Origin of the sequence: Enterococcus sp. AZ179, from assembly GCF_050498885.1 — a bacterium.
GTDB classification, from domain to species: Bacteria; Bacillota; Bacilli; order Lactobacillales; family Enterococcaceae; genus Enterococcus_D; species Enterococcus_D entomosocium.
In genome coordinates, this window is record NZ_JBMHEO010000001.1 from 2,408,358 (window position 1) to 2,466,028 (window position 57,671).

Annotated in this window: 52 protein-coding genes (1 of these 52 only partly in view); 41 read left to right on the forward strand and 11 right to left on the reverse strand. The window is 43.0% G+C overall.

Translation table 11 applies throughout. The features are described from left to right. Nucleotides 1-17: 17 nt before the first annotated feature. The 3 genes from IGI88_RS11395 (at nt 18) to IGI88_RS11405 (ending at nt 4,253) form a co-directional block, all read left to right on the forward strand. Nucleotides 18-1,775, forward strand: coding sequence for a 1-deoxy-D-xylulose-5-phosphate synthase (locus IGI88_RS11395; protein WP_429960536.1), 1,758 nt, complete (start codon nt 18-20; stop codon nt 1,773-1,775). A 286-nt stretch (nt 1,776-2,061) separates the two neighbouring features. After that, complete coding sequence (locus IGI88_RS11400) at nt 2,062-3,240, forward strand: MFS transporter (RefSeq protein WP_429960537.1); 1,179 nt, start codon at nt 2,062-2,064, stop codon at nt 3,238-3,240. Between the two features lie 125 nt (nt 3,241-3,365). After that, the gene (locus tag IGI88_RS11405; protein ID WP_429960538.1) at nt 3,366-4,253 is read left to right on the forward strand and encodes a MurR/RpiR family transcriptional regulator; all 888 of its coding nucleotides are present in this window, start codon (nt 3,366-3,368) and stop codon (nt 4,251-4,253) included. A gap of 35 nt (nt 4,254-4,288) precedes the next feature. Here IGI88_RS11405 and IGI88_RS11410 read toward each other — a convergent pair whose 3' ends face one another. Further along, on the reverse strand, nt 4,289-5,110 hold the full coding sequence (locus tag IGI88_RS11410) for an MBL fold metallo-hydrolase (RefSeq protein ID WP_429960539.1): 822 nt from the start codon (nt 5,108-5,110) through the stop codon (nt 4,289-4,291). Between the two features lie 470 nt (nt 5,111-5,580). Between IGI88_RS11410 and IGI88_RS11415 the strand changes: the two genes are divergently transcribed. Further along, nucleotides 5,581-7,437, forward strand: coding sequence for a beta-glucoside-specific PTS transporter subunit IIABC (locus tag IGI88_RS11415; protein WP_429960540.1), 1,857 nt, complete (start codon nt 5,581-5,583; stop codon nt 7,435-7,437). A gap of 11 nt (nt 7,438-7,448) precedes the next feature. Then, nucleotides 7,449-8,873 carry a 6-phospho-beta-glucosidase gene (locus IGI88_RS11420; RefSeq protein WP_429960541.1) on the forward strand — a complete coding sequence of 475 codons (1,425 nt, stop codon included), beginning with the start codon at nt 7,449-7,451 and terminating at the stop codon, nt 8,871-8,873. A gap of 124 nt (nt 8,874-8,997) precedes the next feature. On the opposite strand, the gene IGI88_RS11425 is transcribed toward IGI88_RS11420, so the two are convergent. Next, nucleotides 8,998-9,882: an AraC family transcriptional regulator gene (locus IGI88_RS11425; protein ID WP_115232697.1), complete on the reverse strand. Its 885-nt coding sequence runs from the start codon at nt 9,880-9,882 to the stop codon at nt 8,998-9,000. Between the two features lie 132 nt (nt 9,883-10,014). Between IGI88_RS11425 and IGI88_RS11430 the strand changes: the two genes are divergently transcribed. Together IGI88_RS11430 and rhaM are read left to right on the forward strand one after the other, a co-directional pair. Further along, entirely contained in the window at nt 10,015-11,121 is a 1,107-nt protein-coding gene (locus tag IGI88_RS11430) for a glycoside hydrolase family 88/105 protein (RefSeq protein WP_429960542.1), read from the forward strand. A gap of 39 nt (nt 11,122-11,160) precedes the next feature. Beyond that, nucleotides 11,161-11,472, forward strand: a complete 312-nt coding sequence (gene rhaM / locus IGI88_RS11435; protein WP_008380743.1) for an L-rhamnose mutarotase — start codon at nt 11,161-11,163, stop codon at nt 11,470-11,472. Between the two features lie 154 nt (nt 11,473-11,626). On the opposite strand, the gene IGI88_RS11440 is transcribed toward rhaM, so the two are convergent. From IGI88_RS11440 to IGI88_RS11450, 3 genes are read right to left on the reverse strand one after another with little or no spacing between them, the layout of a single operon-like run. Then, a complete protein-coding gene (locus tag IGI88_RS11440; protein WP_429969532.1) occupies nt 11,627-13,078 on the reverse strand; it encodes a response regulator transcription factor in 1,452 nt (483 codons plus the stop codon). Then, a complete protein-coding gene (locus IGI88_RS11445; protein ID WP_429960543.1) occupies nt 13,075-14,844 on the reverse strand; it encodes a sensor histidine kinase in 1,770 nt (589 codons plus the stop codon). Before IGI88_RS11445 ends, IGI88_RS11440 begins: the two co-directional genes overlap by 4 nt. After that, nucleotides 14,813-15,469, reverse strand: a complete 657-nt coding sequence (locus IGI88_RS11450; RefSeq protein WP_010749870.1) for a DUF624 domain-containing protein — start codon at nt 15,467-15,469, stop codon at nt 14,813-14,815. The genes IGI88_RS11445 and IGI88_RS11450 overlap by 32 nt, the downstream gene beginning before the upstream one ends. Nucleotides 15,470-15,733: 264 nt before the next feature. Here IGI88_RS11450 and IGI88_RS11455 point away from each other — a divergent pair, with 264 nt between their 5' ends. The 16 genes from IGI88_RS11455 (at nt 15,734) to IGI88_RS11530 (ending at nt 38,533) form a co-directional block, all read left to right on the forward strand. After that, complete coding sequence (locus IGI88_RS11455; RefSeq protein WP_128488426.1) at nt 15,734-17,044, forward strand: ABC transporter substrate-binding protein; 1,311 nt, start codon at nt 15,734-15,736, stop codon at nt 17,042-17,044. A 189-nt stretch (nt 17,045-17,233) separates the two neighbouring features. Continuing rightward, nucleotides 17,234-18,193 carry a carbohydrate ABC transporter permease gene (locus IGI88_RS11460; RefSeq protein ID WP_016608843.1) on the forward strand — a complete coding sequence of 320 codons (960 nt, stop codon included), beginning with the start codon at nt 17,234-17,236 and terminating at the stop codon, nt 18,191-18,193. A 3-nt stretch (nt 18,194-18,196) separates the two neighbouring features. Then, a complete protein-coding gene (locus IGI88_RS11465) occupies nt 18,197-19,030 on the forward strand; it encodes a carbohydrate ABC transporter permease (RefSeq protein ID WP_005234188.1) in 834 nt (277 codons plus the stop codon). Between the two features lie 75 nt (nt 19,031-19,105). After that, nucleotides 19,106-20,719: a glycosyl hydrolase family 28 protein gene (locus IGI88_RS11470; protein ID WP_016621591.1), complete on the forward strand. Its 1,614-nt coding sequence runs from the start codon at nt 19,106-19,108 to the stop codon at nt 20,717-20,719. A 424-nt stretch (nt 20,720-21,143) separates the two neighbouring features. Further along, nucleotides 21,144-22,397 carry a glycoside hydrolase family 28 protein gene (locus tag IGI88_RS11475; protein ID WP_429960544.1) on the forward strand — a complete coding sequence of 418 codons (1,254 nt, stop codon included), beginning with the start codon at nt 21,144-21,146 and terminating at the stop codon, nt 22,395-22,397. A 419-nt stretch (nt 22,398-22,816) separates the two neighbouring features. Beyond that, nucleotides 22,817-24,331, forward strand: a complete 1,515-nt coding sequence (locus tag IGI88_RS11480) for an extracellular solute-binding protein (RefSeq protein ID WP_005234195.1) — start codon at nt 22,817-22,819, stop codon at nt 24,329-24,331. Nucleotides 24,332-24,595: 264 nt separating this feature from the next. Further along, the gene (locus tag IGI88_RS11485) at nt 24,596-25,264 is read left to right on the forward strand and encodes a DUF1961 family protein (protein ID WP_008380760.1); all 669 of its coding nucleotides are present in this window, start codon (nt 24,596-24,598) and stop codon (nt 25,262-25,264) included. Then, entirely contained in the window at nt 25,264-25,938 is a 675-nt protein-coding gene (locus IGI88_RS11490; protein ID WP_008380762.1) for a YesL family protein, read from the forward strand. The genes IGI88_RS11485 and IGI88_RS11490 overlap by 1 nt, the downstream gene beginning before the upstream one ends. Beyond that, nucleotides 25,913-28,426 (forward strand): hypothetical protein, encoded by a 2,514-nt coding sequence (locus IGI88_RS11495; RefSeq protein ID WP_005234198.1) that lies wholly within the window; start codon nt 25,913-25,915, stop codon nt 28,424-28,426. The genes IGI88_RS11490 and IGI88_RS11495 overlap by 26 nt, the downstream gene beginning before the upstream one ends. Further along, a complete protein-coding gene (locus IGI88_RS11500; protein ID WP_429960545.1) occupies nt 28,411-29,358 on the forward strand; it encodes an ABC transporter permease in 948 nt (315 codons plus the stop codon). Before IGI88_RS11495 ends, IGI88_RS11500 begins: the two co-directional genes overlap by 16 nt. Nucleotides 29,359-29,369: 11 nt before the next feature. Then, nucleotides 29,370-30,248 (forward strand): carbohydrate ABC transporter permease, encoded by an 879-nt coding sequence (locus IGI88_RS11505; protein ID WP_005234200.1) that lies wholly within the window; start codon nt 29,370-29,372, stop codon nt 30,246-30,248. An 86-nt stretch (nt 30,249-30,334) separates the two neighbouring features. Further along, nucleotides 30,335-32,545 carry a helix-turn-helix transcriptional regulator gene (locus IGI88_RS11510; protein ID WP_008380767.1) on the forward strand — a complete coding sequence of 737 codons (2,211 nt, stop codon included), beginning with the start codon at nt 30,335-30,337 and terminating at the stop codon, nt 32,543-32,545. A 193-nt stretch (nt 32,546-32,738) separates the two neighbouring features. Beyond that, a complete protein-coding gene (locus IGI88_RS11515; protein WP_086316498.1) occupies nt 32,739-35,411 on the forward strand; it encodes a beta-galactosidase in 2,673 nt (890 codons plus the stop codon). After that, the gene (locus IGI88_RS11520) at nt 35,383-36,222 is read left to right on the forward strand and encodes a sugar phosphate isomerase/epimerase family protein (RefSeq protein ID WP_008380772.1); all 840 of its coding nucleotides are present in this window, start codon (nt 35,383-35,385) and stop codon (nt 36,220-36,222) included. Before IGI88_RS11515 ends, IGI88_RS11520 begins: the two co-directional genes overlap by 29 nt. A 286-nt stretch (nt 36,223-36,508) precedes the next feature. Beyond that, nucleotides 36,509-37,492 carry a LacI family DNA-binding transcriptional regulator gene (locus IGI88_RS11525; protein WP_223347119.1) on the forward strand — a complete coding sequence of 328 codons (984 nt, stop codon included), beginning with the start codon at nt 36,509-36,511 and terminating at the stop codon, nt 37,490-37,492. 273 nt (nt 37,493-37,765) lie between these two features. Beyond that, nucleotides 37,766-38,533, forward strand: coding sequence for a histidinol-phosphatase (locus IGI88_RS11530; protein ID WP_086316497.1), 768 nt, complete (start codon nt 37,766-37,768; stop codon nt 38,531-38,533). A gap of 68 nt (nt 38,534-38,601) precedes the next feature. Here IGI88_RS11530 and add read toward each other — a convergent pair whose 3' ends face one another. From add to IGI88_RS11550, 4 genes are all read right to left on the reverse strand, one after another. Then, entirely contained in the window at nt 38,602-39,618 is a 1,017-nt protein-coding gene (gene add / locus IGI88_RS11535) for an adenosine deaminase (RefSeq protein WP_008380779.1), read from the reverse strand. Nucleotides 39,619-39,770: 152 nt separating this feature from the next. After that, complete coding sequence (gene ald / locus IGI88_RS11540; RefSeq protein WP_194199252.1) at nt 39,771-40,877, reverse strand: alanine dehydrogenase; 1,107 nt, start codon at nt 40,875-40,877, stop codon at nt 39,771-39,773. Nucleotides 40,878-41,025: 148 nt separating this feature from the next. Then, nucleotides 41,026-41,748, reverse strand: coding sequence for a C39 family peptidase (locus IGI88_RS11545; RefSeq protein WP_008380783.1), 723 nt, complete (start codon nt 41,746-41,748; stop codon nt 41,026-41,028). 100 nt (nt 41,749-41,848) lie between these two features. Then, nucleotides 41,849-43,780, reverse strand: a complete 1,932-nt coding sequence (locus IGI88_RS11550; RefSeq protein ID WP_008380786.1) for an ABC-F family ATP-binding cassette domain-containing protein — start codon at nt 43,778-43,780, stop codon at nt 41,849-41,851. Nucleotides 43,781-43,997: 217 nt separating this feature from the next. Here IGI88_RS11550 and IGI88_RS11555 point away from each other — a divergent pair, with 217 nt between their 5' ends. Next, complete coding sequence (locus IGI88_RS11555) at nt 43,998-44,672, forward strand: redox-sensing transcriptional repressor Rex (protein ID WP_005228549.1); 675 nt, start codon at nt 43,998-44,000, stop codon at nt 44,670-44,672. Between the two features lie 92 nt (nt 44,673-44,764). Here the strand turns inward: IGI88_RS11555 and IGI88_RS11560 are convergent, their stop codons facing one another. Further along, complete coding sequence (locus IGI88_RS11560; RefSeq protein ID WP_008380790.1) at nt 44,765-45,127, reverse strand: thioredoxin family protein; 363 nt, start codon at nt 45,125-45,127, stop codon at nt 44,765-44,767. A 220-nt stretch (nt 45,128-45,347) separates the two neighbouring features. Between IGI88_RS11560 and IGI88_RS11565 the strand changes: the two genes are divergently transcribed. The 13 genes from IGI88_RS11565 (at nt 45,348) to IGI88_RS11625 (ending at nt 55,732) form a co-directional block, all read left to right on the forward strand. Continuing rightward, a complete protein-coding gene (locus tag IGI88_RS11565) occupies nt 45,348-46,295 on the forward strand; it encodes a permease (protein ID WP_008380792.1) in 948 nt (315 codons plus the stop codon). A gap of 3 nt (nt 46,296-46,298) precedes the next feature. Then, nucleotides 46,299-47,129, forward strand: coding sequence for a TIGR03943 family putative permease subunit (locus IGI88_RS11570; RefSeq protein ID WP_008380795.1), 831 nt, complete (start codon nt 46,299-46,301; stop codon nt 47,127-47,129). A gap of 145 nt (nt 47,130-47,274) precedes the next feature. Then, nucleotides 47,275-47,541, forward strand: a complete 267-nt coding sequence (locus IGI88_RS11575; protein ID WP_005228556.1) for an IreB family regulatory phosphoprotein — start codon at nt 47,275-47,277, stop codon at nt 47,539-47,541. Then, nucleotides 47,541-47,972, forward strand: a complete 432-nt coding sequence (gene ruvX / locus IGI88_RS11580; RefSeq protein ID WP_005234242.1) for a Holliday junction resolvase RuvX — start codon at nt 47,541-47,543, stop codon at nt 47,970-47,972. The genes IGI88_RS11575 and ruvX overlap by 1 nt, the downstream gene beginning before the upstream one ends. 22 nt (nt 47,973-47,994) lie before the next feature. Then, complete coding sequence (locus IGI88_RS11585) at nt 47,995-48,312, forward strand: DUF1292 domain-containing protein (protein WP_005228559.1); 318 nt, start codon at nt 47,995-47,997, stop codon at nt 48,310-48,312. Between the two features lie 106 nt (nt 48,313-48,418). After that, nucleotides 48,419-48,841, forward strand: a complete 423-nt coding sequence (locus IGI88_RS11590) for an NUDIX hydrolase (RefSeq protein ID WP_008380800.1) — start codon at nt 48,419-48,421, stop codon at nt 48,839-48,841. Between the two features lie 145 nt (nt 48,842-48,986). Continuing rightward, complete coding sequence (locus IGI88_RS11595; protein ID WP_008380802.1) at nt 48,987-50,090, forward strand: alpha-hydroxy-acid oxidizing protein; 1,104 nt, start codon at nt 48,987-48,989, stop codon at nt 50,088-50,090. Between the two features lie 176 nt (nt 50,091-50,266). Further along, a complete protein-coding gene (locus tag IGI88_RS11600; protein WP_005234264.1) occupies nt 50,267-50,893 on the forward strand; it encodes a glycosyltransferase family 32 protein in 627 nt (208 codons plus the stop codon). Between the two features lie 113 nt (nt 50,894-51,006). After that, complete coding sequence (locus IGI88_RS11605) at nt 51,007-51,516, forward strand: GNAT family N-acetyltransferase (protein ID WP_016619792.1); 510 nt, start codon at nt 51,007-51,009, stop codon at nt 51,514-51,516. A gap of 121 nt (nt 51,517-51,637) precedes the next feature. Beyond that, the gene (locus IGI88_RS11610; protein ID WP_005234267.1) at nt 51,638-52,480 is read left to right on the forward strand and encodes a DUF368 domain-containing protein; all 843 of its coding nucleotides are present in this window, start codon (nt 51,638-51,640) and stop codon (nt 52,478-52,480) included. Nucleotides 52,481-52,739: 259 nt separating this feature from the next. Then, nucleotides 52,740-54,191, forward strand: a complete 1,452-nt coding sequence (locus tag IGI88_RS11615; protein WP_429960546.1) for an amidase — start codon at nt 52,740-52,742, stop codon at nt 54,189-54,191. Nucleotides 54,192-54,200: 9 nt separating this feature from the next. Beyond that, a complete protein-coding gene (locus IGI88_RS11620) occupies nt 54,201-55,052 on the forward strand; it encodes a transporter substrate-binding domain-containing protein (RefSeq protein ID WP_429960547.1) in 852 nt (283 codons plus the stop codon). Continuing rightward, nucleotides 55,052-55,732, forward strand: a complete 681-nt coding sequence (locus IGI88_RS11625) for an amino acid ABC transporter permease (RefSeq protein WP_016619790.1) — start codon at nt 55,052-55,054, stop codon at nt 55,730-55,732. The genes IGI88_RS11620 and IGI88_RS11625 overlap by 1 nt, the downstream gene beginning before the upstream one ends. A gap of 126 nt (nt 55,733-55,858) precedes the next feature. On the opposite strand, the gene IGI88_RS11630 is transcribed toward IGI88_RS11625, so the two are convergent. Then, the gene (locus tag IGI88_RS11630) at nt 55,859-56,179 is read right to left on the reverse strand and encodes a helix-turn-helix domain-containing protein (protein ID WP_005228576.1); all 321 of its coding nucleotides are present in this window, start codon (nt 56,177-56,179) and stop codon (nt 55,859-55,861) included. A gap of 255 nt (nt 56,180-56,434) precedes the next feature. Here IGI88_RS11630 and IGI88_RS11635 point away from each other — a divergent pair, with 255 nt between their 5' ends. The 4 genes in view from IGI88_RS11635 to celB are tightly spaced (at most 13 nt apart) and all read left to right on the forward strand, a layout consistent with a single transcriptional unit that may run on beyond the window. Beyond that, on the forward strand, nt 56,435-56,770 hold the full coding sequence (locus IGI88_RS11635; RefSeq protein ID WP_010749837.1) for a PTS cellobiose transporter subunit IIB: 336 nt from the start codon (nt 56,435-56,437) through the stop codon (nt 56,768-56,770). 13 nt (nt 56,771-56,783) lie between these two features. Further along, nucleotides 56,784-57,140 (forward strand): PTS lactose/cellobiose transporter subunit IIA, encoded by a 357-nt coding sequence (locus IGI88_RS11640; RefSeq protein ID WP_016608816.1) that lies wholly within the window; start codon nt 56,784-56,786, stop codon nt 57,138-57,140. Continuing rightward, the gene (locus tag IGI88_RS11645; RefSeq protein WP_034858949.1) at nt 57,130-57,648 is read left to right on the forward strand and encodes a hypothetical protein; all 519 of its coding nucleotides are present in this window, start codon (nt 57,130-57,132) and stop codon (nt 57,646-57,648) included. Before IGI88_RS11640 ends, IGI88_RS11645 begins: the two co-directional genes overlap by 11 nt. Continuing rightward, nucleotides 57,641-57,671, forward strand: partial view of a PTS cellobiose transporter subunit IIC gene (gene celB, locus IGI88_RS11650; protein WP_005228585.1) — the 5' portion only. The gene runs 1,322 nt beyond the window's last position; the window shows 31 of its 1,353 coding nt (coding positions 1-31); it begins with the start codon at nt 57,641-57,643; its stop codon lies off the right edge, out of view. The genes IGI88_RS11645 and celB overlap by 8 nt, the downstream gene beginning before the upstream one ends.

Here is a 57,671-nt window from a genome sequence, read left to right on the forward strand (position 1 = left end):
CTACAGGAGGTACGTACATGTTATTAGAAAAAATCAAAAGCCCCAAAGCGTTAAAAGAATTGACCAGTGGGCAACTTCAAGAACTGGTAGTAGAAGCACGAACTGCTTTATTGGAAAAAATCAGTCACCATGGGGGGCACAATGGCCCCAATCTGGGGATGGTTGAGATGACGATTGCGTTGCATAAAGTCTTTGATTCCCCCACAGATAAGCTGATTTTTGATGTGTCCCATCAGACCTATATCCATAAAATGTTGACGGGACGCGCCCATGCCTTTCTTGATGCTGCGCAGTATGGTGCGGTTTCTGGTTACACGAATCCGAAAGAAAGCGAGCACGATCTCTTTACGGTCGGACATACCTCCACGTCAGTTTCGCTGGCAAATGGTGTGGCGAAAGCCCGTGACCTAAAAAATGAAACGTATAACGTCGTTGCCGTGATTGGTGATGGTTCTCTATCAGGCGGGTTAGCGTTTGAAGGCTTGAACAATATCGTGGAATTAGGCACCAATACCATCGTGGTCCTCAACGACAATGACCAATCGATCGCAGAAAACCATGGGGGGATGTATCAGAATTTGCGAGTATTGCGAGAAACAAAGGGGCAAGCAGCAGACAATCTGTTCAAAGCGATTGGTTTTGAGTACCACTATTTGGATGAAGGAAATGACCTCGCTGCATTGATTGCTTTATTTGAAAAAGTGAAAGATGTTGATCATCCTGTTTTATTACACATTCATACGATCAAAGGCAAAGGCTTCAAGTTTGCGGAAGAAAATCGTGAAAAGTTTCATGCAGGCGGTCCCTTTCATTTAGAAACCGGCGAATATATTTCTACTGGCGGCAATCAAGTAACGTACAATAGCTTAACGACGGATTATTTATTAGAAAAAATGGCGTCAGATCCTAAAGTCGTGGCAGTAAACGCTGGTACACCGATGCTGCTTTTTTCTCCGGAACAAAGAGAAAAAGCAGGCAAACAATTTGTAGATGTAGGTATTGCAGAAGAACATGCGGTATCGATGGTTGCTGGGTTAGCAAAAAATGGAGCAAAACCTGTCTGGGCCGTTTTTTCTACCTTTATGCAACGTAGTTTTGATCAAATTTCCCATGATTTGGCCTTAAATCATCTGCCTGGAACGATTCTGGTATATGGTGCATCGATTCACGGCATGAATGACGAGAGCCATTTGGGAATTTTTGATATTCCATTTTTGGCACATATTCCCAACCTTATTTATCTTGCGCCAACCTCTAAAGAAGAATATCTGGCAATGTTGGATTGGTCGCTGGAACAAACCAACGCACCAGTTGCGATCCGGGTACCGGTTGGACCTGTCAACGAAATGGCAGTGACAGTCTCTACTGACTACAGTGATCAAAAAAATGAAGTGACTCAAGCTGGCACGCAGGTAGCCATCGTCGGTGTTGGGAACTTTTATGCGCTAGCGGAAGAGATCGCAGATCAATTGAAGATGCAACATGGAATTACGCCAACGGTGATCAATCCTAAGTTTATTTCAGGGGTCGACAAAGAGTTGTTGGATGCTGTGGCACGATCGCACAAACTCGTTGTCACGTTGGAAGATGGTATACGAGAGGGTGGCTATGGACAAATGATTGCCAGCTACCTGGGTGATCGTGAGATTGCCGTCAAAAACTATGGCTTAGAAAAGAAATTTTATGATAATTACCGGGCAGCAGACGTTTTATCTGAACTTGGTATCACTGCTGAGGAAATTACGAAAGATGTCATAGAACAGCTGCAGAAATAAGTTCTCTTAGGGTGTCTTGTGTAGCTGATATGATTGTTAAAAAATGAATGATCGAAGGAAACCTTGCAGAAAAACAGACTGCAAGGTTTTTTCGCAAACAATCGGTGACGATTTGCAGCAAAATACAGAAGACCAATGCTTTTCAAGCATAAAGCCCAAGCGCGTTAAGCATTGGTCAACGAGGATAATCTAGCGAATAATAAGGTAGTGAAAGGATCACTTGTCATCTTGGACTATTGGGTTCAGAGACAAGGAAGAAAAGGTGTTTTTAAGGAAAGGGGTATTTATGAAATTTTTTTCTATGAAGTTGTTGGCACTGCTGTCGGTGGCAATGGTTGTCTATTCGGCACCGGCGATTTCTGCCAATGTCCCAGCGATTGCGGCAAGCTTCCCAGAAGTTGATGCGGTCTACATTGGGTTACTGACCACGATTCCATCATTGTTTCTTTTACTGGGAATTTTTACTACTAGCATGATCGAAAAAAGGATCGGCAAAAAATACACAATGGTCACCGGCTTGGTCATTGTGGCGGTTTTTGGCACGCTGCCGGCATGGTATCAGGGGAGCTTTCCCATCTTGTTTCTTTCTCGAGGGATTCTTGGCTTCGGGATCGGCTTATTCAATCGTTTGGCGATTCAAATGATTAGTTTGCTGTTTCAAAATGAGCCGCAAAAGAAAGCCAAAGCTCTTGGATTAGAAAGTGCCGTTGGTGGTTTAGGTGGTATCTTTATGACTTTGCTGGTTGGCCAGCTAGTGAAAATCAGTTGGGAAATGTCCTTCTTGGTTTATGGCTTTGCCCTGATCAGTCTCTTCTTTGTCCAGCTGTTTATTCCAAACGAAACACAGGCTGTGACTAATGAGACGTTATTGGCGAACGTCACGGTTTCAAAAGAACGGAAACAGCGATCATTCGTTCTGGGTGTGCTCTTGTTTCTAATCGTTGTCTTATTTATTAATTACAATTTACAGATCACACCATTGTTATTGGAAAAAGGAATCGGGGACGCCACTGAAGGCAGTAACATGATTGCCGCCATTGCGACGGGAGCATTTATCGCCGGCAATGCCTTTGGCTTGATATACAGTCGCCTACATCGCTGGTTGCTGCCCATTGCGGCATTGCTTGCAGGAAGCAGCATCTATTTGACTTATCCATTGCAGACAGTGGGGCTACTCTTGGGTTGTTCTTTATTATTAGGCTTTGCCTTTCGCAGCATCATGCCTTTTTTCACCCACTTGCTGACGACTGGTGGTGAAGCAGAAGCTAAGTTTGGCACGATCGTCTCGATCGTTGCTTACAATTTAGGGGTCACGCTCGCACCCTATGCATCACGCTTGCTGATACTAGTCAGCGGCAATGAAACAGCAGGGATGCAGATGATCTTATCAGGGGGCATGCTATGTCTGATTGGTATGATCGCCCTTTTGGGAAATAAATTCTTTTTGTATTTTGAACGAGGGTAGGCATACGCTGGCGTGCTCCACGCTTTTCTGTCTTCAATTCATCACTTTCAGTGCTTTTAGATAGAAAGAAACGTGAATGAATGGGACGTGTAAAACTAACAGCAGCAATCAGAAGGGAGAACCAGATGTATCTTTTTCAAAAAATTGAAGAAGCAGCGTTTAAACAAAATGATGCAAGACGAACGATCGGTGACTTTTTATTAAGCAATCGGGAAAAAGTCAGTGAGTATACTATGGAAGAAATCGCAAAACTGACCCATACCTCCAAGCCGACGTTAGTCCGTTTTGCAAAATATTTTGGCTTTTCCGGTTGGAAAGAATTTGTGTATGCCTTCATGCATGAACTGGCACACTTTGATGATGGCTCAGCAACGATCGATGTGAATATCCCTTTTGGTGAGGCGGCAGACACATTAGAAATCATTGAAAACTTGGCGAACTTGCGCATGCAGACGATTAAAGAAACAGCGGCACTTATGACGGTAAAAGACCTGAATCAAGCCGCTCGACTAATCAATGGCGCTCAAAACGTTGTCATCTATGGGCGTAGTCCAAATTCGTATTTCGGGCAGCTGTTTAAACGCAACTTAAACACGATTCATAAAAAAGCCTTTGTTGCGGATACGGACGAAGCGGGCTTGATTTCCCAAACGCTGACCCCGCAGGATTGTGCCATTCTTATCTCTTATTCTGGCAATAATTCAGAGAACTATCCTATGAAAAATGTGAAAACATTGCTGAAAAATGGTGTGCCAATTATCAGTCTTACGAGTGGTGGGGACAACTATTTGCGGGACTATTCGACGATCGTCTTGACGATTGCTAGCCGAGAAAAACTATATTCTAAAATCGGAAATTTTTCCACAGAAGAATCGATTCAATTCCTTTTGACGGTTTTGTTTGCTCAGATTTTTTCCCTCGATTATCAGGAGAATATCCAAATGAAAATCAGCAACGCTCGTTATTTAGAAACGAGTCGCAGAACGACGTTTAAAGAGATGGCAGAAGAATAAAAGGACCACACCAAAAACGGTGTGGTCCTTTTTCCCTATTCTAAATTGTTGGAAGTGGTTGATTTCAATTCGATCGGCTCACCGGCAGCAACTAGACGAATCCGTTTCGGATTGACGATCCGATCGTACAAAGCTTCAGGGTCCCCATTAAAAGCATCGATATGCGGAGCATCCACTGTTCCCCAATGGGAGAGGATCAAGTCAGCATGAGGATAGGTATTTGCCAGTTTCACGGCGTTCTCAAAGCCGATATGCCAAGCGTTGTCGTTAAAGTCAAACAAGATCGCATCTGGTTGAGGCATCTCTAATTGTTCTGGTAAAAGACGAGAATCGCCAGGAATCCACAAGGAACCATCCGGAGTATCGATCCAAAAGCCGCAATAGTCCTCAATTTGGAAGACACGGTCAAATTTTGTCGTCTCATTTTGCCAAAGGTGATACGCCTTTGTTAAAGAAATCTCCAAATTTTTAACGGTGAATGAATCATAGATTTCGTGACCTTGGGCAGCAACTTGAAAGTGCTCTTGCATAAGTTCGGCAACATATTTGGGTCCATGGAAGCTATCGGTAACCGGGACTAATTTTTCAATCGTCGGAATGCCGTAGTGATCATTATCTGAATGGGTGATCAATACCGCATCTAAGTGAGGGACTGCCGCCGGTTTGATTGGCAGATCGATCAGTAACGGCAGGTCAAATCCTTCTAAGACCGGATCGACCATGATACATGTACCACGGCTGTTTAGAAGAATACCGGAGTTTCCTAACCATCGAATGATCGTTTGATCCGTTTTTTGAAAAGCTTTTTCGGTAAAGACAATCGTTTTTGGAGGAATTGCTTGTTTTGCGTTTGTCATTTTTTTCGTTCCCTTCGCCTGTTTTTTTAAAATCCAACGCAGCATCGCCGTTCGTAACAGGCTATGCTGAATCGTTGTTCCATTGTGAGGTGCTTCAACGGTTTGGGGGAAAGAAGCTGCAGTTCCAGTAATTTTAAGAGAGTATTGTGCCGCCTTTTTTTACATGATTATTTTATGGCGTGCGCTCATCGATTGTTTTTGATTGCCACAATTCAAAAGTGTCGCATTCATAGAGTAAATTATACCATTGTTTCTCCTGGCTTCGTCAAGGCAATGCGGGGGCTTTTCGTGGAATAAATTTCGAAAAAAGAGCGGTATTTAATGAAAAGGTGAAATCCATTTCGACTTTAGGAAAATGTATTGGAACCGCTCTCTAAAAATGGTACATTGCTGGCAGAAAGAACAGTATGTTTTACCGGTGAGCACATACAACATAGATTTTCTTTGAAATTTATCTAGGGGTGGAATGTATGAGTGAAAATTATCAATCATTAGCAAAAAAAATCGTCCAGTATCTGGGGGGACAAGAAAATATCACGGATGCCTATCATTGTCAAACACGATTACGCTTTAAAGTCAAAGATGAAAAGCGTATAGATGAAGGAGAATTAGAGGCACTCGATGGGGTTGCCAAATACATCAATAACGCAGGGGTACATCAAGTCGTGATTGGAACACATGTCAAAGATGTCTATGAAGAAGTCACAAAATTGGTTTCGCTTCAATCATCAGGGACGTCAGAGCCTGGGGAGAAAAAAGGACCGGCAGCTGCAGTGATCGATTTTGTGGCAGGAACGTTTCAACCAATTATTCCGGCATTGTCCGGTGCTGGAATGGTTAAGGCAGTTTTGGCTTTGTTGATCGTCTTTGATGTGATCACCGCTGATTCGCAAACCTATTACATGCTGAATCTTTTTGCAGATGGTGTTTTCTTCTTCTTACCAATGATCCTGGCCTTCACTGTGGCACAAAAATTGCGATGCAATCCGATTTTAGCGGCTTCAGTGGCTGCTATGATGATGCATCCTAATTGGGGTGCCTTGGTCACAGCAGGCGAACCCGTTCACTTTTTTGGGGTTATTCCTTTTACATTAGCAAACTATACGGGATCAGTTATTCCGATTCTGATCGTGATTTTTTTCCAATCGTATGTCGAAAAGTTTTTGAACAAAGTGATTCCAAAATCAGTAGAACTGGTTTTTGTTCCAATGCTAACATTCTTGATAATGGGTACATTAGCCTTCTCGCTATTTGGACCGATCGGTAGTATCTTGGGGGGCTATTTGGCAACTTTCTTTACCTTCTTAAGTGTCCATGCTAGCTGGGTTCCAGCGGTTTTGATTGGGGGCTTTTTACCAATCATGGTGATGTTTGGTTTGCACAATGGGATTGCTCCTTTAGGGGTGATGCAAATGGCAGAACTTGGGTATGACAGTATTTTTGGTCCAGGGGCATTAGTCTCAAACATTGCTCAAGCAACCGCAGTAGCAGTTGTCGCATTGCGTACGAAAGAGAAAAAGACTAAGCAGTTGGCGGTATCAGGGGCGATCACTGCCTACATGGGGATTACTGAACCTGCTTTATATGGCATCAATTTGCCAAAAAAATATCCGTTAGTTGCGGCAATGATCGGTGGGGCTTCTGGTGGTTTGTATGCTGGCTTGACCAATACGCATCGCTTTGCGACCGGTTCGTCTGGTCTCCCAGCAGTCTTACTATATATCGGTGATGATACGATGCGCTATTTTTGGAATATCATTATCGCATTGGTGATTGCAGCTGTGGTGAGTGCGGTCGTTACCTATGTCTTAAGTTTCAAATATGAAACAAAAGTGACAATTGATGTTCCAGATATGAAAGCAGTAGTCTTAGAAGATACCCTATTGATCAATCCTGTACCAGGAACTGTGATGCCACTGAATCAAGTCAAAGATGACGCATTTGCTTCTGAAGCACTCGGAAAAGGATTTGCGGTCGATGAACCCATCGGTGAAGTCATTGCGCCTTTTGATGGAAAAGTCGCTGCTGTTTTTCCTACCAAACACGCGATTGGCTTGGTTTCAAACACGGGAATTGAATTGTTGATCCATGTCGGTTTAGACACAGTGGAACTAAATGGTCAGTATTTTGATGCGTTAGTAGAAGCAGAGCAAAAAGTTACAAAAGGGCAGCGATTGTTGACGTTTGATGTACAGCAGATAAAAGCTGCAGGATATGTCACACAAGTACCAATCATCGTTACCAATACACCACAATATACCGCAGTCGAACTTGTGAAGGAAGGATTGGTAGCTAAAGAAGAGGAAGTACTTGTAGTCAAAGTTTAGGAGGAAATAACATGGGATTATCAGATGATTTTTTATGGGGTGGTGCAACGGCTGCCAATCAAGCAGAAGGCGGCGTATTAGCAGGAGGACGTGGCTTATCAAATGTCGACCTTTTGCCAACTGGTCCTGACCGCGCAAAGGTCGCTGCGGGTGAACTGGAAATGTTGGAATGGCAGGAAGATTCTTTTTATCCAGCCCAAACGGCCATTGATATGTACCACCATTATATGGAAGATATTGCCCTTTTTGCCGAAATGGGTTTTAACGTGTATCGGATGTCACTTTCTTGGTCACGGATTTTTCCAAATGGCAATGACGAAGCGCCCAACGAAGAAGGACTGCTTTTTTATGAGAAAATCTTCAAAGAATTGAGAAAACATCAAATCGAGCCATTGGTCACGATTGCCCACTTCGATGTTCCGCTGCATTTGATCAAGGAATTTGGTGGCTGGAAAAATCGCCGACTCATTGATTTCTATGTGACCTATGCGGAAACCGTCTTCCAGCGCTATCGCGGGTTGGTCAAATATTGGCTGACGATCAATGAAATCAATATTTTGTTGCATCAACCCTTTGTAGGTGGCGGGATCGTCTTTAAAGAAGGGGACAATCGTCAAGAAATCAAATACCAAGCAGCGCATCATCAGTTAGTCGCCAGTGCCTTAGCAACCCAAAAGGCTCATGAAATCGATCCGACCAATCAAGTTGGTTGTATGCTGGCTGGTGGCAGTCATTATCCTTATACTTGCCGACCTGAAGATTACCAAGAAGCAATCAATCGTGATCGCGAAGGCTATTTCTTTATCGATGTGCAAGCCCGAGGCAAATACCCCAATTATGCCTTGAAAAAATTTGAGCGAGAAGGCTTAACGATCAAAATAACACCTGAGGACGAGGCGATTTTAGCGGCTTCTCCTGTTGATTTTGTCAGTTTTTCTTATTACTGTTCTCGAACGGTCAGTGCCCACCCAGAAGACTATGCGCAAGCGACAGGGAATCTCTTTCCATCAATTAAAAATGAACATCTACCATCGACTGAGTGGGGGTGGCAGATTGATCCGTTAGGACTGAGAAATTCATTGAATCAATTGTATGATCGCTATCAAAAACCGTTGTTTATCGTAGAAAATGGGTTAGGGGCGATCGATTCCCCTGATGAAAATGGGTTTGTCGCAGACGATTACCGGATCGACTATTTAAAAAAACATATTCAAGCCTTCAAAGATGCAGTGACGATCGATGGCGTGGAACTACTTGGTTATACTACTTGGGGTTGTATTGATCTTGTAGCAGCCAGCACCGGTCAAATGAGTAAACGCTACGGCTTTATCTACGTGGATCGAGACGATCAAGGCAACGGCACCTTGAAACGAACCAAGAAAAAATCCTTTGAGTGGTATAAAAAAGTGATCGCTTCAAATGGGGAAGTTTTATAATATACAAAAAGAATGACACGAGAAAATGTGTCATTCTTTTTGTATTGTGTCATCTAACATCAGGACAGGGAAGCAGGAACTCTTTTTTTACACGAGCCAATGGTGGACGCTTTGCAACGGCTTGCTATTTTTTCCCTGCAAAATGCGCAAAACGGACAAATTGATTTTGGGCTTCTTCTTGTAAAAATTCTTTTGGTGTCAGCTGAAATTCTTGTTTAAAGCAGCGTAAAAAATGGGTATAGGAGTTGAAGCCGCAAGCTTCGAACGTGGCGGTGGCGCTTCTGGTTTTACGTAAAATTTCTTTGCTCTTTAAGAGTCGTTTCTTTACCACATAGGCATGAAAGGCGACGCCAGTTTCTTTTTTGAAGGTCCTTGAAAGCGAGTATGGGCTCATGAAAAGGGCTTTGGCGACGGTCTCTAAGGAGAGATCAGCGGTCAAATGCTGATTGACATAGGTAATGGCAGCCAAAATGTCTTTATTTTTATAGAGTGAGTCGGATAAAAACAGCGGTTCTTTTTCCTGATAGGCAATCGTATTGATGGAAATCAAAAACGCGATCAAATGATTTTGATAAAGTAAGTCGGTGCCATAATTGCTATCCGTTTTTTTGCGCAAAGGTCGCAATAGCTGGTCTAGTTGGTCGGCATCGATCGATAAAATACGACTGTTGATGCCGCCGTTGCTACGAAAACAGGCAGTGAGATCTGTTTGGGTAGTGGAGAGGGCAGCGAGATAACTAGGATTGATATACAGGTAGGTTCGCTCGAAAAAATCAGAAGTTTGATGGACGATTCGATGCAAGACATTCGGAGGAATCAAGATGATCGTACCAGGTTCTAGAGGGAATTCTCCGCCATCGATAAAGAAGACCGCTGATCCTTTTAAGGTACAGTGAATCTCATAAAAACTATGGTAATGATAAAGGGTATTGTTTTCTTCTACGATGTCTTTGATATGAAAGGCCTCAAAGCGATCGTTGATCATCGTGTCCGCACTTTGCTTCTCCATGATTGGCTCCTTTCGTGCTCGTTTGATTTTATCATACAAGAATAGATAGTAAAGTGTCAATAACTGCTATTTTTGTGTAAATGTAAGCGTGTTACGATCAATCTATCAAAGAGAAATGAGAGGATGAACCCAATGGTGATTTTAGAACAGTTATTTGTGGAAAAACGTGTCGTGGAAGAAAAAATTGATCGCATGATCGAAAATTTAACGACGATCAAGGATGATAATGGTGAATTTCTATTAGACTTTGACGGTTTGATCGTTGATGATAAAAGCTGGGGGATTTGGAACTGGCCGCAAGGGGTGGGACTATATGGCATTTATAAAAACTACCAAATCACCAAAAATCCTAAAGCGCTCCAAGTTGTGGAAGAATGGTTTGAGCAGCGGATGTTAGAAGGCGCGCCGCCTAAAAATGTCAACACGATGGCACCGCTTTTGGCAATGGCGTATCTTTATGAAGACACCAAAGATTCTCGTTATTTGCCTTACCTTGAACAATGGGCGGAATGGGTCATGCATGATATGCCGCGAACCGATGAAAATGGTCTGCAGCATGCGACCTATGGACCAGAAAATCGCAACCAGCTTTGGGACGATACCTTGATGATGACTGCTTTGCCTTTGGCGAAAATTGGCATGTTGCTGAATCGTCCGGCTTATATCGAAGAAGCAAAACAACAATTTATGATCCATATCAAATACTTAGTGGATAAAAAAACTGGGCTTTGGTTCCACGGCTGGACCTTTGAAGAACGCCACAATTATGCACAAGCGCTTTGGGCAAGAGGCAACTGCTGGATCACCATTGCGATTCCTGAGATCATTGACATTCTCGACTTGCAAGAAGGAGATGCGTTACGAGGCTTCTTGATCAATACCCTCTTAGACCAACTAACTGCCTTGCAAGAAATGCAAGATGAAAGTGGTTTGTGGCACACCTTGTTAGATGATCCTAGCTCGTATGTGGAGGCTTCTGCGACGGCTGGTTTTGCCTATGGGATTTTAAAAGCCGTTCATAAGCGTTACATTGACAAAGCTTGGGAAGATGTTGCCTATAAAGCGTTAGCCGGTTTGATCGAACAAGTCGCAGAAGATGGAGAAGTCCAAAATGTTTCCATCGGTACTGGAATGGGAGAAGACTTGGAGTACTACAAAAACATCGCGATTACAGCAATGCCTTACGGGCAATCACTGACAGTTTTAGCATTTACTGAACTATTGGTTTCATTTTGTTAAGCAGAACACCTTACGTAATAAAGAGAGGAGCAGACAAAGATGATCAAAAAAGCGATTCGGATGAAGCTACATCCTGGTTATGAAGCAGAATATGAAAAACGGCATCGCGAACTATGGCCAGAACTAAAAGAGCAGCTCATAGCACACGGGGCGAAAAGCTACCAGATTTTCTTAGATCCAGAAAGCCTTGCGTTGTTTGGCTACCTTGAGATTGAAGATGAAACCCGCTGGCAGCAGTTAGCGGCAACCGAGATCAACCAAAAATGGTGGCATTACATGGCAGAACTTATGGAAACAAATCCGGATGATTCGCCAGTGACACAGGAGTTAAAGGAAGTCTTTACGCTGTAAGCTAGACAAAAATGTTTATTTCTTAAACGAACACGGTCGCATCAATTGTTTGACATCAATTACTGGTTAGTCAAAGAGGTAGTTCGCTCACGAATGTGAGCGGACTACCTCTTTTGTTGAAATAGCAAAACAATCATTTCGGATAGAAGAACCGTTAAGAGAGAAGTGCTTTTTCTTGCTGCTTCAAGAATTTCTTTGGTGTCATACCGGTAATCTTTTTGAACGTTTGAACAAAATATTCGGGGGCATTACTAAAGCCCGTCATCGCTGCCACTTCGTAGACTTTGTAGTTTTTCTTCAGCAATTCTTGTGCTTTTTGGATGCGGTATTCGGCTAATTTTTGATTGAAGCGAATCCCGGTTTCTTTGTAATAGGTTTTTCCTAAGTATTCAGGATTTAAGTACAAAAGATGGGCGGCGATCCATTTCAATGACAATGCTTCATGGTCATAATATTCTTCGATGATTAGGTTGACTTTTTGGGACAACTGCATGTTCTCGCTATCGTCTAAGCTGCCCCGCATCAAATCGATACAGTGAAGCAGCATAAACTGGAGTTCGTGCCAATTATTCAAGAGCATGATCTTTGGGGAATAGTCATCGAAGTAGATGTCTTTTTTGATGCGATGATTTTCAAAAATTGCTGATAACAAATCGTTGACCTGCAGCCGCAATAGTTGGACAGGGTAAAGCTCCATGCGACAGGTAGAAAAAAAGTTTTCCGTAAGAACTTGGGCTAAAGTCAGTTCGCCTTTGTCGATCAATGCCAAAAGTTTTTCACGGTATTCCATGTAGAGACTATTTTCATAGACATTTTCTTGTGAGATTTGGGCTTCTTGGATGACTTCAAAGGTATCAAAATAAAACTCCTTATCCAAGTTCCGCTTGCCTAAATGATAACTGAGTAAAAATTTTTCGGGAGTTTCGACCCAGCAATTGATGGCGATCCCTTTTCCTAGATGCGCAGCCTGTACCTTCGTTTTAAAAAAGAGATTAAAGGTATTTTCCGTACTGAAGTTCAGGATATAGCCAACTTTGTTTTGATGACCGATCACCAACTCGTGATGGTTCTCATAGCTTTCGATCCGCTTAGCGATGGCGTGATAGAATTTCGAATCAAATAAGTACATACAAAATGGAAAAACGAACGATTCAGGCAGCGGTTCTTCTCCGCAGCTATTGATGTATTGTTCAATTTGTTGTTTTAAATAGAGGGTAGATTCCATTTGGCGACGTTCAGAGCGTTCGATCGTCTCAGCCAACGCTTCTGAAAGCTTGCTCGGAAAAACAGGTTCTTCAAGGAAAAATTTGACCCCTAAAGCCATCGCTTCTTTGGCAAAGGAGAAGCTACCAAAGCCTGTCAAAATAATGATTTGAATCGCAGGATTGATGGCTTTTAATTTTTTGATCAAGGCAAGTCCATTGACTTTAGGCATATTGATGTCGGTAATCACGATGTCGATGGTGTTTTGCTGACAAAATGCCAAGGCTTCTTCACTGTCTGTGTAAATTCCTTTGACCACTAATGGGAAATCAAAAGAAGCAACGAGGTTAGCCACACCATTTGCTATCAAGGGTTCATCGTCAACAACGAGGATATTTTTCATGTTTCACTCACTCCTTTTAAGGGGATCACAAAGCGCACCGTTGTCTTTTTGAAGGGAATCGAGGAGACGATGGCTAACGACGCTTGATCACCATAATGCAGTTGCAATCGTTTTTGAATATTGGTCAATCCGATGCCGCCTTCTTTTTCAATCGAGAAGTTGGCTTTAAAACCAGGGCCATTGTCAGAGACACTGACTTGGAGAAAGGTTACTTGTTGTTCAATCGTAAGGACGAGGCGACACGTCTCCTTCATATCATTGACGGCGTATTTAAAGACATTTTCAATCAATGGTTGAATCAGTAACTTAGGAACCTTAAAGGACAGGTCATTCACCAAAATTACTTCGATATACTCGATCCGTTTCCCGAAGCGAACGTTTTGAATATTGATATAGGCATGCACGATATCTAACTCATCTTGCAGCGTCGTGAAGTCAGACTTGGTATCGATTTTTTTACGAAACAAATAGGCAAGGGAGGTGACCATCTCTGAGATCTGCCACTGCTGATTTTCAATGGCGATCCAGTTGATCGAGTCGAACGTATTGTAGAGAAAATGTGGATCTAATTGCGCTTGCAATCCCTTAAATTCGATTTCTTGGGACAAAATACGCATTTCATAATTGTCCTTGATCAAGGCATTTAATTCATCGATCATCGTATTGTAGCTTTCGTAAAGGACCATGATCTCTTCTTGACTATTTTCTGGGACAGCGAGGGTCTTTAAAGAGGCCAGTTTTTTCGTTTTCCGCAGAACGGCCATTTGCGAAGCCAAGTCAGCTAAAGGACGGGTCAGCTGATTGCTTATTTTCCGAATCACAACAATAATCAAACATAAAAAAGGCAAACTCACAGCGATGGAAAGGCCTTGTAGTTTATAAAGATCCGCTAAGACTTGGTTTTCAGGCAGTAAATAAATGAAGGTCATATTCGGCATCGTCTTCCGATCCATTGCATAGTAGTACTGGCGATTATCAAACGTCATGGAGCCGATCGATCGCTGGAAGGTTCCCATTTTCTGCTGCAAGGTATTTTGATCCGCAGCGAGGGTTTGCTCGTCATTTGCGGTACTATAAAATTGGTTCTGATACGCCATGAAAAATTGGTTTTGTTCAGAGACAATAGGAAGACTTTCGATCTCGTTACGAAAGAAGGACGTATTGACTAGAAATATCACCGTACCAATATAGGTTAAAGAAAGATCGGCTGTTGAATAGATTTTTCGCAGGTAGACACCTTGAGAAAGGTCTTTTGCAAAAAACCAACTCCCTTTGGCAGGCTTATCGGGCAAAGTCTCGATCATATCTTTGATGGTTTGGCCATTAAAGATATGGTCGGTCTCGGCTAGAAAGTTGATCATGTTTTCGTTCGTTGGGGTAAAGAGATAGACGTTTTGAATCGTTGATTCATTGCGTACGAGGGCGTTGATTTCTGCACTTAAGGCATTCTTTTGGTCGATCGCCTCTAAGGATTGCAAGGAATCTTGTGCCAAGATCCTTTGTAGGCCATTTTGGATCGGTGCACTATCGATAATGCGAAAAGAGAGGGTTTCGACGGCAGTTAAACGTTTGGCGATATTTGTTGAAATGATCGAGACATCTTTATACGCGGCTTCTTTTAGCTGCGCCATGTAGACTTGTCGCCAAACTAAGGTCAGGAGAACAGCCAATGAGACGATAATTGCCACCGTTGCAAAAAAGACAAAATGTAACTGTCGCTCAAAAGGCTGCTTTTTAAAGTGATTGATCAGCTTCTGGGACTTCATGGACACTGCCTCGCTTTGCTTGCAATTGTTTGGTTTTTTCAATCATCTGACCATGAAAAAATTCAGCGAAAAACAAGAAAATCACCAGTCCAAAGACGAGTAATAAGGAGGTTTTGGCAGTCAATAAGAGAAACAATAAATACCAGGTAAACAACAAGGCAAGGCCTTGCAGTGGGTAGCGAAAGACTAGAAAGATACTGACGTACAAGGTCTGTTTCCAAGCGTGTTGTTCGGCTTTGGCATAGGTCATAAAGCTGATGAATGCAGTGTAAAGGAGGAGAATCGTTAAAAGTAAATAGACAGGGCGCAGCCAAGCCATTTCAGTCGGGAAAAAATGAGTAATCCGTAAGTTAAACAACAACAGGAGTACTGTACTTAATAATCCGATGCCAAAAAGGGAAAAGGTGCGAAAGGCTTGCTTGTAGGCTTGCCAGAAGGCAACAGCTGAATAGTCATGACCAGTTTTACGAAAATCATGTAAACATTTGATCGTGACAGCGGTGGCAGGACCGAAGCCAAAAATCCCCAACCCTAAAAGGGTAAAGAAAAGCCATAAAAGGTTTAATTTAGCAAAATAAGCTGTTACCGTAAAAAGACGAAACAGTCCGGTTTGTATTTTTTTCATTGTTTCCACCTACCTTGTTTTTTGAAAAGTAAGCCTTTTCAACGCTAGTATAGCATAGTATATTGGAAAAAATAGAGCATGTCTGTTTTTTTACATTTTTCATCTGTTTTTCTATTTTTTTCTAGCTATTGCCCGTGAAGGCTTAACCTTAAGCAAAAACGACAGTCTAGTTTTTCACATATTTGCTCTTGTTTTTTCATTTTTATTAACGAGGATTTCCATTACAATCACCTTGTAAGCGCAAACAAAAAGGAGTGTAGAAGAATGAAGAAAACTTTTTTAAAAGCAGCGAGCTTGTTGTTTCTTGGGGCGACCTTAGCAGCTTGTGGCAACAACGGCAATAGTAGCGGAAGCTCAGAAGCTGATGCAGATGGGAAAACGACGATTTCCTTTACCTGGTGGGGCTCAGAAGTCAGACACGAGAAGTATATCGAATCGATCAAAGAATTTGAGAAACAAAATCCTGACATCAAAGTTGAATATGAATATGGTTCTTGGGATGACCATTGGAAAAAACTAGCAACAAAAGCGGCTTCTGGAGAATTACCTGATGTGATCCAGATGGATGTGCAGTACATTGCGCAATATGGAACGAAAAATCAATTAGCAGATATGTCGGAATTTATCGGCAATGAGATTCAAACCGATGATATCAAAGAATCAATTTTAGCAACTGGCGAGTTAGATGGAAAAGTTTTTGGCATACCAACTTCTGTCAATACTATGGCGATGCTCTACAATCCATCATTGGTAGAACAAGGGGGCACTGGGATCGACTTTAGCAATTATACCTTCGATGACCTTGTAGAAAGTACGGCAGCGATCGCTGAAGCAACCGGTGATTATGGTTGGAATGATAACAATGACAACAGTACGATTTTGCAATACTTTTTACGTACTAAAGGCGAAGATCTATACCAATACGATGCAGACGGCAAACCAGAGATCGGTTTTACCAAAGAAAACTGGATTGAATTTATGGGGGCTATCGCGGACCTTACGGAAGCCAAAGCAATGCCAACCGCAGAAGTGACTAGTAATGCCAACAGTATGGATCAATATCCGTTTTCTCAAGGAAAAGCAGCTTATATGATGACTTGGTCCAATCAATACTTGACCTATAAGGCCTCCGCCGCAGAAGATGTCGAAATCAACTTGGCTCGTCCATTCGACTCAGAAAACGGGGCGATGGCGTATCGACCAGGGTTCTTTTATTCGATCGCGAATGCTTCTGAATCAAAAGAAGCAGCTGCGAAGTTTGTTGACTTTTTAGTGAATAGTGAAGAAGCCAATAAGATCATCGGTACTGAGCGGGGGATTCCTTCCAATGATGCCATCAAAGAATTGCTTTATGCCGACATGACACCAGAAGAACAAGAGTCCTCTGATTTCTTAGATGATATTGCAGACATCGTCGGTGATCCATCCCCAATCCCACCAATTGGGTTTGCTGAAATCAACACGTACTTTAAAGAGCTGTACGCAGAGATCACTTATGGCACGATGACACCAGAAGAAACTTATGATGCCTTTACGCAACGCTGCGAAGAAATTTTTGCAGAAAACTATCAATAAGCATAGATGCGGCGCCTTTACTGACTTTTTCAGTAAAGGCGTTTTTTTAGGAGAAGCACTGGAGGAAAAAAATATAGGTCCTCTAGTTTTTCACATTTCTGTGCTTTTTTTTCTATTCATTCTTAAGAAGCACTTCGTTAAAATCAACTTGTAAGCGTAATCAACTATAGGAGGTAGGAAGTGAAAATTATGGAACTACAATCAAAATCACCCACGGCAAAAGAGCCTGGGAAACTCAAAAGCTGGTTTAATCGATTACCAGAATCAAAACAGAATATGGTTACAGGCTACTTATTTATCTCACCCTTCATCATTGGCTTTTTTGCTTTTATTATCGTCCCGATGGGGATTTCTCTTTTTATGTCTTTTCATGACTATGATTTATTGACAGAGGCGCAATTTGTTGGCTGGAATAACTTTAAGACGATTTTTACGAATGATCCCAAGTTTGTTCAGTCACTGACTGTTACGCTGAAATATGTTGTGTTGGCAGTCCCTTTACGGCTGATCGTCGCATTAGCAGTTGCGATGCTGATCAACCGCCCATCGAAATTAAGCGGCGCTTATCGGGTATTATTTTATATCCCTTCGATTTTAGGTGGGAGCGTGGCGGTCTCGATCATGTGGCGGAATCTTTTTGGCGATTCAGGGTTGATCAATGGCGTGCTAGCGGCGATCGGCTTAGACCCGATCTACTTCTTTAAAAGTCCTGGCTTAGCGTTGATGACCTTGATTTTATTAGCAGCGTGGCAATTTGGCTCGTCGATGTTGATTTTCTTATCCGGTTTGAAAAATATTCCGAAAGATTATTACGAAGCGGCAGAAATTGATGGGGCAGGAAAAATCAGACAGTTTTTCAATATCACGGTTCCAGTCCTGACGCCAATCATCTTTTTCAATCTGATCTATCAAACGATCATGGCCTTTTTGACCTTTACACCTGCGTTTATCATTTCGAATGGGACGGGTTCACCCCGTAACGGCACGTTAGTCTATTCCTTGTACATGTATCAACGAGCCTTTACCGATTTCAAAATGGGCTATGCTTCAGCCTTAGCGTGGATTTTACTGGTCATCGTTGGGTTGATTACGATTCTGTTGTTCGCAACATCGAAATTTTGGGTGTTTAAAGAAAACGAGGAGGTTTGATTGATGCGTGAACAAAAACAAAATTATTTCTTTGATGCCGTGATCTTAGTTGCTGCATTACTGATGCTTTATCCGATTTTCTGGCTGCTGTTTAGTGCCTTTAAACCTAGTAGTGACATTTTTCGAACGGCAACGGAGTTGATCCCCCGAAGCTGGACGTTAGAAAATTTTACCAAGGGGTTTGAAGGGATCGCAGGGATTCCCTTCATTCGCTATATTTTCAACTCGTTGCAAATCGCGTTGATTTCAATGGTAGGGGCGGTCTGTTCTTCGGCTGTCATTTCTTATGGATTTGGTCGAATTCCTTTCAAAGGAAAAGGCTTTTGGTTTGCTTGTATCTTGGTCACGATGATGCTGCCGCAAGAGATCATCATGGTGCCTCAGTATCTTTGGTTCAATCAATTAGGCTGGCTTAACTCGATTCGTCCGGTAACCGTTCCTTCATACTTCGGACAAGCTTTCTTTATTTTCATGATGGTTCAATTTGTCTCTGCGATCCCGACAGATTTAGATGAAGCAGCAAAAATGGACGGCTGTGGACGGGTCGGTATTTTCTTCCGTGTGATTCTACCGTTGATGAAGCCTTCCTTGGCAAACGCTGCGATCTTCTCTTTCTATTGGAAATGGGAAGAACTGATCGGACCGATGCTGTACCTTACACGTCCGCAAAACTACACGGTATCGATTGCCTTAAAGCAGTTCCTAGATGCTAGCAGCACCTCCAATTGGGGAGCGATGTTCGCGATGTCTGTCGTCTCCTTGCTGCCTGTGTTGATCATCTTCTTTATTTTCCAAAAATACATTGTTGAAGGCATCAGCACGACTGGTCTTAAATAAGTATGGAAAAAGATATTCGCTGTTTTGGAATATCTTTTTTCTATTGAATGAATTCGTTGAAGAAAGGACAAACCGATGGAACCATTTCAAGTAATTGATTTTCATGTCGTACCAAGCACGATCGGCGCTCATCAAGCGACCCTTATTTGGGAGAAGCCGCTGCACGCTCAAGCTATTTTTGGTTATCAATTGTTTTTAGACAACGATTTGATCCAAACCAGACCAACAAACAAGACGCATTGGACGTTGACAAACTTATCTGCCGATCAAACGTATCAAGTAACGATCATCTGCCTCGATCTTCAGGGATGTCTGCTTACAAATACCGCAGTCACGACGACCTTTCGTACAAAGAAAAAAAGTGTTGTGTTAGATGTTACGCAAGCACCATACCATGCTGATAGCGAAGGCAAAGAAGATAGTACCGCCATTCTCCAGCAAGCGATCAACGATTGTCCTAGCAACGGCACAGTCTGGATCCCAACAGGGGCGGTGATCCTTTCCGGTGCGTTGGAGCTAAAAAGCAATATGATTTTTCAGGTAGATGGCACATTGCAAGCAAGCCTCGACATAGAAACGTATCGGGTTGCCCCTCACGATTATTTAGGAAGCGTGAATCAAGAGGGGTTGCCATTAAGCCGTTATGAAGGCTGGGAATTGTTTTGTTTTCGTTCATTGATCAACATTGGGTATATCGATCGGGGCGATCGAGGGCGTATCGTTTGTGAAAATGTCCGTCTTTGTGGCAAAGGAACGATCATTGGTGGCGGGAATCCATTAGGACTAGCGATGCGAAACCCTTATGCAGACCGTGAACAGTATCCAGAATATGTTTCTGATGGAAAACCTGGAAGACGAGTAAGGGGACGTTTGATCTGTATGATGCAGGCCAAAAACATCCATTTGACAGAGCTGACGTTGAGTGATCCACCATGCTGGACTGTTCATATGATTTACTGTGACACCGTTGTGACCCATGGGGTGACTATTCAGTCCAAAGGCATCGACAATGGCGATGGTTGGGACCCAGATTCTTCGCAAAATTTGCTGATTTTTGACACCGTTTTTGATACGGGCGATGATTGTATCGCAATCAAATCTGGCAAAAATCCAGAAGGAAATCAGATCAATAGACCAGCGAAAAATATTCGGCTGTTTGATTTGGCTATTCGAGGGGGACATGGCATCGCGATTGGTAGTGAGCAATCTGGTGGTGTTGAAAATATCGCTTTTCGAGATTGTCAACTGACCAATACGCTTTATGGACTAGAATTGAAAGCGCAGAATGATCGTGGTGGCTATATTCGTCAAGTGACGATCACCGATTGCCTGTTGGATCGTTTCATGGCTCATCCTGTTGCTTACAATGCCGATGGTCAGGCAGCACAACAGTTACCGATCATTTCGGATATTTTGGTCAAGAATACCCGTATCGTAGGGCAGAACCCTTTGGTCGAGCTAAAAGGGTTTGTCGATGAACAAACACAGCAGGTTTCACCGATCCAACGCGTTACTTTTGAGTCAGTTGCCTTTGAATCAGCTAAAGGGCAAAAGAAAATGATTTTTGAACAGTGTCAGGAGGTCAGCTTTAAAGAGGCAGCGATCATTGATCGAGCGGCCATAAGTGACGCAATAAGTTGCCAAGAAACAGTCGAACTATCCATGGTGGGGCAAAAGAAACGCACGTAGAACAAGCTTTTGGAAATGATCTGCGTTGGTTTTCCCAATGAGAAACAGTTAGTTAAGCACCTTATTTCCTTCCTTGACAGGTTGCGCCTTTTTGCTTTTGTAGACAAAAAGGCGCATTTTTCTAACAAGAAAGGACGTTACAAAAAAAGACGATCCTCAGAAATCAAAAAGGACTTTCTTTTGCCACTAAGGGGACTATAGTAAAGAATGTAGGAAAAAAGGACGCCAGAAAGCACATGGGAAAAGACAACGAGATGTGCCAAGAGGAACGCTTTACTTGATGGACAGCGCCAGTAAGAAGCACTTAGTTCTATCCAAATAAATGATAGATGAAAAAAGGTTGGCGATGCGCAAATTTTTAAAAGTCATGGATATCGATAAACCTATTTGTAGCGTAAAACAAAAGCGTAGGAGGTAAGCAAGAATGGAAGACATCACGCAATTATTGCAACGAGAAATTGACCAAGCATCAACTGTGCAGGGAACAGTGATTACACCACCCGGCGCCTATCAAATCGGCGGGTTGTTTTTAAAAAGCAATGTGCACTTGATTGTCTCAGAGGATACGATTCTGTATGGTAGTCAAGAACTGGCCGATTATCCCGAAGTAGATAATCGGGTCGCAGGGATCAATATGAAGTGGCCTGCAGCGATGATCAATGTTTTTCACGCAGAAAATGTCATGATCTCGGGAAAAGGGAAACTTGATGGTCGTGGAGAAACATGGTGGCAAACGTTTTGGGGAACAGATGAAGCCAGCGGGATGATGGCGGATTATGCAAAGAAAGGCTTACGCTGGGCAGCAGATTATGATTGCAAGCGTCCACGAAATATCCTTGTTTATGAAAGTCAGCAAGTAACCATCAAAGATATTTCGTCGGTACAGTCGGGTTTTTGGAATACACAAATCACGTATTCTCACCACATATTGATCGACGGCATCACGATAGACAATGGAAAAGGGCCTAGTACTGATGGCATCGATATTGATTCCTGTGAAGAAGTCACCATTCAAAATGCCTACATTTCCTGCAACGATGACAATATCTCGATCAAGGCGGGACGTGGGGCAGAAGCCTTAGCCCAGCAAAGAAGCTGTCGGAAAATCACGATCAAAGACTGTCAGTTAGGGTACGGTTCAGGAATTGCCATTGGCAGTGAAACTTCAGGTGGGATCGAAGAGATCAAAATCCAAAAAGTCGTCTTTGAGCAAACTGGCGCAGGGTTTCGGATCAAATCCGCTAACAATCGAGGTGGATTTATACGCAAGGTCACTGCTTCGGATTTAACGATGAAGGATGTTGGCTTTCCTTTTCTCTTACAAACAAATTGGTACCCAGATTATAGTTATCCAGAACTGCCAGCTGATTATGCGGAAGAGATTCCCGACTATTGGCACAAATTGATGGCACAACCTGCTATTCCAGTAGGTCCAGCAAAGGTCTGCGACATTAATATTGAAAACGTGCAAGCTACCAAAATAGGACAACAAAGCGTGCGTGCTTTCTTCATCGAGGCCAGCCCAGCAGAACCGATCCGCAATCTAACAATGAAAAATCTTTCCATCCATGCCGACGAGTTCGGCAAGATTGCAGGGGTCGAAAACTTAAAGATGGTGGAAACGATCGTCACTGCGTTAGCGCCAACCTTGGATCAAAATGATGTGTATGAGCGGTAGTACTCTTTCTGTCGGATATGAATGAGTGGTGATCCGCTTAGTACTACAAAACTGATGAATTATCAAAAAAGACCAATGAGTTGGTCTTTTTTTCATGATAAGATGTTTCCAAATCTCTCACGAATAAGAACATCAGTACTTAGGCTACTTTTTCTACAACGAGAATTTAAGAATGATAGGAATCAGAAAAACTGCGATAATTAAATTAATTGAGCGAACTAAGAACACGAAGAACTATTTATTCTTTTTTCCTATAATTTACGATACCTGCAAATGTAGAGCAAAACTCCCTACCCAGCCATATATCAACGATTAACAAAAAATGTCAATTGCTGGAAATCCTGCTTTTCGTTATGCTTTTGGTATTGAAAGCGGTTTATTTAATCGAGCTCAACAACAAAATCTAAGGAGGAAAAGTAGTGAAAAAATTAAGTACGATTCTTGGTTTGGGGTTACTATCAGTCGCCTTTTTGTCGGCATGTGGGAAGGAGGAAGCAGGTTCCACAACAGATTATGATACGATTTCGATTTTATCGCCGTACATTGAAACTGAACCACCTGCAAGTGACAACGAGATTTTGAAACAATTAGAAGCTTACACTGGCAAAAACATTGATATTACCTGGGCACCCAATACATCCTATGAGGATAAAATGAATATTACGTTAGCTTCAGATGATATTCCAGAAGTGATGGTCATTCAAGGAAAATCAGGAGGATTTATCAAGTCAGCAGAAAATGGGGCTTTTTGGGATTTGACCGACTATTTAGCTGATTATCCTAATCTCTCTCAGTCTAACGAGGATGTTTTGCGTAATTCTTCTGTGAATGGCAAAGTGTACGGAATTTATCGGAAACGTGATGCGATGCGGACGGCGGTGATCATCCGAAAAGATTGGTTAGAAAACTTAAACTTAGAGGTACCAGAAACGATCGATGATCTTTATGAGATTGCCAAAGCATTTACTGAGAACGATCCCGATGGGAATGGTGAAAATGATACGTTTGGTTTGATTATTCCCCAATGGCCTGGCTCGATCAATTCAAATAGTCCTTACGATGTGTTAGCTACTTGGTTTGGGGCAGGAAATGCTTGGAAAGAAATAGACGGCACTTTAGAGCCATCCTTTATGCAACCAGAATACCTAGAATCAATGCAATTTGTTAAAGATATGGTGGAACAAGGCTATGTCAATCGTGATTTTGCAACCATGGCAGCAGATAAATGGGATGAGCCGTTTATCAATGGACGTGGTGGGATCATTATTGATACGTATTCACGAGCAGCACAAATCAGTAATAAATTATTGCAAGCTGGAGAAGAAGACCTCGTCGTCTTTACAGGGAATTTAAAAGATAATAGCGGTACGATGAATGCGTTACCGACAGATGGCTATTCTGGTTTCTTGGCGATTCCTAAGTCGAGTGTCCAGACAGAGGAACATCTAAAAGAGGTGTTGACGTTCCTTGATAAATTAAATGATAAAGAAGCACAGGTATTGCTGAACAACGGAATCGAAGGAATCAATTTTGAAGTAGTGGATGGAATGTCCGTCGCACTAGAAGGATCAGAAGCTGAAGCGTTAGCCAATGCGGTCAAAGGGTACTCACAAATTGGGATGAATGTAACGGAAGATACCCTGTACTATATTGCTAAGCCTGATACAGAAGCGGCTACTGAAAGCTATGAAAAACGATTGTCATTGATGGAAGCTGATTTAGAGCACGCTGTCTTTAACCCAGCAGCCTCCTATAATACAGATACGTATGTAACAAAAGGGGCACAGCTTGATCAGATCATTAGTGATGCGCGGGTTCAATTTATCGCAGGACAAATCGATGAAGCGGGTTGGGAAGCTGCGATCGAACTTTGGAAGAATCAAGGAGGCACGCAGCTGATGGAAGAAACGAATGCCCTTCATCAAGCACAATAACGACAGTCGAAGAAGGTTGAGTGGATCTTGCTCTCAACCTTTTTCTTTTTCAATAATTTTTTTCAGCTAATAAAATGGAGTAATAGTCAAGTGAGACGAGACAGGTAGTGAGAAATCAGAAAAGAAAAAATGGAAACAAGCAAATGAAAACCCTAATCTAACGCTTGATATCAAAGAATTCAAAAAAAGTCAATTGTTAGAAATGTAGGTCAAGTTTACTATGAAAAGAGAAAAGCAGCTCATATACGCATAAAAGGAGAAGAAATGTTAGCGAAATTGATCTATGAAAATCCGCTGAATCAAGCAGCAGATATTCAACACTTTATTGCTGAAGGAGAGCCCAAGATTACTTTCCAAGACGGGATGATTCTGGCGAATACGTATTCTGAAGAATCAAACAAACAACCACATTTTGTTTTATGGCTGCCTCAACAATTTCCAGCGGACCTACGAATCACCTGGCAGTTTCAACCACTGGCTGAACCAGGCTTATGTATGCTCTTTTTTGCAGCAGCCAATCGCAAGGGTGGCTCGATCTTCGATTCTGGAGTACCCAAACGAACCGGGGCATATCCCGAGTATCATTCTGGAGGGATCGATGCTTACCACCTTTCTTATTTTCGAAGAAAGTATGAGGAGGAACGGGCGTTTGAAACGTGTAATTTGCGCAAAAGCCATGGGTTTCATCTGGTCGCCCAAGGCGCAGATCCACTTCCGAGTGTAGCAGATGCCCGAGGGTTTTATCACCTAAGAATCGATAAGGTAGGTGCAACGATCTCCTTTTGGATCAACGACTTATTGGTGTTAAGGTACCTTGATGAGGAACAGTTTGGTCCCATATTAACCAAAGGAGCGATCGGATTTCGGCAAATGGCGCCAATGAAGGCCCGCTATAAAGACTTAAAGGTATATTCCTTAGAGGAGGAACGGTGATGAATTGGCAGAAAGTATATCAAGCAGCAGATTTTGTCTTTTATTGTTTGCTGATAAATGTAACCGTTATTATAGGTGCGCTAGTAGGTGGGATCATCTTTGGACTGGCGCCTAGCATACAAGCAGGATTCCACGTAGCAAAGAAAACCCTTAAACAGGAATCGCCGCCTTTTTTTCAAACGTTCTTTCGGTATTACCGCAGGAACTTTTGGCGATCGAATCGCTTGGGCTTACCGATCATTCTCTTTTATTTGTGCCCCATGGTAGTGATCCAGCAAGGATTTTTAGCGGCATTGACTCAAACAGGCTTGATCCTATTGATCGTTAGCCAATGCGTCGCGATCGCTGTGATTAATACATTGCTTAGCATGTACGAATATTATGTGCTCCCAACGAAGAAGTACCTAGGCGCTTCACTACGCTTTCTTTTCTTTCAACCTATTGGCACCTTTTTAGGCGTCCTTTGGTTTGGGATTTGTAGTACGATCAGCTTTTTTCTCCCCGGTCTCCTGCCATTTTTAAGTATTGGGATGTGGATCATTGGCACAATGGGGATTTACTTGAAATTATTTGATGAAAATGAACAAAAGCTAAAGCAACAAAACGATGCAGTTCAACCTGCAGAGAGGGAAGAGGAGGAAATCGAGCATGGCATTGAAATGGCTCAAAAATAAACCTAAGGGAAAACGTGGGCTGAGTTTTGGGTATCCATGGGAAAAAGGAGCTTTACAACCTGAGGTTCTAAGTGAGGAACTGTTTTTGCTGGGGGAGGAGCCGCTGCAAACGAAAGTACTGGCTTACTGGCCAGATGGCAGTGTGAAATGGACAGGACACAGTGGTCTGGTGGCAGAAACGACGCAGTTACTTTTTCAAAGAAAACAGCGTGTCCAGAAGAAACAGGCGATTGCTAGGGAAGCATACAACGGTATTTATTTTGACAACGGTACGATCAAAGGCTTCTTCCCGAAACATGGGGAAGGGAAAAATGTATTGGACTGGGTAGCGGTCAATGGGCAGAAAAAATTGCAAGATCTTCACGCAATCCTGCAATACCAAAACAAAAAGGTGCAGTCCAAAGTAACGGACTTGATGTTGGAAGAAAATGGTTCAGAAAAAGCCGTTATCAAAGTATCGGGCGTCATTGAGATCAATCAAGAAGTGGTGCAAGAGTTTATTTTACGGTTCCGTATCTTTCGCGAAATCAGCAAATTGGAAATCATTCATACGGTCATTATCATCAAACCACTTGCTTATGAAGGCATGGGGGTAGCATTTGATTATGCGTTGACAGGTGAAAATTGGAATCGACAAGTCAAATTTATTGCAGATGCTGTGTATCATGAAGCGGCGCAATTGTTACTTTCACGGCGACACTATCAACAAAACATTCCCTATCAAGAACAAGCCAGTGGACAGCTCGTTTCATTGACCCCAGCGGACGAGCCGATGCTGTCTCATGCGGTGGAAAATGCTATTTGGGACAATTTTCGGGTCAATCAAATCAATCATCGGTCATTTGAATTAGAAAAACAGACAGAACCTGGGTACTGTTGGTTGCCCATTGGGGATGGTGAGCGTTATTCAGGTACCTTTTACGCTGGGGGAGAAACCGGCGGCGTTGCTTGCAGTATGGAGAAATTTTGGGAAAAAGCACCATCTGCGATCGAGGTGGCAGGCATCACCCAAAAAGCAACCCGAATCACGATGTGGCAGTGGTCACCGAATGCCAAGCCAATGGATTTTCAGCACTATTCCAAACGGGATCATGTGCTTAGCGGATACGAAGGAATGGAAGAGATTCGTTCGACGGCAGTTGGCGTAGCAAATACGACGCGTTGTTGGTTGGATCTTTATGAGGAAGCCCCGTCAGAAGAAGTGTTGCTGGACTTAGCTCAAGAAAACCAAGAACCTGCCCAGATCGTTTCATTGCCAGAGCGTTATCAAGAGACGAGGGTTTTTGGCAAGATCAGTTTACCAGACGAATCAACGAAAACGAAACAGTTGCTGGAGCAACAATTGGCTGAGATGCGTCAATTCTATTTAGCAGAAGTCCAACAAAGAAGTTGGTATGGCTATTGGAACTATGGTGATGTCATGCATACCTATGATCAGTTTCGACACCAATGGCGCTACGATCTTGGTGGGTACGCTTGGCAAAACACTGAATTGGTCCCTAACATGTGGCTTTGGCTAGATTTCTTACGGACTGGTGATCCAAGCGTCTACTATCTGGCTGAAAGCATGACGAGACATACTTCAGAAGTCGATCAGTATCATGCTGGGGAATACAAAGGATTAGGGTCACGGCATAATGTCGTTCATTGGGGTTGCCAAGCCAAAGAAGTTCGAATTTCAATGGCGGGTCTCCATCGCTACTACTACTATTTGACAGCGGATGAACGCATTGGAGAGATTATGGAACAAGTCAAAGACAATGAAACCTATGCTTTTGATGCGTTACCACCGATGCGCGAGTTTTATGAACGAGAAACGAAGCGGATACCGATTCGCATCGGACCAGATTGGGCTGCGCTAGTCTCGAACTGGTTTACCCAGTGGGAACGGACGAATGATCCTGTGTACCTTGAAAGAATTCGCACCGGCATCACCTGCATCAAAGCCATGCCCCAGCGCCTATTGTCTGGTCCCACAGTGTTATTTGATCCACAAGACAAAACCTTATCTTATATGGGAACAGGGAATTTTGGCGGCTATCACATGGTCATCTCCTTTGGGGCGCCGCAAGTTTGGTTAGAACTTGCTCAAGTGCTGGAAGACCCAGAGTGGACAGAGATGTTAGGGGAGTTTGGCTGGTTTTATAGCTTGAGTCCTGAAATAAAAGCAGAAGAGTCAAACGAGGTACTGACGGAACCTCATTTTGCCTGGCCAATGTTTGCGTCGACGATGATGGCCTTTGCTGGGCGAGTGCGTAACGATCGAGCAATCAGTCAAAGGGCTTGGCAGTTATTGCTTGATAATGACAAATCGGGTGTTCCATTGCCGATCGAAGCGACCATTGAAGCAGCGACAACGTGGAAAAAAATAAAAGAAATGCCGTGGGTATCGACCAATGTGTTGTCACAGTGGGGGCTAAATACGATTTGTTGTTTAGCACTGATTGGAGCGGAATTAGAGGAGGAGAATGAATGGAAACAACAATAAAAAAAGTGCCGAAAACGAAAGAGCAATGGGGGAGTTTTCTCAACCATTTTAAACAAAATAAATGGCTCTATATTTTGACGATTCCCGGGATCATCTATTTTGCAGTATTTCGTTATGCGCCGATGTATGGGTTGATCATTGCTTTCAAAGATTATGTGCCCTTTTTAGGAATCGCAAATAGCCCATGGGTAGGAACACAAAATTTTATGGATTTCTTCAATAATCCTGATTTCTTTCGAATCTTGTGGAACACGTTGATGATTGCCTTTTTAAACATTTTCTTTTCGTTTCCAGCACCAATCTTTTTGGCACTGTTACTGAATGAATTACGCAACAAGCTGTTTCAGCGGACCATTCAAACCTTCGTCTATGTACCGCATTTTCTTTCATGGACGATCGTCGTTAGTCTTTGGCATATTTTATTCAACATCGATCATGGAGCGATCACTCAATTTATCGCTTCGTTGACAGGCGTGGAAATCGATTTTCTCTCAGACCCGCAATGGTTCCGCCCCATGATCGTGATGCAATCGATTTGGAAAGAGATCGGTTGGGGGACCATTATTTATTTAGCTGCCTTATCAGGTGTGGATCAGGAACAATACGAAGCCGCGATCATGGATGGTGCAGGACGTTTTCGTCGTGTGTGGCATATCACTTTGCCTGCGATTCGTTCGACGATCATCATTATGCTGATCATGCGGATCGGGTCGATTTTGTCTACTGGGTTTGATCAGATTTTCTTGATGACCAATCAGTTGAACCGAACAGTAGCAGATGTTTTTGATACGTATGTGTATATGATGGGGATCACCAATGGCGCTTACAGTTACTCAACAGCCGTCGGATTATTTAAATCGATCGTTGGGATCATCCTCGTACTTTGTACCAATAAATTAGCGAAACGCTTTGGCGAAAGCGGCTTATACTAAGGAGGAAAAAGATGGATACTTTACACAATACGAAGGCAGGGAAAATATTTGACATTTTTAATGCACTATTTTTGGCATTGATTGGGTTATTCATGGTGATTCCTTTTATTTATGTGATCGCAGGTTCATTTGCTACGGAGTTAGAATTGACCACACGTTCGTTTTTCTTATGGCCAAATGAGATCAGTCTCGACTCCTATCGCTTTATTTTTTCAACCAACACCTTTATCCGTAGTTTGCTTGTAACGGTCGGCGTTACCATCGTTGGCACGCTGGTGCAGCTTTTCTGTACCTTCACCTTTGCCTATCCTTTATCACGCAAGCACCTAAAAGGACGGAACACCTTGTTGAATCTCGTGATTTTTGCAATGCTCTTTTCAGGTGGGATGATCCCAACGTTTATCGTGGTGAAAAATTTAGGACTGATCAATTCTTATTGGGCATTGATTTTGCCAATCGCGATCAATCCCTTCAACTTAATGATCATCAAAAACTTTTTCCAAGAAATGCCGATCGAGTTGGAAGAATCCGCCAAGATGGACGGCTGTACGGAACTAGGGATCTTATGGAAAATCATTTTGCCTTTATCAAAACCAGTGATCGCGACCTTCACCCTTTTTTACGCCGTTGGTATCTGGAACGACTTCATGAGTGGATTGCTCTATATCAACGATTCAGCAAAATGGCCGATTCAGTTATTGTTAAGACAGATCACGATGGCCTCCAGTGGTGCCAATGCGTTAGCAAGTATGGACCCAAACTATGTGCCGCCTGAACAAGGAATCAAATTTGCAGTCATCATTGTGGCGACTTTACCAATTTTGATCTTCTATCCGTTTTTGCAAAAACATTTTGCCAAAGGAATGCTGATTGGATCCGTCAAAGGATGATACACTTCAATAGTTGTGGATAGGTTGTCATGCGTTTTTTCGCATGACAATTTGTTACATAAAATCTATTACAAGGGTGTTTGGGAATGAAGTACTTTAAAACAGGCGGTTTTCATCGAAAACTGCAGCTAGCCAGTCTATGGATCGTCGTGCCGCTATTAGCCGTTGCAATCTTTTTGCATGCCTATTTGATCGGACCATTACAACGATCGTATCAAGAACTAAACAATCGCCAAGTCGAAGGAATCGTTAGTAACATCAACCAACAGTTCTCGCAGCTGGAAGTGACTTTAAGCGTTTGGGGGCAATCGTTTCAAAGGCGCTACCAAGAAGATTTATTGGAAACGACGAATTATCAGACGTTGATCCAGCTGTCGGAAGAATTGTTTTACTTAACCAATAGCTCCAATTATGTCAATCGAATCGGTATTTATTCGCTCGGAGAGGCGCCCTTTGGGATTGAAAGTGGCGGCACGTATGAATTAACGCTCGAGCAAACCAAAACAGCATTTGAACGCTATCGGATCGATAATGGTAGGCAGTATCAGTGGAAGATCATTGAAGAAGAGGATGAATTGATTTTTGTACAAAACATTGATAGCCAAGGCGAAGATCAGCCTAAAATTTTTTTAGTTGCAACGATCGACGAGCAATCATTGTTAAAGTATTTTTATGATACTCAAATTGAAAATGGACTCGCAGCGATTTCCTTTAATCATGAGAGTTTTCGTTTTATTGGCGATCAGAACTTAGCGAATGTTATCCAACCGCTGAGTGAGGAGCATCAAGGAACCTGGGTCGAATCGATCAATGGCAATGATTATAGCATGATCGCCGTAAACAGTACGCGACTCAACCAAATATGGACGTTTTATACCGTCGTTCCCTTAGCATTGATTACCGAGCCAGTCACTCATTTGGCTAGAGTGCTGATCGTCGTAAGCATTCTTTTTATTGCTTGTGTGGCAGTCATGAGTCTCTTTTTGGCAAAAAAACAATACCAACCTTTTGAAAAAACGATGGATCAGCTCTTTGGTAATACCCAATGGAAAAAAGAAAACGATCTGGAGTTTTTGGTGGACCGTTGGCAACAATTAAGTCGGGAAAAAGGATTGTTGCAAAATCAGGCGGAACGCTTTCAAGATTCGCTGAAGCGACAAGTGATCCAACATTTGATGGAAGGGTATTATGGCTATTTATCGGAGGAAGAATCGCAACAATTACTGCAGCAAAAAAACTGGTGCTTAAGTGACCAAGGGTATCGCCTGTTTTATTTCCAACTCAATGATCTATTAAGCAATCAAGCAAATTCACAAGATGAAACCCACATTTTGTTTGCCTTAGAAAACATTATAGCGGATGTCACAGCCATGTTTTTCCCTGAATCAACCATTGTTTCTTCAAATGAAGGACGGATTTTGGTTTTTGTGGTCAATCAAGAGCAGCTACTGACAGATTACTTCACGATGATCACCAAGCAAATCAATTTGATCGTCTGCCGTTATGTCACCATCGTTAGTTCGCAACAAGAAACAGAGATTCGCAAGTTGCCTGAAGTTGCCCAACGTCTCAAAAAGCAAATCCATCTGCAACGGTTGATTCCCGAAAATCAAGTGCTTCAAGGAGAGAAAATGCGCCCGCTGCCGAAGTATTCTCTTTCGCAAGAAAATTTGATTTTAACAGCGCTGAAAAGTGGCTATCATGAAGAATTGCAACGAAGTGTCCAGCGGTTTTTAGAACAGGTCGTGGCAGAAAACAATCAACAGGCTGCGGTGATCTATGTGGTCAATCGACTGTACGATCAAGTCGATTACCTTTTAAATGAAAATGGGGTCTCACGAACGGATTATGTATCGAAAACGGTTGTGTTAGAGCGAATCGAACGACTTTTGGACATCAATCAGATCCAAGCCTTTTTGTACCATCATTTCTTAAAACCCGTCTCCATCCTCTGGCAAGAAAATGTCGCTAATTCTTATAGTGAAATGATCCAAAAAGTAGCGGAGTACATCCAATCTGATTTTCGCAATGAACAAATTTCGTTAGAATACGTTGCGGATCGTTTCGAAGTAGACCCAATCTTTTTGAGTAAGGAGTTCAAGCGTGCCAAGCAGGTCAACTTTATTGATTATTTAACCAATGTTCGCATCGTAGAAGCAAAACGGCAGTTGCTCGAAACTGATCACCAAATCAATGAAATTGCAGAAAACCTTGGGTATAATCCCAGTTACTTCAATCGTTTATTTAAAAAGTGCACGGGAATGACCCCAGGACAATATCGAAAAGGTCAGAGCTGATCACTGTTGGTTGCTGCGGAAAAGCTCGTATTTTCGCAGCTTTTGCTCTGATTTTTCCATGTTTTCGTCAGCAAATGTTTTGTATAATAGAAAAGAAAGCGATTTCTAATGCAGCTTATGTTCAGCAAGAAAACCAGTGGACTTGTCGAAGTTGTTGGAAATCTGATAGTAAATAGATGGAGGAAGAAAAGAAATGAAAATCGTTCTAGGCGGAGATTCAACCGTGGCGGATTATCCCCTTGATCAACAGCCAATGATGGGCTGGGGACAAGCTTTACCAAGCTATCTGTCCCCAGAAGTAGACGTACACAATTTTGCGAAAAACGGCAGTACGACTCGTTCGTTTATCGAAGAAGGGTTGTTTAAGCAACTCCTGCAAGAAGTCGAACCGAATACAGTCGTCCTACTGCAATTTGGACATAATGACCAAAAAGAGAAAAATCATGTCACGATGGAGGCGTACATTGCTCATTTGACAGACATGATCCGTCAAATCAAAGAAAAAGCAGGAATTCCTATCCTGTGTACACCTGTTGAACGACGTGTAGGGGAAGAGGGACGACTGGCGCATACGTTGTCAGCATTTTTACCTGTCTTAAGAGAACTTAGTCGAACGGAAGAAGTGGATTTGTTTGATTTAAATCGCTATACCTATCATTATTATGACACATTAGGACTAGAAGCTTCCAAAGCGCTCTTTGTTTGGTTAGCACCGGATGAGCACCCCAATTATCCTGCAGGTCTCGCAGATGATACCCACTTTTCAAAGGTCGGGGCGCATATGATCGCTCGCTATGTAGCGATTCGTTTACAGGCGTTTTTCCATGAGCAACCACTGTTTCCTGATATTTATTACGGCGCCTGCATGTATCCAGAAGTCTGGTCGGAAGAAATCATGCAAAGTGATAGTCAAACGATGAAAACGTTGGGCATGAATTTTGCTAGAATTGGGGAATTCATGTGGCGTGACTTGGAGCCTCAACCTGGAGAATATGATTTTGCGTTGTTGGAACGTGCGCTAGAACAGTACCAAGCAAATGGCATCGATGTTTGCTTATGTATTCCAACGCCAACTCCGCCCCGCTGGTTTACAAAACAGTACCCAGAAGCTTTAATCACTAATCAAGATGGGACGAAGATGCATCATGGCTCAAGACAGCATGTCTGTACCAACAACGAGGACTTTCGCCGCTATGCCTATCGTTTGACGAGAAAAATCGCTGAGATTGCCGAAAAACATGAAAATGTCGTTATGTTGCAATTGGACAATGAGTTTAAATGTCATGTCGATCTATGTTACTGTACGACGTGCCAAACGCGTTGGCATACGTATTTAAAAGACAACTATCAATCCGTGACCAACCTCAACGAGTGTTGGGGCACGAAGGTGTGGAGTGAGTGGTATGACGCATTTGAGGATGTCGTCTTGCCACTAACGACCCCGTTTTTGCATAATTCTTCCCTGATGAATGCCTTTCGCCGCTTTACCACCGATACGTTGAATGAGTTTGCGCATGATCTTTGTCATTTTATCCGAATGGAGACCGCGTTACCCATTACCCATAACTCCGCTTTTGGGTTTAACTTGCAAAATGATGAGCTATTTGCTGATTTAGATATTGCCGGTTTTGATACGTATGCACCGGCAGACAACTATCCAGCGTATACCATGAACTTGGATCGTTGGCGGAATGTCAAACCGCGCAACAAGGAAATGTTATTGTTAGAAACTTGTACCGCCAATGCCGGTCATATTGAAAACTATGCGGCACCTCGTCCTCATGGGTTTGTCACAAGTGAAGCGTTCATTGGCTATGCTGGTCATTTGAAATCCTTCTGTTTTTGGCATTTTCGTGGACATCGCTATGGTGTGGAGCAACCCCATAGCGCCGTGTTAACTGCTTGGGGAGAGCCAGATCGTGGGTATGAAGAGGTAGTTCGGATTGGCGAACTAAGACAACAGATCGCACCACTTTTAGCGGAAACGAAGTATGTATCTGCAAAAATAGCCATCATCTACTCGGACTACTCGAAACGCTTTTACACGATCGATCATGGGGGTATTTATGATTATCGCAGCCTGTTTACCGAATTTTACGGCAGTCTGATTCGCCAAGGGATTCGTGTAGAAATCATTCAAGAAAATAGTCCGTTAGAAGAGTATGATGTTGTTCTTGCCCCATTTGTTCGTTGGATCAGTCCTACCTTGCTGAAAAAATTTGCCGCCTTTACTGAAGCAGGAGGCAAGCTGATTTTAGGCCCGATGACGGGGGATCGGACAAAAGAGCTAGCGTGGCCAGCGACGAATGGCTTAGATCGTTTAGGAGAATGGCTCGGGTTTGACCAAATCCAGCAGTTTACGGTGAAAGGACTGACTTATCAGCTAACCTATGACGGCCTAAAAGAACCTTTGGATCATTTGGTCACAGTTTTTCATTGCCCAGAAGATTGGGAAACGATCGGACGAGGGAATGACCAAACGCTACTAGCTAAGAAACAACTGGCTCAAGGAGAGATCATCTATTTAGGTGCGCTACCTAGCAATTTACCAGACAGTTTGATATGGCAGTCGTTTTGTCACAAAGAACTTTTCCCTTATGAATCAGAGCGCCTGTTGATCAAATGTTCGGAAGGTGTGATGAAGTATCGCCGAGAGTCAGCGACCCATGTCCAACTCTGGATCAGTAACTTAGGGATGACGACAGCTGACTTTACCTTACATCTCCCCGGTTTCGAACGCTTATCAGGTGAAGCGCTGGCGCGGGGTAACCATAGGCTAGAACCTTATGAAAATTTGATTATTGAATGGGAAAAAACAGTAGAAAGCGAGGAGTCAGATGATTCATTTAGCCATCCGAGGGCATGACCTCTCAGGAGAATATACACCCAAGCAGCTAGCACAAGCGGTAGGAGCAAAGAAAATAAGAAACGTTCAGTTTGCCTTGAATGCGTCTTTTCCAGACCTAAGTGCTCCTGAAAAAATGAGTCCAGGTATGGGGACCTTCTTCAAGAATGAATTCCAAGAACAAGGCGTTCAAATCGCTTTGTTAAGTTGTTATAGTAACTTGATTCATCCCGAACCAGAGGAACGAGAGAAAATCTTACAGAAATTTGAGCGCTACTTATTCCATGCCCGTTATTTTGGTGCCAGCATGGTGGCTTCAGAAACAGGCTCAGTCATTGCCGCGCTGGGATATAGCGAAGAGAATTTTTCGGATGAGGTTTTTGAAGACTTGATCCATGTGATCCAGCGACTCGTTCGAGTAGGAGAAAAACATAAAACCATGGTAGGGATCGAAGCAGGAATGAATCATCCGTTGTATTCGAATCAGCGCATCGCCGAGCTGATTGAACGTGTTCCTTCTGATTATCTAGGGATCATTTACGATCCAACGAATTTGATCACCGCAAAAACGGCTGCTGATCAAGTTGCATTGGTAGAAGAAGCGTTTACTCTTTTTGGCGAGAAAATCGTCTGCTTGCACCTAAAGGATTTTCAACTCTCGAGAGAAGAAGTGATCCCTGTCCCGTTAGGTGAAGGACAAATACGGTATCCAGAAATTTTACAGCTTCTGATCAAACACAAGCCATACTGTTACGTGGTGTTAGAAGAAACAAAAGACGCTGGGATCGATCGTGCGGTGGCGTTGATTGAAGGCTTAGATTTAAAAAATTAGCTGGGTGCTTGTGTAAATGATTGTTTAAGAGAACACGGGAGTGATTTTCTTGTTTTCTTCAAAGACGCTGACATTAATGCAAACTTTTATCTAGCATAGAAAAGTTGTTTATGGTGAGATTTCATCTAAACAGCTTTTTTATTTTCATAAAAATAGAAAATGTAAGGTAAGGTTTGCTATTATAGAATAAAAAGAAAGCGTTTTGGAATGTTGCATTCGGATAATAGATCAAATGGAAAAGGATTTAATATTTACGAGACATGTAAAAGAGAGAAAGGAGGGACCAATGGCAAACATGCAAGACGTGGCAAAACTTGCCAATGTATCTGTGACCACCGTCTCACGAGTGATCAATAACAGAAAATATGTCAATGAAGAAACAAAGCAGATTGTGCTAGAAGCAATTCAAACACTTGATTATGTACCAAATGAATTAGCACGGTCCTTTTATTACAATTCCTCAAAGATGATCGGCTTGCTGATCTATGATTTGAAAAATGATTTTTATAATCAATTTATTACCCGAATCGAGTCGCAACTGATTGAGAAAGGCTATAGTTTGATGATTGGTACCACACAAGGAAATCCTGAAAGAGAAGCCTATTTTTTGAACTTGTTTCTCGCAAATAATATTGATGGGTTGATCTTATGTACCAATCTTTGTACGCAAGGTCCATTGTTGCAAAAGGTTCTCAAATTACCTCTAGTGAGTGTGGGTAGAGTCCTTAGCGATGAAGTATCCTCCGTTTCTGCGGATAATACCTCAGGTGGACAGTTGGCAGCACAGATCTTAATCCAAAATCGTTGTCGCGAGATCCTCTTCGTTAATGGACCAAAGACATTACATTCCGTTCAAGAAAAATCAGCTGGTTTTTATCAAGTGATGGACCAATACCCAGAGATCCATGTTCACGAGGTCATACTCGATTTTGTAAATGTCACGCAAACTTCCTTTGATCAACTTTTTCGTCAATGGCCTTCTATCGATGGCATTTTTGCGGCAAGTGATTTTTTGGCAGCCTGCGCTTTACGTTCCCTTCATTCACTGGATAAAAAGGTTGGTGAAGCGATTCAAGTGATTGGTTATGAAAACACCAATGTTTGTCTTTGTACTAACCCTTTGCTTTCGTCCATCGCACGACCTTTAGAGGAGATGGTGGATTGGACGACCCAGCTACTTTTTCAAGAGGTACAAGGAGACAAAACCGCACCAAGACACGTCCTCTTGAAAAATTCATTTGTCCCAAGAGAAACGACTCAATGGAAGTGATGGGAAAAGAAGCAACCGCTTGCAGCTTTCTTTTGATTGTCTTGGGATAGCCGCAATTCTATAATGAAATGGACTGGAATAAATCCAGACTGATGAAGTTGCTAAGTGATAGGTGTTGATAGCTAGTACTATTTTTTCGAAAAAATGGTTCCGTTTACAAAAGATTCTGTAAAATAGCGAACGGTTTGAAGGATAACGCCTCAAGAAGAGTGTACCTAAAATGCGATCACAAAAACAAATTAACCTAAATGTAATAAGAAGGAGTGAATAACCATGTGGAAAGCAAACTATCATACCCACACAACTCGATGCAAACATGCACGGGATTCTGATGAAGACTATGTGATCAAAGCCATCCAAGCTGGCTTTAAGGAAATCGGCTTCGCTGATCATTGTCCCTGGCCCTTTGAGGATGGGTATGTCTCGCCCATGCGGATGGATGTTGCGCAATTGGAAGATTACGTTTCATCGGTGAAAAGCTTACGGGAAAAATATCAAGGACAAATCGATGTGAAATTAGGATTAGAGTGTGAATATTTTGAAACAATGATTCCTTGGCTAGTTGCAGAGAAAGAAAGGCTGTCGATCGACTATTTGATTTTTGGCAATCACTTTCCTGAAATCGAAAGCAATCACTATTACGACCATACACCCGGGGATTCGGTAAAAGCGATCAAAGATTATCTCCGTGTTTCTTTACAAGGGATCGAATCAGAAATTTTTGCTTATATGGCACACCCAGATGTGTTTATGCGGGGCTATAAAACCTTCGATTCCCATTGCGAAGAAGTTGCTTACCGTTTATGCGAAAAAGCCAAAGAGTATCAGCTGCCATTGGAGTATAATTTGGCGGGCTATACGAATGGTGGCTATCCGCATCCTGAATTTTGGAAGATCGCTAAGGAAGTAGGCTGCTCTTGTATTATTGGGATCGATGCCCACGAGAGTGCGGCTTTCACAAATACAGAAATTTACGAAAGAGCTCTTTTAGAAATCGATGCCTTAGGATTAACAAGGATCGATCGGCTCTTCTTTGCGTGAAGGAAAGAAAGTTGATTGTTTTGGAAATAAACATGGACGCCAGTGGGGATCACTAGCGTCCATGTTTATTAGAATTGCCATTCTTGAATTTTTTTCAAGAGTACCGCTTTGTCGGAAGCTTCCGCAAAGGAATGCTGAGCGGCAGTTACGTTTAAGAAGCGCATCTCTGATTCGGTCATGTTGCAATGATGAGCCATTTGCAGGTATTCATTGGTCAATGTCGTGTTTGAGACCGTTCGGTTATCGGTATTCAAACAAAAAGGGACCTTGGCTTCTAGCCATTCTCTTAATGGGTATGCCGAGTATGTGGGAATCGCACGAGTATGAACATTGCTGGTAGGACAGCCTTCGATACAGCGCGTTTGTTCTCGAACAAACGCTTGGGCAGTGTGATCTCCTTTTAAGGCGATGCCGTGGCCAATCCGCTGCGCACCGCTTTCGATAGCTTGATAAATGTTTTGCACACAGCCGCATTCGCCTGCATGTAAGGTCAGCTGGACACTTTGGTTCTTGAGGAACACTTGATAGCTAGCAGCTAAATCAGGGACGTACCCGTCTTCTTCTGGACCTGCTAGATCAATACCGACTACTTTTTCATCGGTAAGAGCGATCGCTTCATCAAAAATCGCCGTAATAGCTGGTAGGTCTTCTTGACGCATCCCAATGACCAAAACATTGCCTTTGATTGGGTAGCGTTTTTCTGCTCGTGCGATGCCTTCGATCACGGCTTGGATGGTCTGGCTGCAAGTGAGTCCTTTGTCCATCGATAAGCTGGGGGCAAAGCGGATCTCAATATAAGCGACCCCATCTTGAGCGGCTTGTTCCATCACGTCATAGGCAGCAGCTGCTAACGCTTCTTGTGTTTGCAAATACGGCCGAACGAAATCAAAGCAGCTAAGATAATCCCTCAGGTCATGACAATCTTTGGGGGCTTGCATCTGTGCTTTCACAGCTTCGATGTCTTGCTCGATCGGTAGTTCTTGCTGATTGGCGATGGCGATCAATGTTTCTGGACGAATGGAACCGTCGAGATGGCAGTGAAGTTCTACTTTGGGAAATGCTTGGATTTGTTGTTGAGTAAGCACAGTGTTCCTCCTGTCTAGGTCGAATTTTTTTTAAGTATGAATATAGCATACTTCCAAAGCCCATGCTACCCAAAAAAGGAAATTCTCATAGAAAGCAAAACAGCAACCGCGAATTACTTGTGCGGCTGCTGGTTTTATTGTGGGAGAGTGGCTCAAATCAATTCCGATAGATCGGTAAAAGGCAATGACAGATCGTGAGCGGCTTCTTTTGAAGTAAATGCGCCCTCATAGGCGATGACCCCTTTGGCAAGGGCCTCGTTTTCTCGCAACGCTGCTAAAGGGTTTTTCGCTAGCTGCTGGGCATACGGTAATGTGGCAATGCTCAATGCGATGGTTGCCGTTTGCGGCACAGCTCCCGGCATATTCGCCACTGCATAGTGAATAACTTCTTCCCGGATATAGGTTGGCTCGTCGTGGGTGGTGACTTTGTCTTCAGTCTCGAAAATTCCGCCTTGGTCAATGGCAATATCGACGATCACGGATTTTTCAGGCATCTGTTTCACCATGTCGCGGGTCACTAAGCACGGGGCTTTTTGTCCTGGCAATAAAACTGCTCCTACCACCAAGTCTGCGGATTGGATCGTTCGCTCGATATTCAAACGATTGGAATACAAAGTTTGGACTTGACCAGAAAATTGTCGATCCAGCTCTTGTAAGCGTGGGATTGAAACGTCTAAAATTGTCACTTGTGCGCCTAGACCTACGGCGACTCTCGCGGCATTCTCGCCGGCAACGCCACCACCAATGATCGTTACCCGACCTTGACGGACGCCGGGAACACCCGAGAGCAGGATCCCTTTTCCGCCATAAATTTTTTCGAGAAATTGCGCGCCAATTTGAACAGACATTCTTCCAGCGATCTCACTCATGGGAGACAGTAAAGGCAGGGTGCCGTTCGCCAGCTGGACGTTCTCATAAGCAACAGCGATCACTTTGCTGTCGATCAACGCTTGAGCAAGCTGTTGATTGGCGGCTACGTGGAAATAGGTGAATAAAACCAGTCCCTCATGCAAAAAGGGGTATTCTTCTGGTAAAGGTTCTTTGACTTTCATAACCAATTCAGAGGCCCAAACCTCTTCAACGGTAGCAATCGTAGCGCCGACTTCCTGATACGCTTGATCAGAAAAGGTTGATCCTACACCAGCGCCTTGTTCAACGAAGACTTCGTGTCCGTCTTGGACTAACTCATAGACTCCGGAGGGCGGCAATGCCACACGATTTTCATTGTTCTTAATTTCTTTGGGGATACCGATTTTCATAGATTTCACACCTTTCTTTCTTCCATTATAATAGAAAGCGGATTCCCAAAGGGAGAAAAAAGGGTTTTTTTATTAAAAAAATAAGATCCAGTTGCTGCTTTCGGGACGACAAAGAAAAAAGCCCCACAATGGGACTTTTTTCGAACAATCAGCTGAAGGTCCAAAAGCGTAAGCTTTGATCAGCGATTTCATCTAGTGTGTAGTAAGTAGCGTAGTGGGATTTTTCCGGATCATCATTGGGATCTAAGACAAACACTTGATCGCCCATCATTCCACCTAAGACCATGATATGGCCGCCATCTGTAAATTCCCCTGGGGTCATAGAAACGATGACGGGATGATTTTGTTGCAAGTAGGCTTCAACGCTAGCTAGGTCAGTACTAAGATCATAATAGTTGTAGCCGTTTGCATCGGCAAAGTCAGAAAAAATCCGCCAGTCCGTTCCTTGGCCGTCAACGTAATAATGATCTCCTGCCCAATCAAGGACTTCCGGTGGCGTAATGTAATAGCCTTCAAGATAGGATTGAACCATCGCAAGAGAAGCGATCGCACAGCCGTTTTCTGCTAAGGTTTGGCTGCCGTCATTGCCATAGGATCTATCGGCCCATTCTTCGTTCGTCTGCAGGAAAATCGGTGTTGTGATGTCCATTTCCCCTAAGTAAGCATTGATATCTTCACTAAAAATAGCTTGAGAGTAAATATATTCGTCGTCATAACTCTCATCATAGGCAACGACGGTGTGCACGTGTTCGGACAACTCTCCGTACAACACGTGATGAGAGATTCGATTGAACCCTATCCAAATCAACACCAATCCTGCTAAAACAATCATTGGCCGACGCTTTCGATAAACATCTGTCTGTTTTTGCATTTTTCCCTCCTTGTTTTACGAATCGTACGTATTCATCCTGTTCTTTTAAGTAAAACAAAGGAGGGGGAGCTTGTCATCGGCCTACAGACCGATTCCACGATCAACTTTCAAATGCCTCTAGTTCTAAGCTAGTATGTTCCCATGCTTCTAATAGGGCTTCTTGTTCAGTGCGGGCTTGTTCTAACGCTTGATTCAACGCGGTCAATTTTACATGATCATTCAACGCTTCTGGTGCGGTCATGTCTTGTTCCAGTTGCTGGATCGTTTCTTCTATCGTGGCAAGCTCTTCTTCGATTTGGGCGACTTTTCGCTGTAAGGTTCTAACGGCTTTTTGCTGTTCTTTGCTTTGGACAAAGTTTTGCTTGCCCGCTGAGATGGTGGTTTCGGTTGTTTTTGCTTCCAACATTGCTGCGATCTCAGCTTCTTCTTGTTTCTTTTCTAAATAATAATCGTAATCGCCTAGATAGAGCTTGCTGCCGTTTTCAGACAGTTCCACGACCTTGGTGGCGATTCGATTGATAAAGTAGCGGTCATGAGATACGAAGAACAACGTGCCTTCATAATCGATCAGGGCATTTTCTAAGACTTCTTTGCTGTCGATGTCTAAATGGTTGGTTGGCTCATCCAAAATCAAGAAATTGTCATGGTCCATGGCTAATTTTGCCAAAGCGACACGGGCTTTTTCGCCACCGCTTAACAGCGTGATCGGCTTTTCAACATCTTCTCCCGAAAATAAGAAGCTGCCTAATATATTGCGAATCTCGACTTCAGGTGTGGTACTGTGGTCATCCCAAAGCTCATGGAGGATCGTTTTTGTTGAGTGCAGATCGGATTGAGTTTGGTCATAGTACCCGATTGAAACATTGGCGCCAAAATGCACCTTTCCTTGAATAAAGGGGATTTTATGAATCAGCGATTTCAGTAAGGTTGACTTGCCGATCCCATTCGGCCCCACTAAAGCGATCGCATCTTTGCGACGAACATCTAAGTCGATGGGCGCCGATAAAACTTCTTCTTCAGAATAACCGATAGCGGCATTTTCTACTTGCATCACAACATTTCCTGAAGGTTTTTCAATGGAAAAAAGGAAGTGGGCGGATTTTTCATCTCCTTGCGGGCGATCCAACCGGTCCATTTTCTCTAATTGCTTACGGCGACTTTGCGCGCGTTTGGTGGTAGAGGCACGGACAAGGTTGCGGGCAACAAAGTCTTCCAGTTTATTGATTTCTTCTTGCTGCTTTTCAAAGGCTTTCCATTCGCTTTGCAGCTGTTCAGCTTTCAAGGTCAAATAGCGGCTGTAATTGCCTTTGTAGTGGCGCATTTTTTGCCGACTCAGTTCGTAGACTTCGTTGACAACTTTGTCTAAGAAGTAACGGTCATGGGAAACGATCAGCAACGCACCGGCATATCCTTGTAGATAGTTTTCCAACCAAGATAACGTTTCGATGTCTAAATGGTTGGTCGGCTCATCGAGGATCAAGATATCAGGTTTTTGCAGCAGCATTTTTGCTAATGCCAAGCGGGTTTTTTGACCACCGGAAAGGGTATCGATCGGCTGTGTGTAAAAAGAAGGATCAAACTGAAAACCGTGCAAGACGGAGCGAATTTCATTTTCATAGCCATAGCCGTTTTTTTCTGCAAATTCATGTTGCAATTGATCGTATTCTTTCAGAAGATTGCCAGAGTCAGCAGCAGGATCTGCTTCGGAGATGGCGATCTCTAAGGTACGCATGCGCTGCTCCATCTGTCGAACCGTTGCAAAAGCTCCTAGCATTTCTTCCCAAACGGTGGCCTGACTAGCAAGTCCGGTATCTTGAGCTAAGTAGCCCATCGTAGCGGTCTTGTTTTTAGCGATCGTTCCTTTATCAGGACTTTCGAGTCCAGCAATAATTTTCAGCAGCGTTGATTTACCAGCACCGTTGCGCCCAACAAGCGCGATTCGGGAATTGCTGGCAATCTCTAATTGGATATTTTCAAATAAAACCTCGGCTCCGAAAAGACGGGCGATTTGGTTGGCTTGTAATAAAATCATGTGTATGTCATTCCTATCTTTAAGAAACTTGTCTGTATCAAGGTTACAATACTACAAGTCTATCATATTTTAGGGGAAACGGCGATTGGGAAAAAGTTTGATTTTACCATTATAAAATTTATATTTCAAATTATGAGCATTCAAATTGATTTTTGAACAATGTATTTGTTATGATAGCTTCATCACAAGTGAATTTTTCACAATGGGGGAGTATTCTTTGAAAGATCATCAAATTCCAAAGGCAACAGCGAAGCGATTGCCTTTATATTATCGTTACTTGCGTATTTTGCACCAAGCTGGCAAATTAAAAGTTTCTTCGACCGAACTAAGTGAAGCTGTTCAAGTTGATAGTGCGACGATCCGCCGCGACTTTTCCTACTTTGGTGAATTAGGAAAACGCGGCTATGGCTATGACGTTGAAAGCTTGATGCAGTTCTTTGCGAAGACATTGAACGAAGACCACATGACGAATGTAGCTTTAGTCGGTGTCGGAAACTTGGGGAGCGCCTTGTTGAAATACAAATTTCACCAAAGCAACAGCATTCGGATCAGTGCTGCATTTGATGTCAATGAAGATCTAGTTGGTCGAATCGTAGATGGTGTGCCGGTCTATCCAATGGATGACATGAAGGAACAAGTGAAGATCCAGCAGATCGATGTGGCTATTTTGACGGTTCCCGCACAACATTCACAAGATTTAGTGAACGAGCTTGTGAAAGCTGGCATTAAAGGAATCTTGAACTTTACACCTGCACGGATCACTGCACCAAAAGGCGTGCTGATTCAAAACGTTGACTTAACCAATGAATTGCAAACATTGATTTATTTCTTGCATTCAGGCAACGTCTTGTCCCATGAAGAACCAGTAGAAGAACCATCACTAAGCGAATAATCGCATCACATAAATAGGAACCAGCAAAACAGCTGCCAGATCGTAGTATATACAAGGATCTGACAGCTGTTTTTTGCTTTCATTCACTGAACTTACTCGTCTAACTGGTCAAAAAGTGATTCGTAAGAATCTTGCTCTTCAACGCTTGTGAGTGCTTCTTGATACCGCAAGATTTGTTGAGTCAAACGTGTGAAATCGATGATGCGGGCTTCGCGATGCACTTCTTTCCCATTTGCGAACAAGAGGACGACGGGAACCGTCAAGACCGAAAATAAACTGGCTGCTTCTGGCTCTGTCAGCGTGTTGATGGTAAATAGTGGGAGTTGTTGGGTTTGTGCCAGTGTTTGGATGCGTGGTTTGTCCGCAACACAAATACTGCAATTTGGTTGAGAGAGATAGAGTAGTGCCAACGGATGTTGGGCGAGCCTCTCTTGGATCGGTTGATTTTTTTGCATAAGTCATTCCTCCATGGAAAATGTACGCTGTTCTTGAGGAAAAGTCAAAATATCTGATAGTTGCTGATCATTTAGGTGAACAAGAAGGATTTAAAGATAAGGAAAATCTAAAGCAACGATTAAAAAAACAGACTGCTTTAAAAAAAACGTTGTATAAAAAAAGGAAAAAACGTATAGTAATTCCAGCGTTTCGAATTTATTGATAAAGAAGGTTAAAGTTATGTTTCAGGCATTACCGAATTCTGTCCTGCAAATGAGTGTTATTTTTTTATCTATCGTCATTGAAGCCTTGCCCTTTGTCCTATTGGGCTGCTTGATATCAGGTGCTTTACAAGTCTTCTTGACGCCAGAAAGAGTCACGAGACTCTTACCAAAAAACAAATTGGCATCGATCACTGTTGGTTGTGGCCTGGGGGTCTTTTTTCCTTCCTGCGAGTGTGGGATCGTACCGATCGTTAATCAGTTCGTAAAAAAAGAAGTGCCAGTGTATACGGCGTTTGCCTTTATGCTGACTGCACCGATCATCAATCCTATCGTGATTTTTTCGACATTCATTGCCTTTGGAAATTCCGCGAAGTTCGCCTTTTTGCGTGTACTGGGCAGCTTATTGGTCGCAATGGTCGTGGGGATCTGGCTGGCGTATTTTAACAAACAAGAGGTCTTAAAAACACGGCTTGCCAATCAATTAAGTGGCGGGAATGAGCAAGTAGCTCACCCACACCATCATGGGCATGATCACGCCCACCATCAAACAGAAAAGACCAGTCATCCGCTTCTTCGGCAGATTCGTCATTTGCTACAGCATAGTTTGGATGAGTTTTTCGATACTGGGCGTTATTTGATCATTGGTGCGTTGATCGCCTCAGCGATGCAGACCTATCTGCCAACTGGCTTGATGCTGACATTAGGCTCCACGAAGCTGTTAGCGGTTTTCGTCATGCTGCTGTTGGCACTGACATTATCCCTATGTTCCGAAGCAGATGCCTTTATCGGCTCTTCGTTGTTGAGTTTATTCGGCACTGGACCAGTCGTCGGTTTCCTGGTTTTTGGTCCAATGGTAGATATTAAAAACCTGTTGATGATGAAGCGGTACTTTTCGGGGCGTTTTATCGCTTCTCTGGTTGGTTTAGTCGCAATCGTCGTTTCAATTTATGCATGGGTGGTGTAAAGAATGATTCGTTTTTTGATCTTATCAGGCTATTTTGAATTAATGATGTATTTGCAAGTGACGGGCAAACTCAATCAGTTTATCAACATTCATTATCGCTATCTCGCTATTTTATCTATGATCATTTCTTTATTGTTGGCTTTGGTCCAGCTGTACTTTTGGGTCAAACAAGAGCCCGAGCATCATCATGACGACGAGCACCAGCATGGATTAGAGAAAAAATACCAACGAGTGATTGCGTATTTTCTATTAGCCTTACCGATCATCGTGGGTCTCTTTTTTCCCACCGTTAGCTTGGATACGACGATCGTTGAAGCAAAAGGGTTTAATTTCCCCCTAAGTGAAGAATCTGTGGGGGATCCAGAAATGACGACCCAATATCTGAAACCCGATACAAGTCTTTATTTTAACAAAGAAGATTATGACACTCAGATGGATGCAGCCTTGGCACGTTACGCCAAAGATGAGACGATTGCGGTAACGGAAGAAAATTACTTGGAAGTCATGGAGTTGATCTATACGTACCCGAGTGAATTCATTGGTAAGAAAATCACCTATGATGGATTTGTGTACCATGCAGATCAAGATGATGCCAATGAAATCTTTTTGTTTCGTTTTGGCATTATCCATTGTGTGGCTGATTCAGGCGTTTTCGGTTTACGGGTGGAATTGCCGCAGCAAGCGACTGCAGAAAATAACCAGTGGCTCCACGTGGAAGGGACGATCCAATCGAAGTACTATCAACCCTTCAAACGAGACTTGCCGATGGTGGTAGCAGACCAAGAGAAGACGATTGAAGCACCAGAAAACCAGTATGTCTATCGCGCTTTCTAGCTTTTTTTAAGAAAGTTCATAGAAACATCATAAACCTTTGTTATAATGAAGAAAATCTAAGCATATGTTTGTAGTTTTATCAAACGTTTAGTACAATATAGTAGGAACATATGCTAAAATCTATACAAAAGAGAGGTGTCGTGAAATGGGTTTTACAGATGAAACAGTTCGCTTTGATTTTGATGATAGCCGTAAAAAAGAAGTCAGCGAAACATTAGCTATCGTCTACCGAGCATTAGAGGAAAAAGGATACAATCCGATCAATCAAATCGTCGGTTATCTCCTTTCTGGCGACCCGGCTTACATTCCTCGTTATCGGGATGCCCGGAATTTGATTCGTCGTCACGAACGGGATGAGATCATGGAAGTTCTGATCCGTTATTATTTAGGCAATCACGGGATCAACCTATAATGAGAATCATGGGATTGGATGTTGGTTCGCGGACAGTCGGCGTGGCGGTCAGTGACCCAATGGGCTGGACAGCACAAGGGATCGAGATCATTCGCATCAATGAAGATGAAGGCAATTTCGGTTATGATCGACTTGCTGAATTGGTGAAAGAATATGAAGTCTCACGTTTTGTGGTAGGACTACCTAAAAATATGAATAATACGATCGGACCTAGAGCGGAAGCTTCTATGGCTTACGGCGCAGCGATCGAACAGCAATTCGGTTTGCCGGTCGTTTACCAAGACGAACGTCTGACGACCGTTCAAGCAGAACGAATGCTGGTAGAACAGGCGAATACATCGCGTGCCAAACGAAAAAAAGTGATTGATAAATTAGCAGCAGTCATGATTTTGCAGAATTATTTAGATGGTGCTGGGAAACAGCTGTTTTAATTTACAGAAAAGAGGAAAATAAATGTCAGAACATACACACGATCATAACCACGATCACGATCATGAAGGACATGAACACATTACTTTGATCGATGACCAAGGAAATGAAACCTTATACGAAATTCTATTAACGGTTGACGGTACGGAAGAATTCGGCCGCAACTACGTCTTGCTTTATCCAGCAGGCGTACCGGAAGAAGAAGACGTTGAATTACAAGCGTACGCTTATATTGAAAACGAAGACGGTTCTGAAGGTGAATTAGAACAGATCGAAACAGAAGCAGAATGGGATATGATTGAAGAAGTCTTCAACACATTCATGGCGGAAGAAGAAGAATAACAAGCTGCAAGTGCTGATCCTTTCCATAAGGGATCAGCACTTTTTTTGATTTTTAACGACTGTTTATTATAGAAGCAAGCCTGCTTTTTTGAAAGGAATGAGTAAAATGAATCACGTAACGATTTTTGAGCTTGAAAAGATCGCAGAAGAGCAGCTAGTTTTTGCGGTGATCATCAGCAAGTATCAAGAAAAGCTCGTCTATGTCAAACACAAAGAACGAGACACATTAGAAATACCCGGAGGTAAGCGAGAATCAGGAGAAAGCATCACAGCGTGTGCCGCCCGTGAATTAAAGGAAGAACCAGGAGCCAAGCACTTTACTCTAGAGCCGTTATTTATCTATGGGGTAGAAAAAGACGGGGAGACCGATTACGGCTTGGTGTTCGAAGCCCAGATCACGGACTTGGAGGATGAGTTGACCTCAGAGATCGAAGCAATCTATGTAAGGGCAAAGCCGCCTGTCAGTTGGACATATCCAACGATTCAGCCGTTGTTATTGGCAGAATATCTTAAACGAACAAAACAATAATTCAGCTAGTTCAAATGGAGGGCTGTCTTGAGTGGAAAAGTAAAGTAAGCCTATTTGACAGGAGTGAGCGAATGAGTTGCGTGATCCTACAATCAGGCGTAGGATAAAAATGTAAACGTTATCTTATCGGAGAGTAGGGAAAGGCATGGAAAAAATCTATCAAGCAAGTACAGCAGAAGGAGCAATTGATTTTATCAATATGCGCGATTTGGAGATCGCCGCAGAGGAAGTGATTCCTAAAGGTGGGTATGGCTATATCAGCAGTGGTGCGGGGGATATTTTTACCTATCAAGAAAATGAACGCGCCTTCAATCACAAATTGATCATTCCTCATGTCTTAAAGGACATTGAATTACCGGACACAACGTTGTCCTTTGGCGGTGACACGTTGTCAGCGCCAATCATTATGGCGCCTGTGGCTGCCCACGGCTTAGCAAATGTTGCGGCAGAGCAAGCGTCAGCCAAAGGTGTGTCACGTTTTGGCACGATCTATACGGCGAGTTCGTATGCCTCTTGTACGTTGGAAGAAATCCGAGCGGCTGGAGGTCAAGAAGCGCCGCAGTGGTTCCAGTTTTATATGAGTAAAGACGATGGTATTAACAAAGACATCTTGGCGATGGCAAAACGCAATGGCGCCAAAGCGATCGTTTTGACCGCAGATGCAACCGTGGGGGGCAATCGAGAAACGGATCGCCGCAATGGCTTCACCTTTCCGTTGGCAATGCCGATCGTTCAGGCTTATCAATCAGGGATCGGACAAACGATGGATGCCGTTTACGGCTCCTCAAAACAAAAATTAAGTCCTCAGGATGTCGCTTTTATCGCCAAAGAATCTGATTTGCCGGTTTATGTCAAAGGGGTGCAATCAGAAGAAGATGTGGAACGAGCATTAGGGGCAGGTGCACAAGGGATTTGGGTCTCAAATCACGGGGGACGCCAATTGGATGGTGGTCCAGCTTCCTTTGATTCCTTGCAGATCGTGGCTGAAGCAGTAGCAGGTCGGGCGCCGATCGTCTTTGATAGCGGGGTACGGCGAGGACAACATGTCTTTAAAGCGATTGCTTGCGGAGCAGATCTGGTGGCAATCGGTCGACCAGTGATTTATGGGTTGGCTCTAGGTGGTGCCACCGGTGTTCAACAAGTCTTTGATTTCTTCAAAAAAGAATTGGAGATGGTCATGCAGCTTGCGGGGACGCAAACGGTGGCAGATATCAAAAAAGCCGTCTTACGGGACAATCATTATTTATAAGCAATCCCTCAAAAAGCACTCGAGTCGTTGACTCAGGTGCTTTTTTCAATGATCCTTTCTGATCCTGAAGAGCAGAGCCAACAGTTCTTTTTGCCGTAAAAAGTGTATATGATTTTGAAACAATTGCAAAATCCGCTACACTTAAAAGAGACCAATAAACTAAAGGAGAGAGATTGATGATTCCAAAAATTATTCATTATTGCTGGTTTGGCGGCAATCCATTAGGTGAACAAGAAAAGAAATACATGGATACCTGGAAAAAATATTGTCCGGATTATGAGATCAAACGTTGGGATGAATCAACGATCGACCTTTCAAAATTCGGTCCTTATCTAAAAGAGGCCTATGACCAAGAAGAATGGGCATTTGTGTCAGATGTGGTTCGTTTGTATGCGTTAGTGACAGAAGGCGGTATTTATATGGATACTGATATCGAGGTGGTCAAACCTTTAGATGAGCTCTTGACACTGGAGGCATTTATGGGCTTTGAGATCGAAACCAAGATTTCTACTGGGATCATTGGAGCGGTTCCGCACCATCCCTTTATGGAAGAATGGTACCACGATTACGATGACCGAAAATTTGTCCGGGCAGAAAAAACGGAAGATGTCGTCACCAATGTGATCCGAGTGACGGAACTGTTGCAAAACCACGGATTAGAATTGAATAATCAACAACAAACCGTTAAGGGTGTAGAAATCTTCCCGCAAATGACGTTTTCACCAAAAAGCTATATCACGGGTGAGGTCGAGGAAGATCCGAGTACGATGGTAATCCATCAGTTTTCTGGCTCTTGGTTATAAAAGAGTAAGTCTATGAAAGGACGGACAGTGGGGAAAGCTGTCCGTCCTTTTTGCTTTTGCAAGGGATGATGGAGATGTGATAGAATAGCTTGAAAAAATGAGGAGGCGTTTTGATGGCTATCAAACGATGTACTTTGGCAGATTTAGAAGAATTGGGAGAAATCAGCGTATCCACCTATTACGATACATTTGCTCCTTTCAATACGGAGGAAAATACCCGCATCTATCTAGAAGAAGCCTACAATCTGCCGAAACTGACCCGAGAGTTAGAAAATCCGCAATCGGCGTTTTATTTTTTGCAAGAAAATGATCAAACCGTAGGGTATATCAAACTTAACTGGGGGGAGGCACAGACGGAAGCAATCGCCCCAGAGGGGTTGGAAATTGAACGGATCTATATCAAAAAAGAACATAAGCGGATGGGCTATGGCAAAACACTGCTGCTGTTTGCCCAAGAGACCGCCAAAAAGCTGCAGAAAAAGTCGATCTGGTTAGGCGTTTGGGAATTTAACGACAATGCGTTGGCTTTTTATCATACGATGGGCTTTGAAAGAGTTGGCAGTCATTCCTTTTTTATGGGGGATGATGAGCAGACGGATTTCTTGATGCTGAAAGAGCTTTGAGTGCCGCCTTGTATGAGGAATTAGAAATTACTTTCCATTTTTTTTGCAATCAAGTATAGTTAAAGGGATTGATGAAAAAAGAACGATTGGTGAAAACCATCGCTAAGGAGAGCAATTGTAAATGGAAAAACAGAGAAACGAAAGTATTTTGTCACGTTTTCTTAAAGGCGTGGTGATTGCCTTGGGCTTTATCTTGCCTGGTGTTTCAGGTGGCGTATTGGCAGCCATCTTAGGCATTTATGAGCGGATGCTGCGCTTTATGGCACATCTGACGAAGAATTTTAAAGAGAATTTCCTCTTTTTCCTACCAGTAGGGATCGGGGGAATCGTAGGGATCGGTCTTTTATCGAAGCCATTAGAGTGGTTGCTGCAAAATTATCAAATCATCGTTTTGTGGGGCTTTGCGGGGGCAATTATTGGGACATTACCGGCACTTGCCAAAGAATCGACTTTAAAAAGCAAACGAACAACCGGTGATTTGATTTGGTTCTTCGGCAGTATGGTCATCGGCTTCTTGTTCCTCTATTTTATGGGCGATATCTTAGGAACCATCCCTGCTAATTTCATAGGTTTTGTGATCGCCGGCGGTCTGATCGCGTTAGGTGTTTTGGTTCCCGGCTTGAGTCCTTCAAACCTTTTGCTCGTTCTGGGCCTTTATGATCCGATGTTGAAAGGCTTTAAGAGCTTTGACATCATGGGTGTCTTTCTACCGATCGCCATTGGTGGCTTGGCAGTGATGCTGTTGTTTTCGAAATTGATGGAGTGGCTATTGACGCATTATCATTCAAAAGTCTATCACTTCATTTTAGGGATCGTTATTGCCTCAACGGGTTTGATCGTGATTCCTCCGGTGGCAAACTATAGCGGCTTTACTTGGGTAACGGCCGTCATCGGAATTATCTTGTTTGTCTTGGGGGCTTGGTTAGGTCTTTGGATGAGCAAGCTGGAAGAAAAATACAAGTAAATCAAAACGGCACATCGTTTGGCGATGTGCCGTTTTTGTTAGGTTATGATTCGGGCAGCTAAGAGAAAGCGTTGGTGGACAGCCAGTAGTAAAAAGATTGGAACGTTTGATAACGATGTGATACAGGTTTAAAAACTGTTCTATTTTTGTTGAAAGATTTCCTAGTGTTTGGTATATTGTAGTCTATATAAAGAAGAATTTTTCATGTGTTACAGTTTAGATAATTGTTTGAGGTTATTGAGAAAAAGGAGGGACAAGCATGCAAGATGCGACCTATTGGGCGGAACAATTGCGGCAAGGACAAATCAGCTTTGCAGAGCGGGTGGCGATGATCGAAGAAAAAGTCAATCAACAAAATTCGCTTTTGAATGCGCTTGTAACATTTGATCCGCAAGCAGCGATCCAGCATTACGAGCAGCATCTTCAAAAAACGGTTTTTGGTGGACAACCCATGCCGTTAAAAATACTCGGCCAAACCAAAGCAGGGTGGCCAGCAACGTCAGGAGCCAAACTGTTTGCAAAAGCACGAGCCAGCCGCACGGCTCATTTTGTCTCTCGTTTAGAAGAGGCGGGCTTTGTGCCGTTAGGGCAAACCAATGCACCAGAATTTGGATTCAAAAATATCACTGATCCAACATTGTATGGGCCTACACGTAATCCGTGGAATCCTGCCTATTCAGCTGGTGGTTCCAGTGGTGGTGCGGCAGCGGCAGTGGCTTCGGGGATGTTTCCGATTGCAGGTGCCAGTGATGGCGGCGGATCGATCCGCATTCCAGCTTCCTTTAGCGGATTGATCGGTTTGAAGCCAACCCGTGGCACGATGCCAGTGGGTCCTAGTGAATGGCGCAGCTGGCAAGGCGCTTCCATCAACTTTGCGTTGACGCTTTCTATGCGTGATACGGAACAGTTGTTTTATGCGTTGCGGACGTCACAGCCGGCAGCCCCTTATCAGGCACCGCAAGTAGAATGGCATCATCAGCAAGCGAGTCAAAAACCGCGGTTGAAGGTTGCTTTTACTACCGCATCGCCGACCGGTGGCCAAGTGTCTGAAACTGCCATCCAAGCAGTCCGAAGTGCAGCCGCATTTTTAGAAAAGCAGGGGCACGAAGTCATTGAAGTGGGCTATCCAGTGGATGGTCAGCAAATGATGACCACTTATTACGCCATGAATGGTGGCGAAACAGCTGCGATGTTTGCTGAGATCGATGCTGCTCGTCAAGAACCGGTCAGACGGGAAGAAATGGAATTGATGACCTGGGCACTTTACCAATATGGCAAAAAACTGCCGGCCGCCGATTACGTTCTTGCCTTGCAGTGGTGGGATCAGCTGGCAGAAAAAATGGAAGAAGTCTTTTCGACCTATGATCTCTTTTTAACACCGACGACGGCTTTTCCAGCCCCTTTGATCGAGGAAGACTTACAAAGCGATAGCATTCGCCAAAGACTGCATGAGATCGAATCGCTTGGAAAAAGTGCTGCGGGTGAGTTGATCGAAGAAATGTTTTCCAAGAGCTATGCTCTGACACCTTACACTCAATTAGCCAATTTAACGGGGCAGCCAGCCATCAGCTTGCCAACTGCTCTTAGCGAGGAAGGGTTGCCGCTAGGGATCCAATTTATGGCGTCTAAAGGCAGAGAAGATCTGCTTTTCCAAGTCGGCTATTTATTTGAAACACAGCAACGATTTCTGTTGCCAAAACAAGGAGACTAGGAGGATATTATGAAACAAGTTAGAAAAGGGAAAATCGTTGCAATGGTTGGCTTTTTAGGTTTATTTGCGGGAGTCTTGTTAAGTGCCTGCAGCAAACCAACGGAAGAAGACTCAAGTCTAAACAAGGTGGAAGAAGCCAAAACATTGGTTGTTGCTACTTCGGGAACCTTGTATCCATCGTCTTACTATAACGATGAAAATGAATTAGTGGGCTATGATGTCGATGTGGCAAAAGAAGTCGCCAAACGATTAGGCGTAGAGATCACATTTAAAGAGTACAATGTCGATGGACAAGTTTCTTCTTTAACACGTGGAGAAGCCGATTTTGCTGCCAACGATTTTGGTTTGACGGATGAACGGGCGGAAAAATTCAGTCTCTCAACGCCTATCAAATACTCGTTCGATAGTATGATCGTGCGAAAAAGTGATGACTCTGGGATTGCTTCTTTAGAAGATTTGGATGGCAAAAAAGCTGCTGGTGAACCGAATACCAGCTACATGCGCTTAGCCGAATCCTATGGGGCAGAATTAGTGACTTACGACAACGCAACGAATGATCAGTATTTGACAGATGTTGCGAATGGTCGAACGGATGTGATCTTGAATGATTACTATTTGCAAAAAATGGCGGTTGCTGCTTTGCCAGATATCCCTGTAAAAATTTTAGAAGATGTCTACTTTAATCCGAATGAAACGGGCTTCTTATTTGTGAAGGATCATAAAGCATTGCAGGAAAAAGTGGATGCTGTTTTAGCAGAAATGAAAGAAGACGGCCGTTTAAAAGAACTTGCAGAAACGTATTTTCAAACCGATATTTCAGTAAAATCTGATCAAGCGATCCAAACGGTTGAAACAGACTAATGTATATTCCAACCCTTGATTTGCCGTTGATGTGGGACTCATTGCCCTATTTGCTGTCGGGCTTGTCCTATACGGTCGGCATTGCTGTCGTTTCTTTTCTAGGTGGCAACCTCTTAGGGATCATGCTCACCTTCTTAGGGATGCTGGAAAACCCCATCATTAGAGGGTTCGTGCGGGGCTATCTCTCATTTCTAAGAGGCGTCCCAGCGTTGGTCTTGTTGTTCCTACTGTATTTTGGCTTGCCCTATCAATTGTCGGCGCTTAGTGCTGCGATCATCTGTTTTACATTGACCAGCAGCGCATTTATCGGGGAAATCTACCGAGGATCAATTGCTGGAGTGGATCGCGGGCAATTTGATGCTGCCTATGCGTTAGGGTTATCATTTACGAAAACGATGCGTCTGATTATTTTGCCGCAAGCTTTTCGTATATCTGTACCGGCATTGAGTAATGTGGCAATGGATTTGTTGAAAGGAACCTCCTTGGCAGCAATGATCACGATTCCTGATATTTTTCAAAAAGCCAAGATCGTTGGCGGACGAACTTTTGATTACATGTCCATGTACGTGCTAGTTGCCATCATCTATTGGCTGTTGTGCATTTTGATTGAAGCCGGGCAAAAGCGATTAGAACAACATTTTTCAAAACGCTTTTCTGCTAATGATACTGTAAGACAATAAAAAAAGAGCCGAGGCCCTTCAACTGCTGTCAATGTTTCATTGTGAGACATTGACAGCAGTTTTTTCTTTAGGTAATGAAGCAGCACCACAAGTTAGCCAGAGAAAAAAGGCAGAATAGTATCGCGTTTACTCTGGACGGTTTTTTATAAATTCGATAAAGGTAATGATTTCAGATAGTTGATATTCAGTAAAGTCCTCATTGATTCTTGAAGCCACACGAATCTGTTTCATAGAGAGGGCTTCCAAATCATTCGGACGTCCATGTAAATAATCGAGACTGACATTGAAGTAATCAGCAAGTTCTTTTTGGATCTCAATATCGGGCATCCGATTGCCTTGCTCATACGAAGCATAGGTTGTTTTGGCGATTCCTAAATATTTTGCCATTTTTGCTTGTGTTAAACCAGATCGCGTTTTCCGCAACTGTCTTAAACGATCTTTAAACATGAAATCCCCTCCACAAAATTATTCTACTATGACACGATAGAAGCAGAAAGAAATTAATGTTTTATATCACTAATAGAGTTTTATTGCATTTACAAAGTACTCGATATGTAATACTATTTATGTGAAGAAGGATTACTACCTGTAAGAATCAGCAGATAGTGAATCGTTCTCAAGGATTTTTTATAGCATGAAGGAGGGTAGAAGAAAGGAATAGATACACCAAAATGGAAGCGTTTCATAAAAGGAGGAAGTGAAATGAAAAAAGTATTGATAATTTGTGCAGCAGGCATGTCTTCATCGTTGATCGCTAAAAAAGGAACAAGCTTTTTAACCACAGAAGGCTGGTCAGTGAGGATCGATGCCATCTCTGCTTCAGAGGGGATCGCTACGATCGCTAAGGATGAGTATGATTTATATTTAGTTAGCCCGCAAACGAAAATGCATTTTGCCAATTTAAAGAAAAGCGCCGATAAATACGGCAAACCAATCGTGAATATTCCCCCGCAAGCATATATTCCGATACCGATCGGGATCGAGAAATTAGCACAGCTAGTCAAAGAAAGCATTGCATTAGAAAAAAGTGCGAAATAAATGGAGGTAGGCTATGGATAGTGAAAAAATTCAAGAAATATCCTTTGAACTTATTTTAGCAAGCGGTGATGCCCGCACGATGATTCATCAAGCCTTTGAACAGATGCGAAACAGCAGTTGTCAAGAAGCGCAAGAGTTGTTGGACATAGCCAATGATTCATTAGTCAAAGCCCACCGCATCCAGTCAAAAATGCTGCAAGAATATGCTTCAGGGACTTCATTTACCTGCGATATCTTGTTGATCCATGCACAAGATCATTTGATGACAACCATGACCCTCAGAGAAGTAGCACTAGAAATGCTAGGGATTTATCAAAAAATGAGTAGCCTTGAAGAAGCGATCCAATGCAGGAATGCAGATGGCGAGTAAGCAAGCAAAAGTTGCTCAAAGAGATGCGTCGCAAAAACTGACGAAGAAAAATCTCTATTTTCAACGGCTGTTGCTATTGCGGTATTTAGTCGCATTCTTTTTCTTTTTTAACCTATATTGGCTGTTGGCTGCTTCTTTGGCAGGGCAATGGCTGCGTGTGGTTCCACTGAGCCTGTTGCTTTTTTCAATGGGAGCGATCAGTGAGTTTATCCGCTTATATGGACACCACGCAACCATCGTTTCCAAGCAACTCTTTTTTACTACATGGTATTTACGCCTTCAAATGGGGACAATGGCCATTCTTTTTTTATTGACTTTTTTTGGAGTGACAGAAGTTATTTTCCCCTATTTCACCTCGCAAAGTATCGAGTATGTTCGCATAGTTCTCTGGATAAGTGGCGTCTTTGCATGGAGTGGTATCAGAAAACTGAAGAAAATTTTTCGCAATAAAGACCGACATTGGCAATGGATTCGCGAATTTGAAGAGATAGAAAGAAAGGGTGATTGATTTGACAGAATCGAACAATAAAC

Bases quoted from the DNA above. Each gene is read 5' to 3' on its own strand.
- IGI88_RS11620 (WP_429960547.1), top strand. From the start codon at position 54,201: ATGAAACAAGTTAGAAAAGGGAAAATCGTTGCAATGGTTGGCTTTTTA.
- IGI88_RS11605 (WP_016619792.1), top strand. From the start codon at position 51,007: ATGGCTATCAAACGATGTACTTTGGCAGATTTAGAAGAATTGGGAGAA.
- IGI88_RS11625 (WP_016619790.1), top strand. From the start codon at position 55,052: ATGTATATTCCAACCCTTGATTTGCCGTTGATGTGGGACTCATTGCCC.
- IGI88_RS11495 (WP_005234198.1), top strand. From the start codon at position 25,913: ATGGCATTGAAATGGCTCAAAAATAAACCTAAGGGAAAACGTGGGCTG.
- IGI88_RS11615 (WP_429960546.1), top strand. From the start codon at position 52,740: ATGCAAGATGCGACCTATTGGGCGGAACAATTGCGGCAAGGACAAATC.
- IGI88_RS11505 (WP_005234200.1), top strand. From the start codon at position 29,370: ATGGATACTTTACACAATACGAAGGCAGGGAAAATATTTGACATTTTT.
- IGI88_RS11470 (WP_016621591.1), top strand. From the start codon at position 19,106: ATGGAACCATTTCAAGTAATTGATTTTCATGTCGTACCAAGCACGATC.
- IGI88_RS11645 (WP_034858949.1), top strand. From the start codon at position 57,130: ATGGCGAGTAAGCAAGCAAAAGTTGCTCAAAGAGATGCGTCGCAAAAA.
- IGI88_RS11500 (WP_429960545.1), top strand. From the start codon at position 28,411: ATGGAAACAACAATAAAAAAAGTGCCGAAAACGAAAGAGCAATGGGGG.
- IGI88_RS11490 (WP_008380762.1), top strand. From the start codon at position 25,264: ATGAATTGGCAGAAAGTATATCAAGCAGCAGATTTTGTCTTTTATTGT.
- IGI88_RS11510 (WP_008380767.1), top strand. From the start codon at position 30,335: ATGAAGTACTTTAAAACAGGCGGTTTTCATCGAAAACTGCAGCTAGCC.
- IGI88_RS11475 (WP_429960544.1), top strand. From the start codon at position 21,144: ATGGAAGACATCACGCAATTATTGCAACGAGAAATTGACCAAGCATCA.
- IGI88_RS11405 (WP_429960538.1), top strand. From the start codon at position 3,366: ATGTATCTTTTTCAAAAAATTGAAGAAGCAGCGTTTAAACAAAATGAT.
- IGI88_RS11430 (WP_429960542.1), top strand. From the start codon at position 10,015: ATGGTGATTTTAGAACAGTTATTTGTGGAAAAACGTGTCGTGGAAGAA.
- IGI88_RS11440 (WP_429969532.1), bottom strand. From the start codon at position 13,078: ATGAAAAATATCCTCGTTGTTGACGATGAACCCTTGATAGCAAATGGT.
- IGI88_RS11460 (WP_016608843.1), top strand. From the start codon at position 17,234: ATGGAACTACAATCAAAATCACCCACGGCAAAAGAGCCTGGGAAACTC.
- IGI88_RS11455 (WP_128488426.1), top strand. From the start codon at position 15,734: ATGAAGAAAACTTTTTTAAAAGCAGCGAGCTTGTTGTTTCTTGGGGCG.
- IGI88_RS11415 (WP_429960540.1), top strand. From the start codon at position 5,581: ATGAGTGAAAATTATCAATCATTAGCAAAAAAAATCGTCCAGTATCTG.
- IGI88_RS11545 (WP_008380783.1), bottom strand. From the start codon at position 41,748: ATGCAAAAACAGACAGATGTTTATCGAAAGCGTCGGCCAATGATTGTT.
- rhaM (WP_008380743.1), top strand. From the start codon at position 11,161: ATGATCAAAAAAGCGATTCGGATGAAGCTACATCCTGGTTATGAAGCA.
- IGI88_RS11485 (WP_008380760.1), top strand. From the start codon at position 24,596: ATGTTAGCGAAATTGATCTATGAAAATCCGCTGAATCAAGCAGCAGAT.
- IGI88_RS11575 (WP_005228556.1), top strand. From the start codon at position 47,275: ATGGGTTTTACAGATGAAACAGTTCGCTTTGATTTTGATGATAGCCGT.
- IGI88_RS11595 (WP_008380802.1), top strand. From the start codon at position 48,987: ATGGAAAAAATCTATCAAGCAAGTACAGCAGAAGGAGCAATTGATTTT.
- IGI88_RS11585 (WP_005228559.1), top strand. From the start codon at position 47,995: ATGTCAGAACATACACACGATCATAACCACGATCACGATCATGAAGGA.
- IGI88_RS11445 (WP_429960543.1), bottom strand. From the start codon at position 14,844: ATGAAGTCCCAGAAGCTGATCAATCACTTTAAAAAGCAGCCTTTTGAG.
- IGI88_RS11520 (WP_008380772.1), top strand. From the start codon at position 35,383: ATGATTCATTTAGCCATCCGAGGGCATGACCTCTCAGGAGAATATACA.
- IGI88_RS11530 (WP_086316497.1), top strand. From the start codon at position 37,766: ATGTGGAAAGCAAACTATCATACCCACACAACTCGATGCAAACATGCA.
- IGI88_RS11450 (WP_010749870.1), bottom strand. From the start codon at position 15,469: ATGAAAAAAATACAAACCGGACTGTTTCGTCTTTTTACGGTAACAGCT.
- IGI88_RS11640 (WP_016608816.1), top strand. From the start codon at position 56,784: ATGGATAGTGAAAAAATTCAAGAAATATCCTTTGAACTTATTTTAGCA.
- IGI88_RS11565 (WP_008380792.1), top strand. From the start codon at position 45,348: ATGTTTCAGGCATTACCGAATTCTGTCCTGCAAATGAGTGTTATTTTT.
- IGI88_RS11550 (WP_008380786.1), bottom strand. From the start codon at position 43,780: ATGATTTTATTACAAGCCAACCAAATCGCCCGTCTTTTCGGAGCCGAG.
- IGI88_RS11395 (WP_429960536.1), top strand. From the start codon at position 18: ATGTTATTAGAAAAAATCAAAAGCCCCAAAGCGTTAAAAGAATTGACC.
- IGI88_RS11400 (WP_429960537.1), top strand. From the start codon at position 2,062: ATGAAATTTTTTTCTATGAAGTTGTTGGCACTGCTGTCGGTGGCAATG.
- IGI88_RS11570 (WP_008380795.1), top strand. From the start codon at position 46,299: ATGATTCGTTTTTTGATCTTATCAGGCTATTTTGAATTAATGATGTAT.
- IGI88_RS11420 (WP_429960541.1), top strand. From the start codon at position 7,449: ATGGGATTATCAGATGATTTTTTATGGGGTGGTGCAACGGCTGCCAAT.
- IGI88_RS11610 (WP_005234267.1), top strand. From the start codon at position 51,638: ATGGAAAAACAGAGAAACGAAAGTATTTTGTCACGTTTTCTTAAAGGC.
- IGI88_RS11630 (WP_005228576.1), bottom strand. From the start codon at position 56,179: ATGTTTAAAGATCGTTTAAGACAGTTGCGGAAAACGCGATCTGGTTTA.
- IGI88_RS11425 (WP_115232697.1), bottom strand. From the start codon at position 9,882: ATGGAGAAGCAAAGTGCGGACACGATGATCAACGATCGCTTTGAGGCC.
- ald (WP_194199252.1), bottom strand. From the start codon at position 40,877: ATGAAAATCGGTATCCCCAAAGAAATTAAGAACAATGAAAATCGTGTG.
- IGI88_RS11635 (WP_010749837.1), top strand. From the start codon at position 56,435: ATGAAAAAAGTATTGATAATTTGTGCAGCAGGCATGTCTTCATCGTTG.
- IGI88_RS11560 (WP_008380790.1), bottom strand. From the start codon at position 45,127: ATGCAAAAAAATCAACCGATCCAAGAGAGGCTCGCCCAACATCCGTTG.
- IGI88_RS11590 (WP_008380800.1), top strand. From the start codon at position 48,419: ATGAATCACGTAACGATTTTTGAGCTTGAAAAGATCGCAGAAGAGCAG.
- ruvX (WP_005234242.1), top strand. From the start codon at position 47,541: ATGAGAATCATGGGATTGGATGTTGGTTCGCGGACAGTCGGCGTGGCG.
- IGI88_RS11465 (WP_005234188.1), top strand. From the start codon at position 18,197: ATGCGTGAACAAAAACAAAATTATTTCTTTGATGCCGTGATCTTAGTT.
- IGI88_RS11410 (WP_429960539.1), bottom strand. From the start codon at position 5,110: ATGACAAACGCAAAACAAGCAATTCCTCCAAAAACGATTGTCTTTACC.
- IGI88_RS11515 (WP_086316498.1), top strand. From the start codon at position 32,739: ATGAAAATCGTTCTAGGCGGAGATTCAACCGTGGCGGATTATCCCCTT.
- IGI88_RS11600 (WP_005234264.1), top strand. From the start codon at position 50,267: ATGATTCCAAAAATTATTCATTATTGCTGGTTTGGCGGCAATCCATTA.
- IGI88_RS11525 (WP_223347119.1), top strand. From the start codon at position 36,509: ATGGCAAACATGCAAGACGTGGCAAAACTTGCCAATGTATCTGTGACC.